This window comes from Enterobacter sp. LM3, assembly GCF_046622475.1.
Taxonomy (GTDB): Bacteria; Pseudomonadota; Gammaproteobacteria; order Enterobacterales; family Enterobacteriaceae; genus Enterobacter; species Enterobacter cloacae_P.
On the sequence record NZ_JBJURN010000001.1, the window covers coordinates 405580 to 451388 of the forward strand.

A 45809-nucleotide genomic window follows, 5' to 3' on the forward strand; every position below is an offset into this window, starting at 1 on the left:
GTTAGCCGCCAGATACGCTTTTGCGTGGCAAGCGTGACCGGTGGCTCCAGTTCCAGAACCACTGCCGTTTCACCCAGAAGATAACAACGCGCTCGCTGCACTCAGGTACCTCTCATCAGGCCGGGTTCGGGATATCAATAAAGGTAACATCCAGATCGGTATTTTCTGTCAGCCATTCACTGAGAGCACGAATGCCACCGCGCTCTGTGGCATGGTGGCCTGCGGCGTAAAAATGCAGACCCTGTTCACGGGCTGAATGGATAGTCTGCTCGGAAACCTCTCCGGTGATGAAGGCATCAACGCCAAACCGCGCGGCGCTATCAATAAAGCCCTGTCCACCACCGGTACACCATGCGACACGTTTCACCGTATCCGGGCCGGTATCCCCGCTCCACAGCGGGCGGCGTCCCAGGCGAGCTTCAATCCAGGAGGCCAGTTCAAGCCCGGAAACCGGCATCGCCAGCTCGCCCCACGGCACCAGCGGTTCAATTTCACCCATTACGGTGATCCCCAACAGTTGCGCAAGCTGTACGTTATTGCCCAGTTCCGGGTGTGCATCCAGCGGCAGGTGGTAACCGTACAGGTTGATGTCATTTGCCAGCAGCGTTTTCAGACGGTTGCGCTTCATACCGCGAACGATCGGCGATTCGTTTTTCCAGAAATAACCGTGATGGACAATGACGGCATCAGCTTCCTGACGCACGGCTTCATCCAGTAGCGCCTGGCTTGCCGTCACGCCGGTGATGATTTTCTGCACCGTTTCGCGCCCTTCAACCTGCAGACCATTTGGCCCGTAGTCACTGAAGGAGGCCGTGTTGAGTTTTTCGTTAATCAGGCTTTCCAGTTCGCTGTTTTTCATCATCTCTCTCTTAAGCGTTGCGGGCGGCTTCGTACGCCGCCAGCGTGGCGACACGCGCCTGTTTATGGTCGACAATCGGGCGGGGGTAATCGAGTGTTACGCCCTGTTTATCCGCCCATGTCCACGGATCGTGGATCGCTTTTGTCGGTACATCCATTAACTCAGGCAACCAACGGCGGATAAACACGCCATCGGCATCAAATTTTTCCCCCTGAGTTGTCGGGTTAAAAATACGAAACCAGGGAGCCGCATCGTTGCCAGTAGAGGCCACCCACTGCCAGCCCCCGTTATTCGCTGCAAGATCGCCATCGATCAGTTGAGAAATAAAATACCGCTCTCCGGCACGCCAGTCGATAAGCAGATCTTTCACCAGGAAACTGGCGGTAATCATCCGCAGGCGGTTGTGCATCCAGCCCGTGTCATTGAGCTGGCGCATAGCGGCATCAACAACAGGGAACCCTGTCTGTCCGGTCTGCCAGGCCTCCAGATGCACATCATTCGATTGCCATTTGACGTTATCCGTCCAGCGAATGAAGGGACGATGCTTACATAAATCAGGATGATACGTTATCAGGTGGCGATAGAACTCACGCCAGATAAGTTCGTTAAGCCAGACTGCGCCTGCCCCACCGTCCAGCGCCCGGGGTTGTTCTGCCAGCAAACGATGTAAGCATTGACGCGGGGAAAGAACCCCCAGGGTTAAACACGCGGACAGGCGGCTTGTACCGTCAATGGCGGGAAAATCCCGGAGGCTTTCATAATCAGCCGCAGCCTGTTTACAAAACTGGCGCAAGTGGGCAATAGCCGCTTTCTCATTTGCGGGGAACAGGGTTTCATCAAACGCCTGTTGCGGATAGTGAAAAGTCAGTTCAGGTAAATCCGTTAATACCTCTCCCCTGACGGCTGGCGCAGCGACACATTCCGGCAGTACCTCTTTCAGGCGCTTGATAACGGCATTTTTGAACGGCGTAAAGACTTTATACATCTCGTGGTTACCCGTCATCACAGTGCCTGGCGCAAGCATGACGCTGTCATCGAACCCCTGGCACACCACGGGCTCCAGAGCCTGTTCAAGCTGACGATCCCGCTGCCGCTCGTTAAATTCATACTGATAGTTGTAAAAAAGGTGTGAGACGCCATGCTGCTCACAGATTTGCCTGACCTTGTTGACCTGCGAGGTAAAATCGCTGACTTCGTCGTAAATCAGTGGAATACCTTTTTCCGCAAGCGAGCGCTGCAGGTCATTCAGATGCGAACGTAAAAAAGCGGCTTGTCGTGGTGCCATATCATGCTGTTGCCACTGTTCAGGCGTGGCGATAAACAGCGCCAGCACTCTGGCATCTTGAGAGCGACAGGCCGCAGCAAGGGCAGTGTTGTCGTGAACGCGCAGGTCGGCGCGAAACCAAACCAGATGGGTGGGCATAAAACTCCAGGCAATTGTCTGTTATGTCCGTAAGGCCATGCCGCCAAAGATAAAATGGGGCACGCATTGAACTACTTTGCCATGAAGTGTAGCCGTGATGAAATAAAAAAGGCCGCCCGGGGCGGCCTTAACGCTACTTGTCCTGCGTTATCGGGTTGAAAGCAACAAACCTGGTGGGTTCATCACTCTTTACCACGAGTACGCTGGCGACAATGAACGCAATGCATAAATAGCGTTTCATCATGCGGTCCCTGCAGCAAACCGCTCCACCGTTCACCACCGGTGATAAGTCGGTGGACACAAGCCCGGGTAGATGGGCTGCTTTACGGCTGTAAATACACCTTTCCCTGAACCGATGCCCATGTGCGAGATGGCGGAAAGGGACGCCGCATCATAATTAACATCAACAGCGAAGGTAAGATATTCGAATAGAATTAGGATTTTATAAAGGCTTTGAGGGATTGCCAGCTGTTTACAGGAGGGTATGATGAGAATCCCGGGTAGGGGCTGCAAAATCACCCAACGGACCGCGAATCCTGAGGGACAAAAAAACCGCCACATGACTGTTTGGCGGTTTTTTTATTGCTGCGTATCTACTGAGTATTAGTAAAAATCGCAGGTCGCTTTTTCAGCCTGATCCATCCACACCGGCTTCTCGCTGGTTTTCGCCCAGATGCGGTGCAGGTAGCTGTAAAAACGTGCGCGATCTTTCCAGAAAATCATCACCGGCAGAGCCAGCACCCCCGCCACTACAGCGAAAGCGCGACGCATGTAAACGATATGAGCCGGATACTCTTTATAAAGATCCATAGTTTCTCCCCTATAGTTGGCCGGAAATCTGCTCCGGAAAATTCAAAAATCTGTGACCTGGCTAAAATAATATCGCTTTGTTCGTAATTTTACTACTCATCCGACCACTTATTTTCGTCTATTTAGCGAATATTTACACTTCACGCGTAATTAAGTTACAAAAAAGTTAACGATTTACTTACCAATGGTTAATTTGTGGGTAAAGCATTTTTATACTTTTTTTACACCCCTCTTCCTGATTTTTGCGAAATCTTTGCGCCGTAAATCCTACCTTTAATACAAATACAAATGTCACCCGGAGGTGAATTGTGAGTGCAGGTCTGATTTCCGGCATCGTGCTGGTTTTCCTGTTATTGGGTTATCTGGTCTACGCCCTGATTAATGCGGAGGCATTCTGATGGCTGCTCAGGCATTTTTGCTTCTTGCCAGCTTTTTAGTCGTGCTGTTCCTTTTGGCAAGACCGATGGGAACATTGCTGGCACGGATGATCAACAACGTCGCGTTACCGGTTGCTGGTAGTGTTGAAAAAGGGATCTGGCGCGCGCTGGGTATACGCGATCAGGAGATGGGCTGGTGTCAGTATCTGATGGCCATTCTGCTGCTGAACATTGTTGGTCTTATCGCCCTCTTTATCATGCTGATGCTGCAGGGCATCCTGCCGCTGAACCCGCAGCACTTCCCTGGATTGTCCTGGCATCTGGCGTTGAACACGGCGGTCAGCTTCGTGACCAACACCAACTGGCAATCCTATGCCGGGGAAACCACCGTCAGCTACTTTAGCCAGATGGTCGGGTTAACCGTGCAGAACTTCCTCTCTGCGGCAAGCGGCATTGCGGTGATCTTTGCGCTGACACGTGCGTTTGCCCGTCAGAATGTCCGTACCCTCGGCAACGCCTGGGTCGATCTGACTCGCATCACGCTGTGGATACTGCTTCCGGTTGCACTGCTTATTGCCCTGTTCTTTATCCAGCAGGGGTCGTTACAAAACCTGCTGCCGTACACACCTTACACCTCACTGGAAGGGGCAAAACAGCTTCTGCCTATGGGGCCAGTGGCCTCGCAGGAAGCCATTAAAATGCTCGGCACAAATGGCGGTGGCTTCTTCAACGCTAACTCGTCACACCCGTTTGAAAACCCAACGGCACTGACCAATTTTGTACAAATGCTGGCGATCTTCCTGATCCCTGCAGCGCTGTGCTTTGCCTTTGGTGATGTTGTAAACGATCGCCGTCAGGGTCGCACCCTGCTCTGGGCTATGTCGATTATCTTTGTCGTCTGCGTCGCGCTGGTGATGTGGGCAGAATGGCATGGTAATAGTCACTTCATGCAGTTGGGTGCCAACAGCAATATCAACATGGAAGGCAAAGAGAGCCGTTTCGGCATTCTTGCGAGTAGCCTTTATGCCGTGGTGACGACGGCGGCCTCATGTGGGGCAGTTAACGCGATGCACGACTCCTTTACCGCACTGGGCGGCATGATCCCGATGTGGCTCATGCAGATTGGCGAAGTGGTATTTGGTGGCGTAGGTTCAGGGCTTTACGGCATGCTGCTGTTCGTTCTGCTGGCGGTGTTCATCGCCGGTCTGATGATTGGCCGCACCCCGGAATATCTGGGTAAAAAAATCGACGTTCGCGAGATGAAATTAACCGCACTGGCCATTCTGGTTACCCCTACCCTCGTACTGCTCGGCACGGCGCTGGCACTGATGACCGAGGCCGGTCGCAGCGGCATCTTCAACCCAGGCATCCACGGCTTCAGCGAAGTGCTTTACGCGGTTTCGTCAGCCGCCAACAACAACGGTAGCGCCTTTGCTGGTTTAAGCGCCAACTCTCCATTCTGGAACTGCCTGCTGGCGTTTTGCATGTTCGTCGGTCGTTTTGGCGTCATTGTGCCGGTTATGGCTATCGCAGGATCGCTGGTGAGTAAAAAAATTCAGCCTGCCACCACCGGTACGCTACCCACCCACGGCGCGCTGTTTATTGGCCTGCTGATTGGTACCGTATTGCTGGTGGGTGCCCTGACCTTTATCCCCGCCCTCGCGTTAGGCCCGGTCGCGGAATATCTCTCTTTACGCTGATTTTGCGGAGAATTTGTCATGAGTCGTAAACAAATGGCCCTGTTCGAACCGTCTTTAGTTCGCCAGGCCCTCATGGATGCGGTGAAAAAGCTGAGTCCGCGCGTACAGTGGCACAACCCGGTGATGTTCATCGTCTGGATAGGGAGCGTACTCACTACCGCGCTGGCGATTGCTATGGGAACGGGTCATCTGCCGGGAGACGCGCTGTTTACCGGTGCAATCAGCCTGTGGTTGTGGTTTACCGTACTGTTTGCCAACTTCGCTGAAGCACTGGCAGAAGGCCGTAGTAAAGCGCAGGCCAACAGCCTGAAAGGGGTGAAAAAGACAGCGTTCGCCCGCAAATTGCGTGAGCCGAAATACGGTGCGCAGATGGATCACGTTCCGGCGGATGAGCTGCGTAAAGGCGATGTGGTGCTGGTCGAAGCCGGTGACATTATTCCCTGCGACGGTGAAGTCATTGAAGGGGGCGCATCGGTCGATGAAAGCGCCATCACCGGGGAATCCGCACCCGTTATTCGTGAATCCGGCGGCGATTTTGCTTCCGTCACGGGCGGGACGCGTATTCTCTCCGACTGGCTGGTGATCCAGTGCAGCGTTAACCCGGGTGAAACCTTCCTCGACCGGATGATCGCGATGGTGGAAGGCGCACAGCGTCGTAAAACGCCAAACGAAATCGCCCTGACCATTCTGCTGGTCGCGTTGACCATCGTCTTTTTACTGGCAACGGCAACCCTGTGGCCATTCTCCTCTTACGGTGGCGCAGCGGTCAGCGTTACCGTACTGGTCGCTCTGCTGGTCTGCTTGATCCCAACCACCATCGGTGGCCTGCTGTCAGCCATCGGTGTGGCCGGTATGAGTCGTATGCTCGGCGCTAACGTCATCGCCACCAGCGGACGTGCCGTTGAAGCCGCAGGTGACGTTGATGTCCTGCTGCTGGATAAAACCGGGACGATTACGCTCGGCAACCGCCAGGCATCAGAGTTCTTACCCGCTCCCGGCGTGGATGAAAAAACACTGGCCGATGCGGCGCAGCTCTCTTCACTTGCTGATGAAACCCCGGAAGGCCGCAGCATCGTCATTCTGGCGAAACAGCGCTTTAACCTGCGTCAGCGCGACGTGCAGAGCCTGCATGCCACCTTTGTTCCTTTCACGGCACAAACCCGCATGAGCGGCATCAACATTCAGGATCGGATGATCCGTAAAGGCTCCGTTGACGCGATCCGTCGCCACATTGAAGCCAACAACGGTCATTTCCCGGCAGAAGTGGATGAAATGGTGGACAACGTGGCCCGCCAGGGGGCCACACCGCTGGTCGTTGCCGAAGGTGCGCATGTGCTGGGCGTGATCGCCCTGAAGGATATCGTCAAAGGCGGCATTAAAGAGCGTTTTGCCCAGTTACGTAAGATGGGGATCAAGACGGTAATGATCACCGGGGATAACCGTCTGACCGCTGCCGCCATTGCCGCTGAAGCGGGGGTGGATGATTTTCTCTCCGAAGCAACACCGGAAGCCAAACTGGCGTTGATCCGCCAGTATCAGGCGGAAGGTCGTCTGGTGGCGATGACGGGGGATGGTACCAACGACGCCCCTGCCCTGGCACAGGCTGACGTCGCGGTAGCGATGAACTCCGGTACGCAGGCAGCTAAAGAGGCGGGGAACATGGTCGATCTCGACTCCAACCCGACCAAGCTGATTGAAGTGGTACACATCGGGAAACAGATGCTGATGACGCGTGGCTCGCTCACCACCTTCAGTATTGCCAACGATGTGGCGAAGTATTTCGCCATCATTCCGGCCGCCTTTGCTGCCACGTACCCGCAGCTGAATGCGCTGAACGTCATGCATCTGCACTCCCCGGCATCGGCCATTCTCAGTGCGGTCATTTTTAACGCCCTGATCATTGTGTTTTTGATCCCGCTGGCGCTGAAAGGGGTGAGCTATAAACCGCTGACCGCCGCCGCCATGCTGCGCCGGAACCTGTGGATCTACGGTCTGGGTGGGCTGCTCGTCCCCTTCATCGGTATCAAGGTGATCGACGTGCTGTTAACGCTGTTCGGGCTGGTTTAAAAGGTGAATCAAATGACAATGTTACGCCCCGCTATACTTCTGTTTATTTTTCTGGCTCTTATTACCGGCGGGCTTTACCCGCTGGTAACCACCGCGCTGGGCCAGTGGTGGTTTAACGATCAGGCCAACGGTTCGATGATTATTCAGAACGGCGAGAACCGTGGTTCACGCCTGATTGGTCAAAACTTTACGGATGCCCGCTACTTCCAGGGACGCCCTTCCGTCACTGCCGAAAGCCCGTATAATCCGATGGCATCCGGTGGCAGTAACCTGGCAGGCAGCAACCCGGAGCTGGACAAAGCCATCGCTGAGCGCGTCGCGACTCTGCGCGCGGCAAACCCACAGGCCAGCCGTGAGGTACCTGTCGAGCTGGTGACAGCATCTGCCAGTGGGCTGGATTACAGCCTGACGCCGAAAGCGGTGGCATGGCAAATTCCACGCGTCGCCGCAGCCCGCCAGCTGACTGTCGAACAGGTGAGCCTGCTGGTTGCAGAGCACACACAAAAGCCGCTGGCGAGTTTCATTGGCATGCCGGTAGTGAACATTGTTGAGCTGAATCTGGCGCTGGACGCGCTAAGGAAAAACTAAATGACCGAAGAGCCCATGCGCCCGGATCCGGACAGGTTGCTCGAACAGACGGCTGAAGCCCATCGTGGCAAACTGAAAGTCTTCTTCGGTGCCTGTGCAGGCGTCGGGAAAACGTTCGCTATGCTGACCGAAGCCCAGCGGCTCCGGGCGCAGGGGCTCGATATTCTTATCGGCGTGGTGGAAACCCACGGCCGTAAAGAGACAGCGGCGCTGCTGAAGGGGCTGGCCACACAGCCCCCTCACCGCATCAGCCATCGTGGCCGCCTGGTCACAGAGTTCGATCTCGACGCGGCCCTCGCCCGTCGCCCCGCCCTGATCCTGATGGACGAACTGGCGCACAGCAATGCGCCAGGCTCACGTCACCCTAAACGCTGGCAGGATGTTGAAGAGCTACTTGAAGCCGGCATTGACGTGTTCACTACGGTTAACGTTCAGCATCTCGAAAGCCTGAACGACGTGGTCAGCGGTGTGACCGGCATCCAGGTGCGGGAAACAGTGCCCGATCCCTTTTTTGACTCCGCAGACGAAGTGGTACTGGTCGACCTGCCTCCGGACGACCTGCGCCAGCGCCTGCATGAAGGGAAGGTTTACATTGCAGGCCAGGCCGAGCGCGCCATTGAACATTTCTTCCGTAAAGGTAACCTGATTGCCCTGCGCGAGCTGGCCCTGCGTCGCACCGCCGATCGCGTTGATGACCAGATGCGAGCCTGGCGCGATCTGCAAGGCCAGGAACGTGTCTGGCATACGCGGGATGCCATACTGCTGTGTATTGGCCACGGCAGCGGCAATGAAAAGCTCGTCCGCACCGCCGCCCGGCTTGCGGCTAAATTTGGCAGCGTCTGGCATGCGGTGTATGTCGAAACCCCGCAGCTTCACGCTCTGCCCGAAAACCAGCGCCGCGCGATCCTGAGTTCGCTACGCCTGGCACAGGAACTCGGTGCAGAAACCGCCACTCTTTCCGATCCGCAAGAAGATAAAGCCATTCTGCGCTATGCACGCGAGCACAACCTGGGCAAGATTGTTATTGGTCGCCGCCAGCATCGCCGCTGGTTTAGCCGCGAATCCTTTGCCGACAAGCTGGCCCGACGCGCCCCCGATCTGGATCTGGTGGTCGTGGCACTTGATGACAAACCCACCCCCCTGCCCAACCGTACGCCAGACGCCCGGGCCTTTGGTGATAAATGGCGTATTCAGATCCGGGGTTGCCTTATCGCCGTCCTCCTCTGTGCGCTGATTACCATTATTGCCAGCCAGTGGCTGATTGCCTTCGATGCCGCCAACCTGGTGATGATCTACCTGCTCGGCGTGGTCGTGATTGCGCTCTTCTTCGGACGCTGGCCTTCGGTACTGGCGACGGTTATCAACGTCATCAGCTTCGATCTGTTCTTTATTGCCCCGCGCGGGACGCTTGCCGTTTCTGACGTGCAGTACATTCTTACTTTTGGCGTGATGCTTACCGTTGGGCTGGTGATCGGGAATCTGACGGCGGGCGTTCGCTACCAGGCACGTATTGCCCGCTATCGTGAGCAGCGCACGCGCCACTTATATGAGATGTCCAAATCGCTGGCGGTGGGTCGTACGCCGCTGGATATTGTGCAAACCAGTGAGCAGTTTATCCGTTCGACGTTTCACGCCAACAATCTGATTTTGCTCCCTGACGAACACGGAAAACTGCGCCCGCTCACCTCTGCCTCGGGTATGACGCCCTGGGATGAAGCCATCGCACGGTGGAGCTTTGACAAGGGATTACCTGCAGGAGCTGGGACAGATACCCTGCCCGGAGTGCCATATCAGATCCTGCCGCTGCGCAGTGCCGAAAAAAACCAGGGACTGGTCATCGTTGAACCGAGCAATCTGCGTCAACTGATGATACCCGAGCAGCAACGCCTGCTGGAAACCTTCACCCTGCTGGTTGCCAGCGCGCTGGAGCGCCTGGCGCTCACTGCCAGTGAAGAGCAGGCACGGCTGGCAAGCGAGCGCGAAAGTATTCGTAACTCCTTGCTGTCGGCCCTGTCGCACGACCTGCGAACCCCTCTTACCGTGCTGTTCGGGCAGTCAGAGATCCTGACGCTGGATCTCGCCGCAGAAGGTTCCCCCCATGCGCTGCAGGCCAGTGAAATACGCCAGCATGTGCTAAATACCACGCGTCTGGTGAATAATTTACTCGATATGGCACGCATTCAGTCAGGCGGATTTAACCTCAAAAAAGAGTGGTTAACGCTTGAGGAAGTGGTCGGTAGTGCGCTGAAAATGCTGGAGCCGGGGCTCGGTGGTCGCCATATTGCGCTAAACATGCCCGAACCATTGACCTTAATCCACGTCGATGGCCCGCTGTTTGAACGCGTGCTGATCAACCTGCTGGAAAATGCCGGTAAATATGCGGGGGCAAAGGCACAGATTGGGGTCAATGCAACCGTTGAAGATCAGGCGTTACGGCTTGAAGTCTGGGATACCGGGCCGGGGATCCCTGCCGGGAAAGAGCACGCAATTTTTGAAAAATTTGCGCGCGGCAATAAAGAATCAGCCATCCCGGGCGTCGGGCTAGGTCTGGCAATTTGCCAGGCCATTATCGACGTACACGGCGGAACCATCTCGGCAGAGAACCGCCCGGAAGGAGGCGCTCGTTTTTGTGTTACACTTCCTCTGGATACCCCACCAGAACTTGATGAATTACCAGAGGATTTGTGATTAGCGTTCTGATTGTTGAAGATGAACTCGCTATTAACCGGTTTCTGCGTGCGGCGCTGGAAGGCGATGGCCTGCGCGTTCATGATGCCGGTACACTGCAACGGGGGCTCATTGAAGCTGCCACGCGCAAGCCGGATCTGGTGATCCTCGATCTCGGGTTACCGGATGGCGACGGTATCGATTTTATACGTGAGGTTCGCCAGTGGAGCCAGATGCCCATTCTGGTGCTCTCTGCCCGTACCGAAGAGACCGATAAAATTGCAGCGCTGGATGCCGGGGCGGATGACTATCTCAGTAAGCCCTTTGGCATTGGCGAGTTACAGGCACGGATCCGCGTCGCGTTACGTCGCCACAGCGCCCCTCTCTCCTCTGACCCGGCGTATACGTTTGGTGATACCCGGGTTGATCTTGCCGCACGACGCATTGTGCGCGGTGAAGAAGAGATCCATCTCACCCCTATCGAGTTTCGTCTGCTCGCCGTTCTGCTCAACAACCACGGCAAGGTACTGACCCAACGCCAACTGTTAAGTCAGGTATGGGGGCCGAACGCTGTTGAACATAGTCACTATTTACGCATTTATATGGGCCACCTTCGTCAGAAACTCGAAGTCGACCCCGCGCGCCCCCGCCATTTATTAACTGAAACCGGTATCGGTTATCGGTTCATGCTTTGAATAACTATTCATTTAATTTCAAATAAAGAACAAATCGCCAGAGAAATATTCACAAAATAAGCCATTGGTTATTTTCATGGCTTATTTTTGTTCATTTAAAACATTACAAAAACAGACTTTTAACACATACCCAACAAATCAGCATTTTGATCTGTGATATTCATAAAAAACGAATATTTATTTCTGATTTGATCTGTTAGCGGTGATCTGAATCACAGTTAATCGCTTTCTTCTGGATAAAATGACCATGCTTTCAATTGCTGAAAGGAAAATAAACATGGAAAACAATAATCGTTTGATGCCCCATATAAGGCGGACAACTCATATCATGATGTTTGCCCACCGTAACTGCTTTGACTTTCACATCTTTAACGCCCGGTAGTCCTTCGACTTCTGGCGCATCTGCTTACAGGTCATCCTGAAACGCTTTATTTTACAGGCTATTGCCTGTGAACACGTGCGCTCATTTCTCTTGATTCAGGCTCATCCGCAACCGGGCGGACTGAATCTCATTCATCAAAAAGCAATTTACTGATTTCGTATCAGCGGCCACACCTTGCTTTTTTTCCGGGAAATTATCGGTTTCTTTATTGCAAGAAATCGAGGGACTTCTATTACCTAAAATAAAGAGTGAAAGATGAAAAGTTTAAAAATCGCAGCCAGCCGTGCATGTCCTGATTGTTTTACTACTCACCGCGATCTGGTGGATGTCAGCACCTCTGATTATATTGATGTTGCTGCCATTGTTCTGGCAATCAGCGATATTTCCAGTGGAAAAATAGAAGAAATAGAAGCAACCGGGTTTGGTATCCCCATTTTTATCGCTACACATAAAGAAGAGTTCATTCCGGCTGAATATTTATCGCGGATCCACGGCGTTTTCGAGTGTTCAGACACCAGTAACGACTTCTACGGACGTCAACTGGAAGCAGCAGCGCTGAAGTACGAGACGCAACTGCGCCCACCGTTCTTCCGTGCCCTGGTCGACTATGTCAAACAAGGGAACAGTGCGTTTGACTGCCCAGGCCATCAGGGAGGTCAGTTCTTCCGCCGCCACCCTGCCGGTAACCAGTTTGTCGATTTCTTTGGCGAAACACTTTTCCGCTCAGACCTGTGTAACGCCGACGTGGCAATGGGCGATCTGTTGATTCACGAAGGTGCCCCATGCATTGCACAACAGCATGCGGCGAAAGTCTTTAATGCCGATAAGACCTATTTCGTGCTGAACGGAACATCATCATCAAACAAAGTGGTGCTTAATGCCCTGCTGACGCCGGGCGATCTGGTGCTGTTCGATCGCAACAACCACAAATCCAACCACCACGGCGCACTGCTGCAGGCTGGCGCAACGCCGGTTTATCTGGAAACCGCACGTAACCCGTACGGCTTTATCGGCGGTATTGACGCTCACTGTTTTGAAGAGAACTACCTGCGCGAGCTGGTGGCAGAAGTGGCTCCAGGCCGCGCACGCGATGAGCGTCCGTTCCGTCTGGCGGTGATCCAGCTCGGTACCTACGATGGCACCATTTATAACGCCCGTCAGGTAGTGGATAACATTGGCCACCTGTGTGATTACATCCTGTTTGACTCTGCCTGGGTAGGGTACGAGCAGTTTATTCCGATGATGGCTGACTGTTCGCCGCTGCTGCTGGAGCTGAACGAGAACGATCCGGGGATCCTCGTTACCCAGTCAGTACATAAACAGCAGGCTGGCTTCTCCCAGACCTCACAAATCCACAAGAAAGACAGCCACATCAAAGGCCAGCAGCGCTATGTACCGCATAAGCGCCTTAACAACGCCTTTATGATGCACGCCTCCACCAGCCCGTTCTATCCACTGTTTGCTGCCCTGGATATCAACGCCCGCATGCATGAGGGCCAGAGTGGCCGCAATATGTGGATGGACTGTGTGGTAACCGGTATTGAAGCGCGCAAGCTGATCCTGCAGAACTGCCAGTTTATTCGCCCGTTCGTGCCAGAACTGGTTGATGGTCGTCCGTGGGAAAGCTGGGAAACATCGGATATTGCCACCGACCTGCGCTTCTTCCATTTCGTACCAGGTGAAAACTGGCATGCTTTCGAAGGCTATGCCGAGCATCAATATTTTATCGACCCATGCAAACTGCTGCTGACCACACCCGGCATCAACGCCCGTACCGGTGAGTATGAAGATTTCGGCGTGCCTGCCACCATTCTCGCCAACTTCCTGCGTGAAAACGGCATCGTTCCGGAAAAATGCGATCTCAACTCCATCCTGTTCCTGCTCACGCCTGCGGAAGATATGGGCAAATTGCAGCAACTGGTCGCGCAACTGGTGCGCTTCGAAAAACTGCTCCAGACGGATGCACCGTTAAAAGAAGTGCTGCCATCCATCTGTAAACAGTATCCGGAACGCTACGCGGATTACTCCCTGCGCCAGATTTGCCAGGAAATGCACGCGCTATACGCCCGCAACAACGTGAAACAGCTGCAGAAAGAGATGTTCCGCAAGTCTCACTTCCCACGCGTGGTGATGTCACCACAAGACGCCAACTATGCCTACCTGCGTGGTGAAGTCGAGCTGGTTTCCCTGCGTGATGCAGAAGGCCGAATTGCCGCTGAAGGTGCTCTCCCTTACCCACCAGGCGTGTTGTGTGTTGTTCCGGGTGAAGTCTGGGGTGGTTCCGTGCTGCGCTACTTTGCTGCCCTGGAAGAAGGGATCAACCTTTTACCGGGCTTCGCACCAGAGCTGCAGGGCGTGTACGTCGAAGAGTGTGATGGTCGCAAGCAGGTTCGCTGTAACGTCATCAAACAATCTGCCGCTCAGCCATCGCTGCTGAAAGGAGAAAAATTATGAGTAAATCTAACAAGATGGGCGTGGTGCAGCTAACCATCCTCACGATGGTGAACATGATGGGTTCTGGGATCATCATGCTGCCCACTAAGCTTGCCGAAGTGGGGACCATTTCGATTATTTCCTGGCTGGTCACCGCCGTAGGCTCAATGGCGCTGGCATGGGCATTTGCCAAGTGCGGGATGTTCAGCCGCAAGTCAGGCGGGATGGGCGGTTATGCCGAATACGCGTTTGGCAAGTCCGGCAACTTTATGGCGAACTACACCTACGGTGTGTCGCTACTGATCGCTAACGTGGCGATTGCCATCTCTGCGGTGGGTTATGGTACGGAGTTGTTGGGTGCCACACTCAGCCCGGTGCAAATTGGGCTGGCAACCATCGGCGTACTGTGGATCTGCACCGTGGCCAACTTTGGTGGTGCCCGCATTACCGGACAAATCAGTAGTATCACCGTCTGGGGTGTGATTATCCCGGTTGTCGGGCTGTGCATCATCGGCTGGTTCTGGTTTAGCCCAACGCTGTATGCAAATTCCTGGAACCCACACCATGTACCGTTCTTCACCGCAGTAGGTTCATCCATCGCCATGACGCTGTGGGCTTTCCTCGGTCTGGAATCGGCCTGCGCAAACGCCGAAGTGGTGGAGAACCCGGAGAAAAACGTACCGATTGCAGTACTCGGCGGCACGCTGGGTGCAGCGGTTATCTATATCGTTTCAACAAACGTGATTGCAGGGATTGTGCCAAACATGGATCTGGCCAACTCCACAGCCCCCTTCGGGCTGGCCTTCGCGCAGATGTTTACCCCGAGCGTCGGGAAGGTGATCATGGGATTAATGGTCATGTCCTGCTGTGGCTCACTCCTCGGCTGGCAGTTCACCATTGCCCAGGTGTTCAAATCCTCCGCTGACGAAGGTTATTTCCCAAAAATCTTCTCCCGTGTCTCCAAAGCGGATGCGCCAGTACAGGGCATGCTGGCGATTGTTATCTTCCAGAGCGGCCTGTCACTGATGACGATTAGCCCGTCGCTGAACAGTCAGTTCAACGTGCTGGTTAACCTGGCGGTGGTGACGAATATCATTCCGTATATTCTGTCGATGGCGGCACTGGTGATCATTCAGAAGGTGGCGAAGGTCGATCCACGCAAAGCGCGGGCGGCAAATATCGTGGCGCTGATCGGGGCAATTTACAGCTTCTATGCGCTCTACTCTTCCGGTCAGGAGGCAATGCTCTACGGTGCGATGGTGACCTTTATGGGCTGGACGTTGTACGGTCTGGTGTCGCCACGGTTTGAGTTGAAGAATAAGCACAGTTGAAGTAAACGCAAAACGGCAACCCAAAGGTTGCCGTTTTTAGTCTTTTCTCCCTCTCCCTGTGGAAAGGAAAAGGACTGGGGTGGGGTATCAGCCCACACCAGTACAACATTTACGCGTTTTTCAGCACTTCGCTGACAATCTCTACCGCTTCTTTCTCAATCTGCTGACGGTGCTCAGCGCCGAGGAAGCTTTCGCAGTAAATTTTATATGCATCTTCCGTACCGGATGGACGCGCAGCGAACCAGCCGTTTTCAGTCATCACTTTCAGACCGCCGATAGACGCACCGTTACCAGGTGCCGCCGTCAGACGCGCGGTGATTGGGTCACCAGCCAGGGTGCTTGCACTGACCATCTCCGGAGAGAGTTTGGACAGCGCCGCTTTCTGGGCAGACGTTGCCGCCGCCTGAATACGGTTGTAGCTTGGCGCGCCAAAGCGGGCAGCCAGCTCATTGTAGTGTTCCTGCGGGTTTTTACCGGTGACAGCGGTGATTTCCGCTGCCAGCAGACACATGATGATACCGTCTTTATCGGTTGACCACGGTGTACCGTCGAAACGCAGGAAGGAAGCTCCCGCGCTCTCTTCACCGCCAAAGCCGAAGCTGCCGTCGTGCAGACCGTCAACAAACCATTTAAAGCCGACCGGGACTTCCACCAGCTTACGACCCAGCGCATCAACCACGCGGTCAATCATGGCCGAAGAAACCAGCGTTTTACCAACAGCAACCTCTTTGCCCCACTGTGGGCGATGCTGGAACAGGTAGTTGATCGCCACGGCCAGGTAGTGGTTCGGGTTCATCAGGCCCGCAGGCGTGACAATACCGTGACGGTCATAATCCGGGTCGTTGGCAAATGCCAGATCAAACTTGTCGCGCAGCGCCAGCAGACCCGCCATCGCGCACTCGGAGGAGCAGTCCATACGGATCGCGCCGTCTTTATCCAGATGCATAAAGCGGAAAGTCTGATCGACGTGATCGTTCACGATGGTCAGATCCAGCTTGTAATACTCAGCAATGCGTTTCCAGTATTCGATACCAGAGCCGCCCAGCGGATCAACACCCAGTTTCAGGCCCGCTTTCTGGATGGCGGCCATATCGACGATATCTGCCAGCCCTTCCACGAACGGCTGCACCAGATCCTGCTCTTTCACGTGGCCGGACGCCATTGCCGCATCCAGAGAAATGCGTTTTACGCCTTTCAGATCGTCTGCAAGCAGCGCGTTTGCGCGGTCTTCCACCACTTTGGTGACGTTAGTATCTGCCGGGCCACCGTTAGGTGGGTTGTATTTAATACCACCGTCATCCGGCGGGTTATGGGATGGCGTAATGACGATGCCATCAGCCAGCGCACCACCTTTTTTGTTGTGCACAAGGATAGCGTGAGAGACCGCAGGCGTAGGCGTAAAGCCGTTGTTCTCCTGCACGATCACGTCTACCCCGTTCGCGGCCAGCACTTCCAGCACGGAAATAAATGCAGGCTCAGACAGGGCGTGAGTATCTTTCCCCACATAGCACGGACCCGTGACGCCATTTTTAGCGCGCTCTTCCGCGATGGCCTGGGCAATGGCCAGAATGTGCGGTTCGTTAAAGCTGTGGCGTGCCGCGCTGCCGCGGTGGCCTGATGTACCAAACTTCACTGCGTGTTCTGCGTTGCCCACGACCGGCTTCAGCACGTAATACTGCGCGGTCAGTTGAGCGACATTAATCAAATCGCTTTGTTGTGCAGGTTGGCCTGCACGGCTGTGATTTGCCATGGCCTGGTCCTTTTAATGCAGGGGTTAAATTGTACCGCAAACCTTTTCAATCAATTCTGTCGGGAACTGCATGGACTGCATGATGTGTTCGACCATGCTGCACTTGCGGCCCGTGTTGGTATTCGTGATGACCCAATATGGTGTGCCAGAGACATGTTTGGGTTTGGTTTGATTACCATTTTGCAGAAGCGTCTGCTCGTCACCTGCGAAATAGACGCGCGTACGCCCGTGCAGCGACTCGGTCGCTTCGGCAAACGCTTTATTATCCAGTGAATAGAGTGTAGACAGCACCAGCATAAAGCGGTTAACCGCTTTTTTCTGTTCCGCATATTCATCAGAAAGCAGCAGCTCGCGCATCGCACGCACTTTATCTTTTGCCGGTGTCACGGCAGGTTTTGCTTGTGCAACAACGCTCGGCTGAGACACGACATCTTTAGTGACTGGGGTAGCAGGCTGTGAGGCGGCGGAAATTTTAAGCATGCGCCGTAAAATGTCGGACGCGCTCTCCCCAATATGCCGCGTCTGGCTGGCAATATACTGATAGAGTTCGTCATCAACTTCGATTGTTTTCATCTTAATCCAGTGCGATATCTTATCTGAATACAAGTCGTTGGGATTATAAGGTCAAATCCCAACAGCGGATAGCGTCAAACCAGGTTGGCGGCAAAAGTCAGATTAAACTGGAACCTTGCAGCCGGGCGGCAGAATGTTCAACATGATACCCTAACCTGACATACGTAAAAAAAGAACTTTGCCATGAAATTGAATACCCGAGCGCAATCTGCACAATCGCCGAACAATAATTCTCCCATCGTACTGGTTCACGGGCTTTTTGGCAGCCTGGATAACCTGGGCGTGCTGGCGCGCGAGCTGGTTACCGACCACGATATTTTGCAGGTCGATATGCGCAATCACGGCCTGTCCGGGCGTTCAGCGGAAATGACCTACGCGGCAATGGCGCAGGATCTGCGGGATACGCTTGATGCGAATAATCTCCAGAATGCGACGTTTATCGGGCATTCAATGGGTGGCAAAGCGGTGATGGCCCTGACGGCGCTTGCACCGGAACGAATTAACGGTCTGATCGCCATTGATATCGCGCCCGTGGATTACGACGTGCGTCGTCATGATGAGATATTTGCCGCCATCAATGCGGTGACAGAAGCGGGGGTCTCTACGCGTCAGCAGGCGGCGACCGTGATGCGTGAACATCTTGATGAAGAAGGCGTTGTGCAGTTCCTGTTGAAGTCGTTTGTTGACGGCCAGTGGCGTTTTAACGTGCCAGCGCTCTGGGACCAGTATGACAATATCGTTGGCTGGGAAACCGTTCCGGCCTGGCAACGCCCTACTCTCTTTATTCGTGGTGGTAACTCACCTTACGTGACCGATGCATACCGCGACACTTTGCTGGCACAATTCCCGCAGGCACGCGCCCATGTGATTGCCGGAGCCGGACACTGGGTTCATGCGGAAAAACCGGACGCCGTATTACGCGCAATCCGCCGCTATCTCTCTGATACGGCAAATTGATTAAAAAGACAGCGACTGGAAGGCTGCAGGCTTCCAGTCGTTGGCGTGCCGTTTTCGGTGATGTATGATGGCGCGCTTATCGCCCGGGCATTAGCAGGGCGGCTTGTTTCCCCCGAAGTCTCAGAATCATGGCCAAAGAACAAACGGACCGTACGACACTAGATCTGTTCGCGAATGAGCGTCGACCGGGACGACCGAAAACGAATCCGCTTTCGCGCGATGAACAGCTGCGTATTAATAAACGCAACCAGCTAAAACGCGATAAAAATCGTGGGCTTAAGCGTGTCGAACTGAAGCTCAACGCCGATGCTGTCGATGCGCTGAATGAACTGGCTGACGCGCGTAACATCAGCCGCAGTGAGTTGATTGAAGAGATGTTAATCACACAGCTTGAGACGTTGCGCGGCAAGGTATAAGTCTGAAAATCTCCTTTCTCACCGTTTTCATGTAGCACAGAGTGCAGTCCTGCGCGATAGCAGTTTCCGCAGGGTTGCCTGTTCTGCTATTATTGCCCTTATCCGTGGACAAATTGCGCCACCATACCATTAAGTTTCAAGAGGTTATTTTACTCATGGCAATCATCGGCATTTTCTTCGGCAGTGATACCGGCAATACCGAAAATATCGCAAAAAACATTCAAAAACAGCTCGGTAAAGACGTTGCCGATGTGCATGACATCGCCAAGAGCAGCAAAGAAGATCTCGAAGGTTATGACATTCTGCTGCTGGGTATCCCGACCTGGTACTATGGTGAAGCGCAGTGTGACTGGGATGATTTCTTCCCGACACTGGAAGAAGTCGACTTCAACGGCAAGCTGGTTGCACTGTTCGGCTGCGGCGATCAGGAAGATTACGCAGAATATTTCTGCGACGCGCTGGGCACCATCCGCGACATCATCGAGCCGCACGGCGCGGTAATCGTGGGTCACTGGCCAACAGCGGGCTACCACTTCGAAGCCTCTAAAGGTCTGGCGGACGACGATCACTTCGTCGGCCTGGCTATCGACGAAGATCGTCAGCCGGAACTGACTGCTGAGCGTGTTGATAAATGGGTTAAGCAGATCCGCGAAGAACTGAACCTGGACGACATTCTTAACGCCTGAGTTCTGACGTGGCGCAACTCCGGTTGCGCCCGCCAATCGGGTAAAACCGATTAAATTAATTGCTACAAACTTTTAACTTTTTCGTTCAAATCTGTACAATATTCCCCTGACAAAAAGTGGAAGCCATCGAACAAGTTTGTTGGTGATACCACGTTTTTATAAGCATACTTTGCTTGAGACTTGCAGTTTTCATTTAGGCATGGCAGTTCTATAATGAGACGCATTATCCCAAGTGCATTTTCTGTCACTTCCTTTATAGAAGTGAATCGTTTAGCAACAGGACAGATTCCGCATGACTGACAACAATACCGCATTAAAGAAGGCTGGCCTGAAAGTAACGCTTCCTCGATTAAAAATCCTTGAAGTGCTTCAGGGGCCAGACAACCACCATGTCAGCGCGGAAGACCTTTACAAGCGTCTTATCGACATGGGCGAAGAGATTGGGCTGGCCACTGTTTATCGTGTACTGAACCAGTTTGATGACGCGGGTATTGTGACCCGTCATAATTTCGAAGGCGGTAAATCTGTTTTCGAACTGACCCAACAGCAGCACCACGATCACCTGATCTGCCTTGATTGCGGTAAGGTCATTGAATTTAGCGATGATTCCATCGAAGCGCGCCAGCGTGAAATTGCCGCCCGTCATGGCATCCGCCTGACCAACCACAGCCTGTACCTGTACGGCCACTGTGCGGAAGGTGATTGCCGCGAAGACGAGCACGCGCACGACGCAAAATAAGTCTGCTTTCATACTCTGAGCCAGCCGAAAGGTTGGCTTTTTTTTGCCTGTAATCTGGCATAAAAAAAGCCCGGTAAGCGCAGTGCTACCGGGCGTCAAGACAGCTGATTATTTACTGTTATTACTGCGAATTTCTTTCCAGATCTGATCGCAACGCTTCGCCACTTCCTGATCGTTACCGGTCTTACGCGCCTGAATACAGGCCTGGTAATCCATCACGCGGACATTCTCCTGCGTCGCGAATTGCTCATGTGCTTTCTCTTTCTTCAGTACATTCAGCACGCTCTGACAGGCTTCAATTTTCTCCGGCGAACCTTCCGCCGTATTAATACAGGCGCTGTATGCCTCTTTCAGACGCGAGTCCTCTTTCGGTGCCTGAGGCTGTGCACAAGCCACCAACCCCGATGCCAGCAACGCGACGATTACGATTTTTTTCATCATGTGCAGTCTCCATCCCGGCGGGCTTAGCCCACCGGGGTGTTCATCAGAAGATTGTGAATGGGGCAATAACCATGAACTTCACGTCACGCTCATCCTGGAAGATGTTGCCGTAACCGCCCGCGTAGCTTGGGATATCAGAGTGGTTGTCATACTGGGTGAAGTGCAGCTTGAACATTGTTCCTTTTGCACGGCCATCCTGCAGGGTGTACATGGCATCCAGGCTGTAAGAGGACTCTTTCAGACGGTAGTTTGGATCGTAGTATGCGTCAGGTGTTGCCATATCGGCAGGTTTCGCATCCCAGGCGTAAGCGTAAGATGCCCCCACAGCCCAACCCGGCAGGTTCCAGTTTTTCAGATCATACATCGCGCCGAAGAACACCGCTTTTTCACCGTCGGCGTTGAAGTCTGAACGGTTATCCCACCAGATATCCAGACGACCGTTGGAGGAGGCGTAGGTTGGGGTCATACGCTGCAGGAAGTAGCCCTGCTGCCCTTCCGCCTTCACCCATGTCCCTTCCAGACGCAAATCAACCTGACCCACTTTGTAGCCGAAGGTCAGCGCCTGCAGCCACGCGGTGCCATCATAAATGTCATTGACGCCACCATTACTGACTTTATCGCGCGTACCGTAGAACTGGTAGCTGGTACTCAGCGGGCTACCCGCGATATCAAACTTATAGCTGGCTTTGGCAAAGTATTGATCGACATAACCTTGCGCCTGGCCAAAGGCCGCTTCAAGAACCAGATCGTTTTTGAAGTCGTATTTCGCACCCAGCGAGTGGAGGTAATCCACTTTGGTCTTTTTATCGTTCTGGTAGAACTTGTCCATTTCGATATGCCACGGTGCTTTATATTCGTTGGTCCACATATAGGAGAAACTCAACGCACCTGCATCACCGTAGTCAAAGTTGGCACCGGCTTCCGCCCCCTGATAAGTACCTGGCATAAAGCTCCAGTGTGGGGCTAACAGTGTTTGACCGGTTGGCTGAATATAACCACCACGCGCCCATACCGGGCCGTATTTGAATTTCGCGGCTGCTTTATACAGGCTAATACCGCTTTTATCCCCGGACCAGTCTTCATCGTACGCTTTATTGCTGGAGGAGAATGCGATTTCGTTCGGGTGGCCACTGTCACCGTTTTCCGCCATTTCAATGGCAGTGAATGCGGCAATATCCAGGCCGAACATATCGGCAGCATAACCGGACTGGAAGTCCAGGTTGGCGTTCCAGGTGGAATGAGCAAGGTTGGTTTTGTATTTGTCTTCAGTGACGTCTTTACGGTCACGTTCACGCTGCCAGTAATAAATACCGCCCGTGAGGGTAGAATCATCAACGAAACCTGCTGCCTTAGCCTCTGGTGCGACAACCAGGCCCGACATTGCTGTTACACCGGCAATAGCCAGCGCCAGCGCACTACGTTTGCCACTAAACGTACGCATAGATTATTCCTCTTTGACGAATTAAAACGCCTAAAACGGCGAAAAATAAAAATGACCTGTCGGTCAGGGGTAGTTAGAAATACCCTCGAATTAACTACCGCCTTTAGGTTATTTTTCGCGACGCGAATTATCAATGCTTTTCAGCGGGCAAAAGTCAGGATTATGACGAAGTGCACATAATTGGTAGTGATTTGTAACATTTCCATCAATGCGTGGATTTACAGGGAGAAAGAGATATTTTCAGGGGGAAAAGCCCATTATTTGCGCTTATTTTTTAGCCTTCAGATATTCCGTAAATATTCAAACTTTTTTTGAGTAAAATAAGTAGCACCTCATTGACCTCAATTTTCAGAAGGCAATATTTTAGCAACGCCTTAATGGCATGATCGTTAAATAAAAAAAACGCCGCAATTAGCGGCGTTTGTCTCTCATTGACCAGAGCAGCAATATTATTCGCCGATCTTAGCCCAGGTATCACGCAGACCCACGGTACGGTTAAATACCGGTTTTTCAGCCGTGCTGTAACGGCTGTCCAGGCAGAAATAACCTTCACGTTCGAACTGGAACGCTTTACCCGCTTCAGCCGCCTTCAGGGACGGTTCAGCATAGCCCTGCTTGATCAGCAGAGATTCCGGGTTGATGACCGCCAGGAAGTCATCTGCCGCACCAGGGTTAGGTACGCTGAACAGGCGGTCGTACAGGCGAATTTCGACCGGTAGCGCGTGTGCTGCGCTTACCCAGTGGATAACGCCTTTCACTTTACGGCCATCCGCCGGATCTTTACTCAGGGTGTCAGCATCATAAGAGCAGAAGATGGTGGTGATGTTACCTTCCGCATCTTTCTCCACGCGCTCAGCTTTAATAACGTAAGCATTACGCAGACGCACTTCTTTACCCAGCACCAGACGCTTGTACTGCTTGTTCGCTTCTTCGCGGAAGTCAGCACGATCTATCCAGATCTCACCGCTGAACGGCACGTCACGGCTTCCCATCTCCGGCTTACCCGGGTGGTTAGGCATAGAAACCAGCTCGCCCTCGCCCTGCGGGTAGTTTTCGATAACCAGTTTCACCGGGTCGATAACCGCCATTGCACGCGGAGCGTTTTCGTTCAGATCTTCACGAATGCAGGATTCCAGAGAAGCGATCTCAATGGTGTTGTCCTGTTTGGTCACGCCAATGCGTTTGCAGAACTCACGAATAGACGCAGAGGTGTAACCACGACGGCGCAGACCAGAGATGGTCGGCATACGTGGGTCATCCCAGCCTTCAACGTGTTTGTCAGTCACCAGCAGATTCAGCTTACGCTTGGACATCACGGTGTATTCCAGATTCAGACGAGAGAACTCGTACTGACGCGGATGCACAGGAATGGTGATGTTATCCAGCACCCAGTCGTACAGACGGCGGTTGTCCTGGAACTCCAGCGTACACAGTGAGTGAGTAATGCCTTCCAGCGCATCGCTGATGCAGTGGGTGAAATCGTACATCGGGTAGATGCACCATTTGTTACCGGTCTGGTGGTGTTCCGCGAACTTAATACGGTACAGCACCGGATCGCGCATCACGATGAACGGCGACGCCATATCGATTTTGGCGCGCAGACATGCTTTGCCTTCTTCGAAACCACCGGCACGCATTTTTTCAAACAGCGCCAGGTTTTCTTCAACACTGCGATCGCGGAACGGGCTATTTTTGCCCGGTGCGGTCAGCGAACCACGGTATTCACGGATTTCGTCAGCAGACAGTTCGTCAACGTACGCCAGACCTTTGTTAATCAGCTCAACCGCATAGGCAAACAGCTGATCAAAATAGTCAGAGGAGTAGCAAATGTCGCCCGACCAGTTGAAGCCCAGCCATTGCACATCGTTCTTGATGGACTCAACGTATTCGATGTCTTCTTTTACTGGGTTGGTGTCATCGAAACGCAGGTTGCACTGTCCCTGGTAGTCTTGCGCAATGCCAAAGTTCAGGCAGATAGATTTCGCATGACCAATATGCAGGTAGCCGTTCGGCTCCGGCGGGAAACGGGTATGAATTGTGGTGTGCTTACCACTGGCCAGATCTTCATCGATGATCTGACGAATAAAGTTACTCGGGCGGGCTTCAGCCTCACTCATCGTGGATTCCTCAAAGCGTAAACAACGTATAACGGCATATGATCTTATAAGCCGGACGTAGTGACAACCCTTAAAACGTCTCTGAAGAAAATAATGGGGGCATTTGCTGCAAAAAAAAGCGGCGAGGGATCCCCCCGCCGCTTAAGGCACAAACTCTACTCAGGAGCGATTACTTGCCTTTAATCTCATACAGTGGGGTTTGACCTGCAACCACCTGACCTTTCGCCTGAATCACCAGGCCGCTGAAGTCGTCGATGTTGCTGCAAACCACCGGGCTAATCATGGAGCGCGCATTGGCGTTCAGGAAGTCCAGATCCATTTCCAGAATCGGCTGACCTGCAACCACTTCAGCACCTTCTTCCACCAGGCGAGTAAAGCCCTGACCGTTCAGCGCAACAGTATCGATACCCATATGGACAACGATCTCCGCACCTTTTTCAGTCTCAAGACAGAACGCGTGGTTGGTGTTGAAGATTTTCACGATGGTTCCGGCAGCCGGAGACACCACGGTTTTTTCCGTTGGTTTCACTGCTACGCCATCACCGACCGCTTTGCTGGCAAACGCTTCATCAGGCACCTGCTCAATGGCAACCACTTCACCGGTTACTGGCGAAACCAGCGCCGCGATGGTTGTCGCGTTTGGCACAGCCTGTGGTTTTGCAGCAGCGGGGGCGGCGACTGGAGCAGCAGACGCTTCCGCTGCGGCTACCGGGCCGGTAGTTTTCATGGCATTAGCAATTTTTTCCGCCACGAAGCCAACGATAATCTGCACGCTGGTTTTGTTCAGGCGGATAACACCGGATGCACCCAGACGTTTTGCCAGCGCTTCATTAACCAGTGAAGAGTCTTTTACGTTCAGACGCAGACGGGTGATACAGGCATCGATACCGGTCAGGTTGTCAGAACCGCCAACTGCAGCAATATACTGACGCGCCAGACCAGAAACGTCCTGATCCTGAGCACCGCTAACATTCATATCCTGACCATCTGCTTCGCTACCGGCAACAGCCAGCTCGCGACCCGGAGTCATCAGGTTGAATTTGGTGATAGTGAAACGGAACACCACGTAGTAGATAGCGAAGAACACCAGACCTTGTGGGATCAGCATCCACCAGTGGGTCGCCAGCGGGTTACGCGAGGAGAGCACCATATCCACCAGACCGGCGCTGAAGCCGAAGCCCGCGATCCAGTGCATGCTTGCAGCAATGAACACAGAGATACCGGTCAGCACAGCGTGGATAACGTACAGTACTGGCGCAACGAACATGAAGGAGAATTCCAGCGGTTCGGTGATACCCGTGAAGAAGGCAGCAAACGCACCTGCCATCATGATACCCAGCACTTTCGCTTTGTTTTCTGGACGCGCGCAGTGGTAGATAGCCAGTGCTGCACCCGGCAGACCGAACATCATGATTGGGAAGAAGCCCGCCTGATAACGACCGGTGATACCAACAACCGCTTTACCTGATTCGATGGACTGTGCGCCACCCAGGAAGTTAGGGATATCGTTAATACCAGCAACGTCGAACCAGAACACGGAGTTCAGCGCGTGGTGCAGACCAACCGGGATCAACAGACGGTTGAAGAACGCATACACGCCCGCACCGGCAGAACCCAGTTTCTGGATGTGTTCACCGAAGTTCACCAGACCGTCGAAAATCAGCGGCCAGATGTACATCAGGATAAACGCAACGAAGATCATCACGAAGGAGGTCAGGATCGGCACCAGACGACGTCCGCTAAAGAAGGAGAGTGCTTTTGGCAGCTCCACACTACTGAAGCGGTTGTACAGTTCTGCGGAAATAATACCCACGAGAATACCGACAAACTGGTTGCTGATCTTACCGAATGCCGCCGGAACCTGGTCCGCCGGGATCTTTTGGATCATTGCCACCGCTGCTGGTGAGCAGAGAGTGGTTAATACGAGGAAACCGACAAAGCCGGTCAGTGCAGCGGCACCGTCTTTATCTTTGGACATACCATAAGCTACACCAATAGCAAACAACACGGACATGTTGTCGATAATGGCGGAACCTGACTTGATGAAGAACGCCGCCAGCGCGCTGGTATTACCCCAGCCGTTGGGGTCGATCCAGTAGCCGACACCCATCAGGATGGCTGCGGCAGGCAGCGTGGCGACCGGCACCATAAGTGCGCGACCAACCTTTTGTAAATAACCTAGAATACTCACTTTCTTCCCCCTATGAGACCCCGTTTAAGGCACATTCTCAGCTGTGTTTTTATTGTGTCACTAACCTATATATACGGTTGATGATTCACTGGCATTCTGAGTGTGTGAAAAATTAATTCGTATCGCAAATTAAACGCGTATTTTTTGTGATTTTTGTCACCAAATATCGTTAATTACCCTCCCTTACACTGGCTAACAGCGAAAACTTATTTTATCATTCAAAAAATCAAGACGGATTGATCTGGCCTGACAAGTTCCGGTTACGCTTAAGTATCAGGTTCCGATAGCTATCCGCCCACGCTTTTACTTTAACTCTTGAGGTGAACAATGAGACTGATTCCCCTGGCAACTGCTGAACAAGTCGGTAAATGGGCCGCTCGTCATATCGCTAACCGTATCAATGCGTTCAAACCAACAGCCGATCGTCCTTTCGTTCTGGGCCTGCCAACTGGCGGGACACCACTGACGGCGTATAAAGCTCTGGTAGAAATGCACAAAGCGGGCCAGGTTAGCTTTAAGCACGTTGTCACCTTCAACATGGACGAATATGTCGGCTTACCAAAGGAACATCCGGAGAGCTACCATAGCTTCATGCACCGTAATTTCTTTGATCACGTTGATATCCCAGCTGAAAATATTAACCTGTTGAATGGAAACGCGCCTGATATTGACGCAGAATGTCGTCAGTATGAAGAAAAAATCCGTTCTTACGGCAAGATCAACCTGTTCATGGGTGGCGTGGGCAACGATGGTCATATCGCCTTTAACGAACCAGCGTCATCGCTGGCTTCGCGTACGCGTATTAAAACGCTGACTCATGACACGCGCGTGGCAAACTCCCGCTTCTTTGACGGCGACGTTAGCCAGGTTCCAAAATACGCCCTGACCGTTGGCGTAGGCACCCTGCTGGATGCCGAAGAAGTGATGATTCTGGTACTGGGCGGCGTAAAAGCACAGGCGCTTCAGGCTGCCGTTGAAGGCAACGTTAACCACATGTGGACCATCAGCTGCCTGCAGCTGCATCCAAAATCAGTCATCGTCTGTGACGAGCCGTCTACGATGGAGCTGAAAGTGAAAACGTTGAAATACTTCAACGAGCTGGAAGCTGAGAACATCAAAGGTCTGTAATTGAATAACCGCCTCTTATCCAGAGGCGGTCGCTTTTTTTTAAACCGGGGGTCGTTATGTACGCTTTAACCCACGGTCGGATTTATACCGGCCACGAAATTCTGGATGACCATGCGATTGTTGTCGCCAATGGCCTGATTGAACGTGTTTGCCCGCTGGCTGAACTGCCACCGGAGATTGAACAGCGCTCACTCAATGGAGCTGTGATCTCCCCCGGTTTCATCGACGTACAGCTTAACGGCTGCGGCGGTGTGCAGTTTAATGACACCGCAGAAGCGGTGACGGTCGACACGCTGGAAATTATGCAGAAAGCCAACGAGAAATCGGGCTGCACCAGCTATCTGCCAACGCTCATCACCAGCAGTGATGATCTGATGAAACAGGGTATCCGCGTGATGCGCGAATACCTGGCAAAACACCCTAATCAGGCGCTGGGTCTGCACCTTGAAGGACCGTGGCTGAACATGGTCAAGAAAGGTACACATAACCCAGATTATGTACGTAAACCTGACGCCGAACTGGTTGATTACATGTGTGCAAACGCCGATGTGATCACCAAAGTGACGCTGGCACCCGAAATGGCGGGGACTGACGTCATCAGCAAACTGGCTGCCGCCGGGATTGTCGTTTCTGCAGGGCACTCAAATGCCACACAGAAAGAAGCCAAAGCAGGCTTCCGTGCCGGTATCACGTTTGCAACCCACCTTTATAACGCCATGCCATATATTACCGGCCGTGAGCCAGGGCTGGTCGGGGCGATTCTGGATGAACCTGACGTCTACTGCGGTATCATCGCCGACGGTTTACACGTCGACTACACCAACATTCGCAACGCCAAGCGCCTGAAAGGTGACAAGCTGTGCCTGGTGACTGACGCCACCGCACCGGCAGGGGCAAATATTGAGCAGTTCATTTTTGCTGGTAAAACAATATACTACCGTAATGGACTGTGTGTGGATGAAAATGGCACGCTGAGTGGTTCGGCCCTGACGATGATCGAAGGGGTGCGTAACCTGGTTGAACATTGCGGGATTGCCCTTGATGAAGTGCTGCGAATGGCAACGCTCTATCCGGCTCGCGCAATGGGCGTGGATAAAAAGCTGGGTGGGATCGCACCGGGTATGGTTGCAAACCTGACGGCATTCACACACGATTATAAAATTATTAAGACCATCGTTAATGGTAACGAGGTCGTCACTGAGTAAGTAAAAGTATGACACCAGGCGGACAAGCTCAAATCGGTAATGTCGATCTCGTTAAACAACTTAACAGCGCGGCAGTTTATCGCCTGATTGACCAACATGGGCCAATCTCACGTATTCAGATAGCCGAACAAAGCCAGCTTGCTCCCGCCAGCGTGACAAAAATTACACGTCAGCTTATTGAGCGCGGCCTGATCAAAGAAGTCGATCAGCAAGCCTCCACCGGGGGACGCCGCGCTATCTCCATTGTTACCGAAACCCGCAATTTTCAGGCTATTGGCGTCCGTCTCGGTCGTCATGACACCACGCTCACGCTCTACGATCTGAGCAGTAAAGCCATCGCCGAAGAGCACTACCCTCTTCCGGAGCGCACCCAGGAAACACTGGAGCACGCGCTGCTGAATACCATCGCGCACTTTATTGAGAACTGTCAGCGCAAGATCCGTGAACTCATTGCCATTTCGGTGATTTTACCCGGCCTTGTCGACCCGGAAACCGGTGTCATTCATTACATGCCGCATATTCAGGTTGAGAACTGGGGGCTGGTCGACGCGCTGGAAAAACGTTTTAAGGTGACCTGCTTTGTGGGTCATGACATTCGCTCTCTGGCGCTGGCAGAGCACTACTTTGGTGCGAGCCAGGACTGCGAAGACTCTATTCTGGTGCGCGTCCACCGTGGTACAGGTGCGGGCATCATCTCCAATGGACGTATTTTTATTGGCCGCAACGGTAACGTCGGAGAAATTGGTCACATCCAGGTGGAACCGCTCGGCGAGCGCTGCCACTGCGGAAACTTTGGCTGCCTCGAAACCATCGCCGCCAACGCAGCCATTGAACATCGCGTTCGCCACCTGCTGGAACAGGGGTATCAAAGTCGCGTCACGCTGGACGATTGCAAGATAGGCACCATTTGCAAAGCCGCCAATAAAGGTGATGCGCTGGCCTGTGAAGTGATCGAGCAAGTTGGACGCCATCTGGGCAAAACCATCGCCATTGCCATCAACCTGTTTAATCCACAAAAAGTGGTGATCGCCGGCGAGATTATCGAAGCAGAAAAAGTGTTACTGCCCGCCATTGAAGGCTGCATTAATACTCAGGCGCTGAAAGCATTTCGCCAGAACTTACCAGTGGTGCGCTCTACGCTCGATCACCGTTCAGCGATTGGTGCCTTTGCGCTGGTAAAACGCGCCATGCTTAACGGGATCCTACTCCAGCATTTGCTGGAATCCTGATCGGATCTTATAGTAACGCCTTCTTTTTTTGATGTCGGAATGTCCATGACCATTAAGAATGTAATTTGTGATATCGACGGCGTGCTGATGCACGACAACGTTGCCGTGCCAGGTGCTGCGGAGTTTCTTCACCGCATCATCGACAAAGGAATGCCACTGGTTCTTCTCACGAACTACCCTTCCCAGACAGGTCAGGATCTGGCGAACCGCTTTGCTACAGCAGGCGTCGACGTGCCGGACACCGTGTTTTACACCTCGGCAATGGCGACGGCGGATTTTCTGAAACGTCAGGAAGGAAAAAAGGCCTATGTGGTGGGCGAAGGCGCGCTGATCCACGAGCTGTATAAAGCAGGCTTTACCATCACTGATGTGAACCCGGATTTTGTGATTGTGGGCGAAACGCGCTCTTTTAACTGGGAGATGATGCATAAAGCAGCGTACTTTGTCGCCAACGGTGCGCGTTTCATCGCCACCAACCCGGACACCCACGGTCGTGGTTTTTATCCGGCCTGCGGGGCGCTGTGTGCCGGTATCGAAAAAATCTCCGGCCGTAAGCCGTTTGTTGTCGGTAAACCGAGCCCGTGGATCATCCGCGCCGCACTGAACAAAATGCAGGCGCATTCAGAGCAGACTGTCATTGTGGGTGACAATTTGCGTACCGACATTCTGGCCGGTTTCCAGGCGGGCCTTGAGACGATCCTCGTACTTTCCGGGGTATCCACACTCGATGATATCGACTCCATGCCGTTCCGGCCGAGCTGGATTTACCCCTCTGTCGATGAAATTGATGTCATCTGATTCAGAACCACGCCTCAGGGCGTGGTTTTTCATTTCCCCCCCTGATAAAGACAGTCACATCTAACAAAACCCACCATTCATTGCATAATCATCAATAAAAACGTTTAGGACATACTCTTTTTTCAACATTCCGCAATCACCATTGCACTATTTCCGTTTTACCCCGTAAAACCCTTGCGCGCCCTCTCCCTTTACGGCATTTTCATAAGCAAGCAACATCACAAAGCAACAGGGTTAACGGAGAAGGTTATGTGTTCAATTTTTGGCGTACTGGATATTAAAACTGACGCGGGCGAACTGCGTAAAAAAGCACTCGAACTGTCCCGCCTGATGCGCCATCGCGGCCCGGACTGGTCAGGTGTTTACGCCAGCGATAAAGCCATTCTGGCGCACGAGCGCCTGTCCATTGTTGACGTCAACGCCGGTGCACAACCGCTGTATAACGAGAAAAAAACGCACGCGCTGGCGGTCAACGGTGAAATCTACAACCATCAGGCATTGCGCGCAGAGTACGGCGATCGCTACGCCTTCCAGACCGGCTCTGACTGTGAAGTCATCCTGGCGCTGTACCAGGAAAAAGGGCCAGAGTTCCTGGACGAACTGCAGGGTATGTTTGCCTTCGCCCTGTACGACAGCGAAAAAGATGCTTACCTGATTGGTCGCGACCATATTGGGATCATCCCGTTGTATATGGGCCACGATGAACACGGCAACTTCTATGTCGCCTCTGAAATGAAAGCGCTGGTACCGGTTTGCCGTACCATCAAAGAGTTCCCGGCAGGCAGCTACCTGTGGAGCAAAGACGGCGAGATCCGCTCGTATTATCAGCGTGACTGGTTCGATTTTGACGCGGTAAAAGACAACGTCACTGATAAAGCCGAACTGCGTCAGGCGCTGGAAGATTCCGTAAAAAGCCATCTGATGTCAGACGTGCCGTACGGCGTATTGCTCTCCGGCGGCCTGGACTCCTCCGTGATCTCTGCGATCACCAAGAAATACGCTGCGCGTCGTGTTGAAGATCAGGAACGTTCAGAAGCCTGGTGGCCACAGCTGCACTCCTTTGCCGTTGGCCTGGAAGGGGCTCCTGACCTGAAAGCTGCACAGGAAGTGGCAAACCACCTGGGCACTGTACACCATGAAATTCACTTCACCGTGCAGGAAGGTCTGGATGCGATCCGCGATGTTATCTATCACATCGAAACTTATGATGTGACCACCATCCGCGCCTCCACGCCGATGTACCTGATGTCGCGTAAAATCAAAGCGATGGGCATTAAGATGGTGCTTTCCGGCGAAGGTTCTGACGAAGTGTTTGGCGGCTACCTGTACTTCCACAAAGCACCGAACGCCAAAGAGCTGCACGAAGAAACCGTGCGTAAACTGCAGGCGCTGCACATGTTTGACTGTGCTCGTGCCAACAAAGCGATGTCCGCCTGGGGTGTGGAAGCTCGTGTACCGTTCCTGGACAAGAAATTCCTCGACGTGGCAATGCGTATCAACCCGCAGGATAAAATGTGCGGCAACGGCAAAATGGAAAAACATATCCTGCGTGAATGTTTCGAATCCTATCTGCCGGCAAGCGTGGCATGGCGTCAGAAAGAGCAGTTCTCTGATGGTGTAGGTTACAGCTGGATCGACACCCTGAAAGAGGTGGCGGCTAAACAGGTTTCCGACCAGCAACTGGAAACCGCGAGCTTCCGCTTCCCGTACAACACGCCGGGCTCTAAAGAAGCATATTTGTACCGCGAGATCTTTGAAGAACTGTTCCCGGTACCGAGCGCTGCCGAGTGTGTTCCGGGTGGCCCATCCGTCGCGTGTTCTTCGGCGAAAGCCATTGAATGGGATGAATCTTTCAAAGCGATGAACGATCCATCAGGGCGTGCGGTAGGCGTTCACCAGTCTGCCTATAAATAAGCAATAAGATTGCAATCAGGCCCTCCGGGGCCTGATTTTTTTGTCTCACTTTTCACTTCCCAAAACCGATTAATAACCAATAATTGCCGAATATTCGGTCACGCTGTTCGCAACCTAACCAAACAGTCACATTCCAGCCATTTTCGTTGAAAAAGGTGTTGACGCTGCAAGGGTCTATACGCATAATGCGCCCCGCAACGCCGATAAGGTAACGCGAAAAAAAGATGGCTACGTAGCTCAGTTGGTTAGAGCACATCACTCATAATGATGGGGTCACAGGTTCGAATCCCGTCGTAGCCACCATCTTTTTTGCGGGAGTGGCGAAATTGGTAGACGCACCAGATTTAGGTTCTGGCGCCGCAAGGTGTGCGAGTTCAAGTCTCGCCTCCCGCACCATTCCCAGGTAAGCGTTGCACGGATGGGGTATCGCCAAGCGGTAAGGCACCGGTTTTTGATACCGGCATTCCCTGGTTCGAATCCAGGTACCCCAGCCATATTTCTTCGATTTTGCGGTTCTCCGCGGTATTGGGGTATCGCCAAGCGGTAAGGCACCGGTTTTTGATACCGGCATTCCCTGGTTCGAATCCAGGTACCCCAGCCATCGAAGAATGCAGTACTGGCTACGTAGCTCAGTTGGTTAGAGCACATCACTCATAATGATGGGGTCACAGGTTCGAATCCCGTCGTAGCCACCAAATTAGTAATCTATCGGGTAATTCGGTAGACTAGAAAAAATTGTTGGGGTATCGCCAAGCGGTAAGGCTCTGGTTTCTGATACCAGCATTCCGAGGTTCGAATCCTCGTACCCCAGCCAATTTAAAAAAGTCGTTAAGCAGTTTGTTTAACGCAATTGGGGTGTCGCCAAGCGGTAAGGCTCTGGTTTCTGATACCAGCATTCCGGGGTTCGAATCCCTGCACCCCAGCCACTTAGTAACAAAAAAGCCCGCTCTGCGGGCTTTTTTGTTTTTGTTGATCAGCATTGTGCGGCCTGATGCCCTCACCCTGCCCCTCTCCCACAGGGAGAGGGAATAAAGATTAAAGTCCTAATGCATATTTCAGCGCCTGGCGCTTCAGACCACCGGCGCGTTCCGCCGCCATCAAGCCAATATTGCGCAGAATACGTACCGGGCCTAAGTCATTACTGAATCCGGCATAGAACAGATCCATCCCTGACTGCATAATGAAGTTATCTGCCATACGCCGTGTCTGGTAGCGCTTCAGTACCTGATGGCTGGCCCAGGCTTCCGCATGATTGCGTGCATTACCCAGCACATCCAGCAAAGCATCGACGTCACGGTATCCCAAATTCACGCCCTGCCCTGCAAGCGGATGAATGGTGTGTGCCGCATCGCCCACCAGCGCCAGCCCTTCACGGGCATACTGCAACGCATGGCGTCGCGTGAGTGGGAATGCGCCGGCAGCAACCGGCGTCACATTGCCCAGACGATGCGGGAAGTGCTGCATAATTTCCTGCTGCAGTTGCGCCATTGAAAGCCCCTGCAACTGGCGAATGCGCGCCGGTTTGTCATACCACACCAGCGATGCCCAGTTATCGAACAACGGTAAAAAGGCGTGTGGCCCATTTGGCGTAAAGTGCTGCCAGGTACTTTCACCGGGAGCCTTCTCACACTGAACGGTGATCAGCATGCAGGATTGTTGATACTGCCAGGCATGCACACCAATGCCCGCCATCTGTCTGACCTGTGAGTTAGCGCCATCAGCCCCCACCACCAGCTTTACAGACAGCTCATCGTCATTATCCAGCGTCAGCACATACCCACTCTCGTGATGATGTAATGCCTTAAGTGATGCAGGAACCCGCAGCGTTACCTTCGGATGCGCCTCCAGCGCCTGCCAGAGCGAGAGCTGCAGAACGTTGTTTTCCACCATATAGCCCAGGCGCGGCAGCTTCAGTTCAGCAGCATCAAACGCGACGTGGGCATTTTCCCACTCCCACGTTTCGAGTCGGCTATAGGGATGGGCACGCATCGCCAGCACCGCATCCCAGACGCCCAGCCCCCGAAGCAAATCAACGGAAGCCGCACTAATGGCGGAAATCCGTACATCCGGTTTGGCCGTTGCATCAAATGCCGCAGGCACCGCCTGTTCAATTACCGTTACCTCAAATCCCTGCTGCGCCAGCCCCAGCGCCAGTGCGCCGCCGACCATACCGCCGCCGACAACGGCAACTTCGGTTTGTTGGAGAGTCATGGTCATTTATCCTTATTGGAGAATCCCTTAAGTTTACCGGATTTTTGTGGTCCTGAGGTTGACAACCTTCATACTGGTCACAACCCCACCAAAGCATTACAATACGCGGCTTGCAATCCTGAGCTGAGCAAGTCGATGACTAAAAAACTCCATATAAAAACCTGGGGCTGTCAGATGAACGAATACGATTCATCAAAGATGGCCGATCTGCTGGATACAACCCACGGATACCAGCTGACTGAAAATGCGAAAGAAGCCGATGTGCTGCTGTTAAACACCTGTTCAATTCGTGAAAAAGCGCAGGAAAAAGTCTTTCACGTGTTAGGTCGCTGGAAACTTCTCAAACGAAAAAATCCGGACCTGATCATCGGCGTGGGCGGCTGCGTCGCGTCGCAGGAAGGTAAGCTGATCCGCCAGAGAGCCCCCTACGTGGATATCGTCTTTGGCCCTCAAACCCTGCACCGCCTGCCTGAGATGATCAATCAGGTTCGCGGCAATCGTAGCCCGGTTGTAGACGTGAGCTTCCCGGAGATCGAAAAATTCGACCGTCTGCCTGAGCCGCGCGCGGACGGCCCGACCGCCTTCGTCTCCATCATGGAAGGCTGCAACAAATACTGTACTTACTGCGTGGTACCTTACACTCGCGGTGAGGAAGTCAGCCGCCCGGCCGATGACATTCTGTTTGAAATCGCACAGCTTGCTGCGCAAGGTGTACGCGAAGTGAACCTGTTGGGCCAGAACGTTAACGCCTGGCGCGGTGAAAACTATGACGGCACCACCGGCAGCTTCGCGGAATTGCTGCGCCTGGTCGCCGCGATTGACGGTATTGATCGTATTCGCTTTACCACCAGCCACCCGATGGAATTTACCGATGACATCATCGATGTCTATCGCGATACGCCGGAGCTGGTGAGCTTCCTGCACCTGCCGATTCAGTGTGGCTCTGACCGCGTACTGAACCTGATGGGGCGTCCGCATACGGTGCTGGAGTATAAATCCACCATCCGCAAGCTGCGTGAAGCTCGTCCGGATATCCAGATTAGCTCAGACTTCATCGTCGGCTTCCCTGGTGAAACCGATGATGACTTTGAACGCACCATGAAGCTCATCGGAGACGTGAATTTTGACGTGAGCTACAGCTTTGTCTTCTCTGCACGTCCTGGCACCCCGGCGGCCGATATGGTCGACGATGTGCCGGAAGAAGAGAAAAAACAGCGTCTGTACATTCTGCAGGAACGTATCAACCAGCAGGCAAACGCCTGGAGCCGTCGTATGCTCGGCACCACCCAGCGCATCCTGGTGGAAGGCACCTCCCGCAAAAGCATTATGGAGCTGTCCGGCCGTACCGAGAATAACCGCGTGGTGAACTTTGAAGGTACTCCGGATATGATCGGCAAATTCGTCGACGTCGAAATTGTCGAGGTGCTGACCAACTCTCTGCGTGCGAAGCGGGTACGTACCGAAGATGAAATGGGTCTGCGTATTGCTGAATCACCGGAATCCGTTATTTCTCGTACCCGCAAAGAAAACGATTCTGGCGTAGGTATTTACCAGCCTTAATGCCTCTGGCCTGCCTGTCCGGCAGGCCTTGTATTTCCTCTCAACGTCCCAATATCTTCCGCAATGCTTGCGCCTTTATTCTGTGGCGTGAATAATTTCGGTAATGACCGCTTTATTACGCCATATGGCACCAGGTCAGCTAACCAATCAAAGAGGAACGGTTTGAACATAGACACGCGTGAAATTAGCCTTGAGCCTGCAGACAACGCTCGCCTGCTGAGCCTGTGCGGGCCGTTTGATGACAACATCAAACAACTGGAGCGACGTCTGGGTATCGAAATCTATCGTCGCGATAACCATTTCAAACTTACCGGACGCCCAATTTGCGTCAACGCCGCTGCGGATATTCTGCGTAGCCTGTATGTCGATACCGCCCCGATGCGTGGCGAAACGCAGGATATCGAACCGGAGCAGATCCACCTCGCCATTAAAGAGGCGCGCGTGCTTGAGCAGAGCGCAGAAAGCGTGCCGGACTACGGCAAGGCGATCAACATCAAAACCAAGCGCGGCGTCATTAAACCGCGTACGCCGAACCAGGCGCAGTACATCGCCAACATCCTCGACCATGACATCACCTTCGGTGTAGGTCCGGCGGGTACAGGTAAAACCTATCTGGCGGTTGCCGCTGCCGTTGATGCACTGGAGCGTCAGGATATTCGCCGTATCCTGCTGACCCGCCCGGCGGTAGAGGCCGGTGAAAAACTGGGCTTCCTGCCAGGCGATCTCAGCCAGAAGGTCGACCCGTACCTGCGTCCGCTGTATGACGCGCTGTTCGAAATGCTGGGTTTTGAGAAAGTTGAGAAGCTCATTGAGCGCAACGTTATCGAAGTGGCTCCGCTTGCTTACATGCGTGGCCGTACGCTTAACGACGCCTTCATCATTCTCGATGAGAGCCAGAACACCACCATCGAACAGATGAAAATGTTCCTGACGCGTATCGGCTTTAACTCGAAAGCGGTCATCACCGGTGATGTCACCCAGATCGACCTGCCGCGCAGCACCAAATCGGGTCTGCGTCACGCCATTGAAGTGCTGGCCGAAGTCGACGAAATCAGCTTTAACTTCTTCCACAGCGAAGACGTGGTACGCCATCCGGTTGTCGCACGCATCGTTAACGCCTATGAAGCCTGGGAAGAAGCAGAACAAAAACGTAAGGCCGAACTGGCTGCAGAACGTAAGCGCGAAGCGCAGGAGCAAGAACAAAAATGAGTCAGGTGATCCTCGATTTACAACTGGCCTGTGAAGACAATTCCGGCATGCCAGAAGAGGCGCAGTTTCAGAAATGGCTGGATGCCGTAATCCCTCAGTTTCAGGAAGAATCAGAAGTCACGATTCGCCTGGTGGATGAAGCAGAAAGCCATGAGCTTAACCTGACCTACCGTGGGAAAGATAAGCCGACCAACGTGCTCTCTTTCCCTTTTGAAGCCCCACCAGGCATTGAAATGCCACTGCTGGGCGATCTGATCATCTGCCGTCAGGTAGTTGAACAGGAAGCCAAAGAGCAGCAAAAACCGCTTGAGGCCCACTGGGCACACATGGTGGTACATGGCAGCCTGCATCTGCTGGGCTACGATCATATTGAAGATGACGAAGCGGAAGAGATGGAGTCCCTCGAGACAGAGATAATGCTTGCTCTGGGCTATGAGGATCCGTACATTGCCGAGAAAGAATAGTCAGTCATCAGGCTGACTAACATGCCGCCGCGCAAGGAATTAACGCGGCGGTGAACTGAGAACTCACAAGAGAACCCTTAACAAACGCCATGAGCGACGACAATTCACACAGTAGCGACACGACAAACGGTAAAAAAGGATTTTTCTCCTTCATTCTGAACCAGCTTTTCCACGGCGAACCCAAAAACCGTGACGAACTGCTGGAGCTGATTCGTGATTCCGGGCAAAACGACCTTATCGACGAAGATACGCGCGAAATGCTCGAAGGGGTCATGGACATCGCCGACCAGCGTGTTCGCGATATCATGATCCCCCGCTCGCAGATGATCACCCTGAAACGTAACCAGACGCTGGACGAGTGCCTCGATGTCATCATCGAATCCGCCCACTCGCGTTTCCCGGTCATCAGCGAAGATAAAGATCACATTGAAGGGATCCTGATGGCGAAAGATCTGCTGCCGTTTATGCGCAGCGATGCCGAAGCCTTCAGCATGGAAAAAGTGTTACGCCAGGCCGTGGTCGTGCCGGAAAGTAAACGTGTGGATCGGATGCTGAAAGAGTTTCGCTCTCAGCGCTACCACATGGCGATTGTGATTGATGAATTTGGTGGCGTGTCCGGTCTGGTCACGATCGAAGATATTCTTGAGCTGATCGTGGGTGAAATCGAAGACGAGTATGACGAAGAAGAGGATATCGACTTCCGTCAGCTCAGCCGCCATACCTGGACCGTGCGCGCGCTAGCCTCGATTGAGGACTTCAACGACACCTTTGGCACCCATTTCAGTGACGAAGAGGTGGATACCATCGGCGGACTGGTGATGCAGGCCTTTGGTCATCTCCCGGCTCGCGGGGAAACCGTTGACATCGACGGTTACCAATTCAAGGTCGCGATGGCCGACAGCAGACGTATTATTCAGGTTCACGTCAGAATGCCGGACGACTCACCGGTGCCAAAACTGGAAGATTAATGTAAATGGCATTTGCCTCATTGCTTGAACGCCAGCGCGTCCGTTTGCTGCTGGCGCTGTTGCTCGGAGCCAGCGGTACGCTGGCTTTTTCTCCTTACGATATCTGGCCTGCCGCGCTCCTGTCTCTGATGGGGCTGCAGGGGTTAACCTTAAACCGCCGTCCGGTACAGGCCGCCGCTATTGGCTACGTCTGGGGGCTGGGGCTATTTGGCTCAGGCATCAACTGGGTTTATGTCAGCATCGCCCAGTTTGGCGGTATGCCGGGGCCAGTTAACGTCTTCCTGGTCGTGTTGCTCGCCGCGTATCTCTCGCTGTATACCGGTCTTTTCGCCGGCATCCTCTCTCGCTTGTGGCCAAAAACGACCTGGATCCGCGTCGCCATTGCGGCCCCGGTTGTCTGGCAAATTACCGAATTCCTGCGCGGCTGGGTGCTGACAGGCTTCCCGTGGCTACAGTTCGGCTACAGCCAGATCGACGGCCCGCTGAAAGGGCTGGCACCGGTAATGGGTATTGAGGCCATTAACTTCCTGCTGATGGTGGTAAGTGGCCTGCTGGTACTGGCGCTGGTTACCCGCAGCTGGCGACCGCTGGTCGCCGCTCTGGTGCTGTTTGCCCTTCCCTTCCCGCTGCGTTACATCCAGTGGTATACCCTGCAGCCAGAGCGCGCGACACAGGTGTCTATGGTGCAGGGCGATATTCCGCAGTCGATGAAGTGGGACGAGAAGCAGCTACTGAACACGCTGAAAATCTACGCCAACGCGACCGAAGAGGTGATGGGGAAATCGCAGCTGATTATCTGGCCGGAATCTGCCATTCCCGATCTGGAAATGAATCAGCAACCGTTCCTGAACATGATGAACGATCTGCTGCGCGCACGCGGCAGTACGCTGATTACCGGGATTGTCGATGCACGACTGAATCAGCAAAACCGTTATGACACCTACAACACCATCATTACGCTCGGCAAAGACAGCGAATACAGCTACAACTCCACCGACCGTTATAATAAGAACCACCTGGTGCCGTTTGGTGAGTTTGTACCGCTGGAGTCGATTTTGCGCCCGCTGGCTCCATTCTTTGACCTGCCGATGTCCTCCTTCAGCCGGGGCCCGTACGTTCAGCCACAGCTGCATGCGCACAATTTTGCCCTGACAGCGGCCATTTGCTACGAGATCATCCTCGGCGAGCAGGTACGCGATAACTTCCGCCCGGATACCGACTTCCTGCTGACCATCTCCAATGATGCCTGGTTTGGTAAGTCGATTGGCCCGTGGCAGCACTTCCAGATGGCGCGTATGCGCTCCCTGGAGCTGGCGCGTCCGCTGCTGCGTAGCACCAACAACGGCATCACCGCCGTGATTGGCCCGCAGGGCGAAATCCAGGCCATGATCCCGCAATTCACACGCGACGTGCTGACGACAAGGGTCACACCGACAACAGGTCTGACGCCATACGCCCGCACCGGCAACTGGCCGCTGTGGATCCTGACCGCTCTGTTTGGTTTTGGTGCAGTGCTGATGAGCCTTCGCCAGCGCCGTAGATAATCTCACCTTTTCCTGCCGGGTGGCGACTGCGCCTTACCCGGCCTACTTTCTCATGCTGTAGGTCGGGTAAGGCGTAGCCGTCACCCGACAATTTCCTCCAAACTCTCATTCTGGCACGCCTATTGCTTTGTTTATTCAGGCAAACGCAGTTTAGCTTAATGTGCAACCTTGTCGCACCAGAGTCGATCACCGGTAGCACCGAAACGGTGCAACGAGAGATTTTTGCCTCTGAATGGTGCGGCGCGCCTCGCAAAAATAAACAATAACGCAGCAAAATCTTTACATTAAGCCAGACTAAATGTTAACAAGCTTGCATAACACTGCACTCGCATAGCGCGAGATATAACAACATCACAATGGGTATCAATGCGTCGCTGGCGCTGATAAGAAAGGAGTTGGGTATGCAATTACGTAAACTGGCCACAGCAATGCTGGTTATGGGGATGTCCGCAGGCGTCGTTCACGCTGAAGACGCTCCGGCAGCAGGAAGCACTCTCGATAAGATTGCCAAAAACGGCGTGATCGTGGTCGGCCACCGTGAATCTTCTGTCCCGTTCTCTTACTACGACAACACGCAAAAAGTCGTGGGCTATTCACAGGATTACTCCAACGCTATCGTTGAAGCCGTGAAGAAAAAGCTGAACAAACCTGACCTGCAGGTAAAACTGATTCCAATCACCTCTCAGAACCGTATTCCACTGCTGCAAAACGGCACCTTCGATTTTGAATGTGGTTCCACCACTAACAACCTTGAACGTCAGAAGCAGGCTGCTTTCTCTGACACCATCTTCGTGGTTGGTACCCGCCTGCTGACCAAAAAAGGCGGCGAGATTAAAGATTTTGCTGACCTGAAAGGCAAAGCCGTCGTTGTGACCTCCGGTACCACCTCAGAAGTGCTGCTGCACAAGCTGAACGACGAGAAGAAAATGGATATGCGCATCATCAGCGCGAAAGACCACGGTGACTCCTTCCGTACTCTGGAAAGTGGTCGTGCCGTTGCGTTTATGATGGATGATGCCCTGCTGGCAGGTGAACGCGCGAAAGCGAAGAAACCAGACAACTGGGAAATCGTCGGCACCGCGCAATCAAAAGAAGCCTACGGTTGTATGCTGCGTAAAGACGACGCAGACTTCAAAAAGCTGATCGATGACACCATCGCGCAGGCACAAACTTCCGGTGAAGCGGAAAAATGGTTCGACAAGTGGTTCAAGAACCCAATCCCACCGAAGAACCTGAACATGAACTTCGAACTGTCTGACGACATGAAAGCACTGTTCAAATCACCAAACGACAAAGCTCTTAACTAATTAGAACAACAGGGGCGGGATCTCCTGCCCTCTCGATTGTCGGGAAGCATGGACAGACTATACGTTGAGTGGTCGTTCCCCACTCAGCGCGAAAAATGAGCTTCTCACCAATCTTCGAGGGTAGCGCTGCTACCCTTTTTTTTCTGGAGTTTATTATGTCAATAGACTGGAACTGGGGCATTTTTCTGCAACAAGCTCCGTTCGGCAACACCACCTATCTTGGCTGGCTATGGAGCGGCTTTCAGGTCACCGTTGCATTATCGATAACGGCGTGGATTATCGCGTTTCTTGTCGGTTCACTGTTCGGTATTCTGCGCACCGTCCCTAACCGCTTTCTTTCAACCCTCGGCACCCTGTATGTGGAACTGTTCCGTAACGTTCCGCTGATTGTGCAGTTCTTTACCTGGTATCTGGTTATCCCGGAACTGCTGCCGGAAAATATCGGTACGTGGTTCAAGTCAGAACTGGATCCGAACATTCAGTTCTTTGTCTCCTCAATGCTCTGTCTGGGGCTGTTTACCGCTGCCCGTGTGTGCGAGCAGGTACGTGCTGCCATTCAGTCCCTTCCGCGCGGACAAAAGAATGCCGGTCTGGCGATGGGTCTGACACTGCCACAAACCTACCGCTATGTGCTGCTGCCTAACGCCTACCGCGTTATCGTTCCGCCGATGACCTCAGAGATGATGAACCTGGTGAAAAACTCGGCCATCGCCTCCACTATCGGTCTGGTGGATATGGCCGCACAGGCTGGCAAGCTGCTGGATTATTCCGCTCATGCCTGGGAATCCTTCACGGCAATCACGCTCGCGTATGTTCTGATTAACGCATTCATCATGCTGGTGATGAACCTGGTTGAACGCAAAATTCGCCTGCCGGGCAATCTGGGGGGTAAATAATGTACGATTTTGACTGGAGTTCTATTGTTCCTTCTATGCCATACCTGCTGGATGGCCTGGTGATCACCTTAAAGATCACCGTGACGGCCATTATTATTGGTATCGTCTGGGGAACCCTGCTGGCGGTCATGCGTCTGTCGAGCTTTAAGCCGCTCGCCTGGTTTGCGACGGCCTACGTTAACGTTTTCCGTTCCATCCCGCTGGTGATGGTGCTGCTGTGGTTTTACCTGATCGTTCCCGGTTTCCTGCAAAACGTACTGGGGCTGTCACCCAAAACCGATATCCGCCTGATTTCAGCGATGGTGGCGTTCTCAATGTTTGAGGCCGCTTACTACTCAGAAATTATCCGTGCGGGTATTCAGAGCATCTCCCGTGGGCAGTCCAGCGCGGCTCTGGCGCTGGGGATGACGCACTGGCAGTCAATGCAGCTCATTATTCTGCCACAGGCGTTTCGCGCTATGGTTCCACTCCTGCTGACCCAGGGTATCGTGCTGTTCCAGGATACCTCGCTGGTCTACGTACTGAGCCTGGCAGACTTCTTCCGTACTGCGTCCACCATTGGTGAGCGTGATGGTACGCAGGTCGAGATGGTGCTCTTCGCAGGTAGTGTCTATTTTGTGATTAGTTTAAGCGCGTCGCTGTTGGTCAGTTGGCTGAAGAAAAGGACGGTATAATGATTTCCCTGAAAAATGTTTCTAAATGGTATGGGCACTTTCAGGTGCTGACCGACTGCTCCACCGAAGTGAAAAAAGGCGATGTAGTGGTGGTGTGTGGACCGTCCGGCTCTGGTAAATCCACGCTTATCAAAACGGTCAACGGTCTGGAACCGGTGCAGCAAGGTGAAATCCTCGTCAACGGCACCAAAGTCAATGACAAGAAAACCAACCTTGCCCAGTTGCGCTCTCACGTCGGGATGGTGTTCCAGCATTTTGAACTGTTCCCGCACCTCTCCATTATCGAGAACCTGACGCTGGCGCAGGTGAAAGTACTTAAGCGTGATAAAAAACTCGCGCGCGAGAAGGGGCTGAAGTTACTGGAACGTGTGGGGCTGTCCGCTCATGCCGATAAATTCCCGGCACAGCTTTCCGGCGGTCAGCAGCAGCGCGTGGCTATTGCACGTGCGCTGTGTATGGATCCTGTTGCCATGCTTTTCGATGAACCCACTTCCGCGCTTGATCCGGAAATGATCAACGAAGTGCTGGACGTCATGGTTGAGCTGGCGCATGAAGGAATGACCATGATGGTAGTGACGCACGAGATGGGCTTCGCGCGTAAAGTGGCCAACCGCGTGATCTTCATGGACGAAGGCAAAATTGTTGAGGACTCGCCAAAAGAAGAGTTCTTCGCCAACCCGAAATCCGAACGCGCGAAAGACTTCCTCGCCAAAATCCTGCATTAATCTTCTCAGTGCGCAGTCTACGGATTGCGCACTGCTTCACGCTTTCTGTCTCTTGTTCTCGTCGGTATCTCAATGCAGCGTTAACCTTGTCACAAAATAACGCCAGGAATGGAGAACCCTATGACACAGCCCATCATTCTTGATTGCGACCCGGGTCATGATGACGCGATCGCACTCGTCCTTGCACTTGCCTCCCCTGAACTGGAGGTCAAAGCCGTCACCTCCTCTGCCGGAAACCAGACGCCAGAAAAAACGCTGCGCAACGTCCTGCGTATGCTAACGCTGTTAAAACGCACCGATATCCCGGTCGCTGGCGGGGCCGCGAAACCGTTAATGCGTGAGCTGATCATTGCTGACAACGTTCACGGTGAAAGTGGGCTGGATGGCCCTGCCCTCCCTGAGCCGGGTTTTGCGCCGCAAAACTGCACCGCCGTTGAACTGATGGCAAAAGTGCTGCGCGAAAGCACTGAACCCGTCACACTGGTGTCCACCGGCCCGCAGACCAACGTCGCGCTGCTGCTCAACAGCCATCCGGAACTGCACGACAAAATCGCCCGAATTGTGATAATGGGCGGTGCGATGGGGCTAGGGAACTGGACGCCTGCGGCGGAATTCAACATTTTTGTCGACCCGGAAGCCGCAGAAATTGTCTTCCAGTCGGGTTTGCCGGTTGTGATGGCAGGGCTTGATGTGACCCACCGTGCGCAGATTATGGCCGACGACATTGAACGCTTTCGTACCATCGGTAACCCGGTTGCCACAACGGTTGCAGAGCTGCTCGACTTCTTTATGGAATACCATAAAGCGGAGAAATGGGGCTTCCACGGCGCACCGCTACATGACCCGTGTACTATTGCCTGGCTGCTGAAACCCGAAATGTTTACCACGGTAGACAGGTGGGTCGGCGTTGAAACGCAGGGGAAATATACCCAGGGGATGACGGTGGTGGATTACTACTCGCTGAGCGGGAACACCCCCAATACCACGGTAATGGTAGATATTGACCGGGAGGCGTTTGTGGATTTGCTGGCGGAGAGACTCGGTTTTTATAGTGCGGCCTGATGCCCTCACCCTGGCCCTCTCCCACAGGGAGAGGGAACAAACACTAAAAACGGCAACTGCGTTGCCGTTTTGCTTTTACCTCGTGCGGCCTGATGCCCTCACCCTGGCCCTCTCCCACGGGGAGAGGGAACAAACACTAAAAACGGCAACGCAGTTGCCGTTTTGCTTTTACCTCGTGCGGCCTGATGCCCTCACTGAAGTGGTCTACTTAATTTGGACACGACCTGAGGTTCTTTGTCTTTCCATCTCGGCAGGTGTTAACCCTCCGTTGT

General features: G+C 53.4%; 39 protein-coding genes and 7 tRNA genes (1 of these 46 running past the window's edge). 35 read left to right on the forward strand and 11 right to left on the reverse strand.

Going from position 1 to position 45809, the window contains the following annotated elements:
* The 4 genes from pxpB to ACJ9N4_RS01880 all read right to left on the reverse strand — a co-directional run.
* Positions 1-101, reverse strand: the beginning of a protein-coding gene (gene pxpB, locus ACJ9N4_RS01865) for a 5-oxoprolinase subunit PxpB (protein WP_196390994.1). 556 nt of this gene lie to the left of the window's left edge; only the first 101 of its 657 coding nucleotides appear in the window; the start codon lies at positions 99-101; its stop codon lies beyond the left edge, outside the window.
* Between the two features lie 14 nt (positions 102-115).
* Entirely contained in the window at positions 116-859 is a 744-nt protein-coding gene (locus ACJ9N4_RS01870) for a type 2 GTP cyclohydrolase I (RefSeq protein ID WP_182274642.1), read from the reverse strand.
* Between the two features lie 10 nt (positions 860-869).
* Entirely contained in the window at positions 870-2282 is a 1413-nt protein-coding gene (gene phrB / locus ACJ9N4_RS01875; protein ID WP_182919598.1) for a deoxyribodipyrimidine photo-lyase, read from the reverse strand.
* 603 nt (positions 2283-2885) lie between these two features.
* Positions 2886-3092 carry a YbfA family protein gene (locus ACJ9N4_RS01880; protein ID WP_182274141.1) on the reverse strand — a complete coding sequence of 69 codons (207 nt, stop codon included), beginning with the start codon at positions 3090-3092 and terminating at the stop codon, positions 2886-2888.
* Between the two features lie 308 nt (positions 3093-3400).
* Between ACJ9N4_RS01880 and kdpF the strand changes: the two genes are divergently transcribed.
* The 9 genes from kdpF to potE all read left to right on the forward strand — a co-directional run bounded on the left by kdpF (position 3401) and on the right by potE (position 15332).
* Positions 3401-3490, forward strand: a complete 90-nt coding sequence (gene kdpF / locus ACJ9N4_RS01885; protein ID WP_182274140.1) for a K(+)-transporting ATPase subunit F — start codon at positions 3401-3403, stop codon at positions 3488-3490.
* Positions 3490-5169, forward strand: a complete 1680-nt coding sequence (gene kdpA / locus ACJ9N4_RS01890) for a potassium-transporting ATPase subunit KdpA (protein WP_182274139.1) — start codon at positions 3490-3492, stop codon at positions 5167-5169. Before kdpF ends, kdpA begins: the two co-directional genes overlap by 1 nt.
* A gap of 18 nt (positions 5170-5187) precedes the next feature.
* Positions 5188-7236 (forward strand): potassium-transporting ATPase subunit KdpB, encoded by a 2049-nt coding sequence (gene kdpB / locus ACJ9N4_RS01895; RefSeq protein ID WP_182274138.1) that lies wholly within the window; start codon positions 5188-5190, stop codon positions 7234-7236.
* Between the two features lie 12 nt (positions 7237-7248).
* Positions 7249-7824 (forward strand): potassium-transporting ATPase subunit KdpC, encoded by a 576-nt coding sequence (gene kdpC / locus ACJ9N4_RS01900; RefSeq protein ID WP_182274137.1) that lies wholly within the window; start codon positions 7249-7251, stop codon positions 7822-7824.
* A complete protein-coding gene (gene kdpD, locus ACJ9N4_RS01905; protein WP_182274136.1) occupies positions 7825-10512 on the forward strand; it encodes a two-component system sensor histidine kinase KdpD in 2688 nt (895 codons plus the stop codon). It begins immediately after the preceding gene.
* Positions 10509-11186, forward strand: coding sequence for a two-component system response regulator KdpE (kdpE, locus tag ACJ9N4_RS01910; protein ID WP_182274135.1), 678 nt, complete (start codon positions 10509-10511; stop codon positions 11184-11186). The genes kdpD and kdpE overlap by 4 nt, the downstream gene beginning before the upstream one ends.
* A gap of 277 nt (positions 11187-11463) precedes the next feature.
* Entirely contained in the window at positions 11464-11568 is a 105-nt protein-coding gene (speFL, locus tag ACJ9N4_RS01915) for a leader peptide SpeFL (protein ID WP_106503839.1), read from the forward strand.
* A 255-nt stretch (positions 11569-11823) separates the two neighbouring features.
* Positions 11824-14022 (forward strand): ornithine decarboxylase SpeF, encoded by a 2199-nt coding sequence (speF, locus tag ACJ9N4_RS01920; protein ID WP_182274134.1) that lies wholly within the window; start codon positions 11824-11826, stop codon positions 14020-14022.
* The gene (gene potE, locus ACJ9N4_RS01925) at positions 14019-15332 is read left to right on the forward strand and encodes a putrescine-ornithine antiporter (RefSeq protein WP_182274133.1); all 1314 of its coding nucleotides are present in this window, start codon (positions 14019-14021) and stop codon (positions 15330-15332) included. The genes speF and potE overlap by 4 nt, the downstream gene beginning before the upstream one ends.
* A gap of 109 nt (positions 15333-15441) precedes the next feature.
* On the opposite strand, the gene pgm is transcribed toward potE, so the two are convergent.
* Both pgm and seqA read right to left on the reverse strand, forming a co-directional pair.
* The gene (pgm, locus tag ACJ9N4_RS01930) at positions 15442-17082 is read right to left on the reverse strand and encodes a phosphoglucomutase (alpha-D-glucose-1,6-bisphosphate-dependent) (RefSeq protein WP_182274132.1); all 1641 of its coding nucleotides are present in this window, start codon (positions 17080-17082) and stop codon (positions 15442-15444) included.
* Between the two features lie 24 nt (positions 17083-17106).
* Positions 17107-17655 (reverse strand): replication initiation negative regulator SeqA, encoded by a 549-nt coding sequence (gene seqA / locus ACJ9N4_RS01935; protein WP_182274131.1) that lies wholly within the window; start codon positions 17653-17655, stop codon positions 17107-17109.
* Positions 17656-17838: 183 nt separating this feature from the next.
* On the opposite strand from seqA, the gene ybfF reads away from it, so the two are divergent.
* From ybfF to fur, 4 genes are all read left to right on the forward strand, one after another.
* Positions 17839-18612 (forward strand): esterase, encoded by a 774-nt coding sequence (ybfF, locus tag ACJ9N4_RS01940; protein ID WP_182274130.1) that lies wholly within the window; start codon positions 17839-17841, stop codon positions 18610-18612.
* Positions 18613-18740: 128 nt separating this feature from the next.
* The gene (ybfE, locus tag ACJ9N4_RS01945; protein ID WP_182274129.1) at positions 18741-19028 is read left to right on the forward strand and encodes a LexA regulated protein; all 288 of its coding nucleotides are present in this window, start codon (positions 18741-18743) and stop codon (positions 19026-19028) included.
* Positions 19029-19183: 155 nt separating this feature from the next.
* Positions 19184-19714, forward strand: a complete 531-nt coding sequence (gene fldA, locus ACJ9N4_RS01950) for a flavodoxin FldA (protein ID WP_182274128.1) — start codon at positions 19184-19186, stop codon at positions 19712-19714.
* Positions 19715-20006: 292 nt separating this feature from the next.
* Positions 20007-20453, forward strand: a complete 447-nt coding sequence (fur, locus tag ACJ9N4_RS01955; protein WP_182274127.1) for a ferric iron uptake transcriptional regulator — start codon at positions 20007-20009, stop codon at positions 20451-20453.
* A gap of 108 nt (positions 20454-20561) precedes the next feature.
* On the opposite strand, the gene chiQ is transcribed toward fur, so the two are convergent.
* The 4 genes from chiQ to nagE form a co-directional block, all read right to left on the reverse strand.
* A complete protein-coding gene (chiQ, locus tag ACJ9N4_RS01960) occupies positions 20562-20891 on the reverse strand; it encodes a ChiQ/YbfN family lipoprotein (RefSeq protein ID WP_182274640.1) in 330 nt (109 codons plus the stop codon).
* 46 nt (positions 20892-20937) lie between these two features.
* On the reverse strand, positions 20938-22335 hold the full coding sequence (gene chiP / locus ACJ9N4_RS01965; RefSeq protein WP_182274126.1) for a chitoporin ChiP: 1398 nt from the start codon (positions 22333-22335) through the stop codon (positions 20938-20940).
* A 449-nt stretch (positions 22336-22784) separates the two neighbouring features.
* Positions 22785-24452 carry a glutamine--tRNA ligase gene (gene glnS, locus ACJ9N4_RS01970; protein ID WP_182274125.1) on the reverse strand — a complete coding sequence of 556 codons (1668 nt, stop codon included), beginning with the start codon at positions 24450-24452 and terminating at the stop codon, positions 22785-22787.
* A gap of 169 nt (positions 24453-24621) precedes the next feature.
* Positions 24622-26643 carry an N-acetylglucosamine-specific PTS transporter subunit IIBC gene (gene nagE / locus ACJ9N4_RS01975; protein WP_182274124.1) on the reverse strand — a complete coding sequence of 674 codons (2022 nt, stop codon included), beginning with the start codon at positions 26641-26643 and terminating at the stop codon, positions 24622-24624.
* 327 nt (positions 26644-26970) lie between these two features.
* Here nagE and nagB point away from each other — a divergent pair, with 327 nt between their 5' ends.
* From nagB to ACJ9N4_RS02035, 12 genes are all read left to right on the forward strand, one after another.
* Entirely contained in the window at positions 26971-27771 is an 801-nt protein-coding gene (nagB, locus tag ACJ9N4_RS01980) for a glucosamine-6-phosphate deaminase (protein WP_182274123.1), read from the forward strand.
* Positions 27772-27827: 56 nt separating this feature from the next.
* Positions 27828-28976, forward strand: a complete 1149-nt coding sequence (gene nagA / locus ACJ9N4_RS01985) for an N-acetylglucosamine-6-phosphate deacetylase (protein WP_182274122.1) — start codon at positions 27828-27830, stop codon at positions 28974-28976.
* 8 nt (positions 28977-28984) lie between these two features.
* Complete coding sequence (gene nagC / locus ACJ9N4_RS01990; protein WP_182919595.1) at positions 28985-30205, forward strand: DNA-binding transcriptional regulator NagC; 1221 nt, start codon at positions 28985-28987, stop codon at positions 30203-30205.
* A gap of 45 nt (positions 30206-30250) precedes the next feature.
* Complete coding sequence (gene nagD, locus ACJ9N4_RS01995) at positions 30251-31003, forward strand: ribonucleotide monophosphatase NagD (RefSeq protein ID WP_166717394.1); 753 nt, start codon at positions 30251-30253, stop codon at positions 31001-31003.
* 249 nt (positions 31004-31252) lie between these two features.
* Positions 31253-32917 (forward strand): asparagine synthase B, encoded by a 1665-nt coding sequence (gene asnB, locus ACJ9N4_RS02000; protein WP_182274120.1) that lies wholly within the window; start codon positions 31253-31255, stop codon positions 32915-32917.
* Between the two features lie 226 nt (positions 32918-33143).
* Positions 33144-33220 (forward strand) — tRNA-Met (locus ACJ9N4_RS02005).
* A gap of 8 nt (positions 33221-33228) precedes the next feature.
* Positions 33229-33313 (forward strand) — tRNA-Leu (locus tag ACJ9N4_RS02010).
* A gap of 23 nt (positions 33314-33336) precedes the next feature.
* Positions 33337-33411: transfer RNA gene (locus ACJ9N4_RS02015), tRNA-Gln, on the forward strand.
* Positions 33412-33443: 32 nt separating this feature from the next.
* Positions 33444-33518, forward strand: a tRNA-Gln gene (locus ACJ9N4_RS02020).
* Positions 33519-33535: 17 nt separating this feature from the next.
* Positions 33536-33612 (forward strand) — tRNA-Met (locus tag ACJ9N4_RS02025).
* Between the two features lie 44 nt (positions 33613-33656).
* A tRNA-Gln gene (locus ACJ9N4_RS02030) sits at positions 33657-33731 on the forward strand.
* A gap of 37 nt (positions 33732-33768) precedes the next feature.
* Positions 33769-33843: transfer RNA gene (locus tag ACJ9N4_RS02035), tRNA-Gln, on the forward strand.
* Positions 33844-33952: 109 nt separating this feature from the next.
* Here the strand turns inward: ACJ9N4_RS02035 and ubiF are convergent.
* Positions 33953-35128 (reverse strand): 3-demethoxyubiquinol 3-hydroxylase, encoded by a 1176-nt coding sequence (gene ubiF / locus ACJ9N4_RS02040; RefSeq protein WP_182919594.1) that lies wholly within the window; start codon positions 35126-35128, stop codon positions 33953-33955.
* A 135-nt stretch (positions 35129-35263) separates the two neighbouring features.
* On the opposite strand from ubiF, the gene miaB reads away from it, so the two are divergent.
* From miaB to rihA, 10 genes are all read left to right on the forward strand, one after another.
* The gene (gene miaB / locus ACJ9N4_RS02045; protein WP_182274118.1) at positions 35264-36688 is read left to right on the forward strand and encodes a tRNA (N6-isopentenyl adenosine(37)-C2)-methylthiotransferase MiaB; all 1425 of its coding nucleotides are present in this window, start codon (positions 35264-35266) and stop codon (positions 36686-36688) included.
* Between the two features lie 162 nt (positions 36689-36850).
* Positions 36851-37897, forward strand: coding sequence for a PhoH family protein (locus tag ACJ9N4_RS02050; protein WP_182274117.1), 1047 nt, complete (start codon positions 36851-36853; stop codon positions 37895-37897).
* The gene (ybeY, locus tag ACJ9N4_RS02055; protein ID WP_003858677.1) at positions 37894-38361 is read left to right on the forward strand and encodes an rRNA maturation RNase YbeY; all 468 of its coding nucleotides are present in this window, start codon (positions 37894-37896) and stop codon (positions 38359-38361) included. The genes ACJ9N4_RS02050 and ybeY overlap by 4 nt, the downstream gene beginning before the upstream one ends.
* An 89-nt stretch (positions 38362-38450) precedes the next feature.
* Positions 38451-39329 (forward strand): CNNM family magnesium/cobalt transport protein CorC, encoded by an 879-nt coding sequence (gene corC / locus ACJ9N4_RS02060; RefSeq protein WP_182274116.1) that lies wholly within the window; start codon positions 38451-38453, stop codon positions 39327-39329.
* 5 nt (positions 39330-39334) lie between these two features.
* Positions 39335-40873: an apolipoprotein N-acyltransferase gene (gene lnt, locus ACJ9N4_RS02065; RefSeq protein ID WP_182919593.1), complete on the forward strand. Its 1539-nt coding sequence runs from the start codon at positions 39335-39337 to the stop codon at positions 40871-40873.
* A gap of 401 nt (positions 40874-41274) precedes the next feature.
* Positions 41275-42180, forward strand: coding sequence for an amino acid ABC transporter substrate-binding protein (locus tag ACJ9N4_RS02070; protein WP_182274114.1), 906 nt, complete (start codon positions 41275-41277; stop codon positions 42178-42180).
* 155 nt (positions 42181-42335) lie between these two features.
* Positions 42336-43076: a glutamate/aspartate ABC transporter permease GltJ gene (gene gltJ / locus ACJ9N4_RS02075; protein WP_182274113.1), complete on the forward strand. Its 741-nt coding sequence runs from the start codon at positions 42336-42338 to the stop codon at positions 43074-43076.
* The gene (gltK, locus tag ACJ9N4_RS02080; protein WP_182274112.1) at positions 43076-43750 is read left to right on the forward strand and encodes a glutamate/aspartate ABC transporter permease GltK; all 675 of its coding nucleotides are present in this window, start codon (positions 43076-43078) and stop codon (positions 43748-43750) included. The genes gltJ and gltK overlap by 1 nt, the downstream gene beginning before the upstream one ends.
* Positions 43750-44475 carry an amino acid ABC transporter ATP-binding protein gene (locus ACJ9N4_RS02085; protein ID WP_014069335.1) on the forward strand — a complete coding sequence of 242 codons (726 nt, stop codon included), beginning with the start codon at positions 43750-43752 and terminating at the stop codon, positions 44473-44475. Before gltK ends, ACJ9N4_RS02085 begins: the two co-directional genes overlap by 1 nt.
* Before the next feature lie 120 nt (positions 44476-44595).
* The gene (rihA, locus tag ACJ9N4_RS02090) at positions 44596-45537 is read left to right on the forward strand and encodes a pyrimidine-specific ribonucleoside hydrolase RihA (RefSeq protein ID WP_196390987.1); all 942 of its coding nucleotides are present in this window, start codon (positions 44596-44598) and stop codon (positions 45535-45537) included.
* Positions 45538-45809 lie beyond the last annotated feature (272 nt).

Excerpts from the sequence above, each read along its gene's own strand:
- ACJ9N4_RS01880 (WP_182274141.1), bottom strand. The coding sequence starts at position 3,092 with ATGGATCTTTATAAAGAGTATCCGGCTCATATCGTTTACATGCGTCGC.
- potE (WP_182274133.1), top strand. The coding sequence starts at position 14,019 with ATGAGTAAATCTAACAAGATGGGCGTGGTGCAGCTAACCATCCTCACG.
- seqA (WP_182274131.1), bottom strand. The coding sequence starts at position 17,655 with ATGAAAACAATCGAAGTTGATGACGAACTCTATCAGTATATTGCCAGC.
- speF (WP_182274134.1), top strand. The coding sequence starts at position 11,824 with ATGAAAAGTTTAAAAATCGCAGCCAGCCGTGCATGTCCTGATTGTTTT.
- gltJ (WP_182274113.1), top strand. The coding sequence starts at position 42,336 with ATGTCAATAGACTGGAACTGGGGCATTTTTCTGCAACAAGCTCCGTTC.
- ACJ9N4_RS01870 (WP_182274642.1), bottom strand. The coding sequence starts at position 859 with ATGAAAAACAGCGAACTGGAAAGCCTGATTAACGAAAAACTCAACACG.
- rihA (WP_196390987.1), top strand. The coding sequence starts at position 44,596 with ATGACACAGCCCATCATTCTTGATTGCGACCCGGGTCATGATGACGCG.
- ybfF (WP_182274130.1), top strand. The coding sequence starts at position 17,839 with ATGAAATTGAATACCCGAGCGCAATCTGCACAATCGCCGAACAATAAT.
- kdpB (WP_182274138.1), top strand. The coding sequence starts at position 5,188 with ATGAGTCGTAAACAAATGGCCCTGTTCGAACCGTCTTTAGTTCGCCAG.
- ACJ9N4_RS02085 (WP_014069335.1), top strand. The coding sequence starts at position 43,750 with ATGATTTCCCTGAAAAATGTTTCTAAATGGTATGGGCACTTTCAGGTG.
- nagC (WP_182919595.1), top strand. The coding sequence starts at position 28,985 with ATGACACCAGGCGGACAAGCTCAAATCGGTAATGTCGATCTCGTTAAA.
- fur (WP_182274127.1), top strand. The coding sequence starts at position 20,007 with ATGACTGACAACAATACCGCATTAAAGAAGGCTGGCCTGAAAGTAACG.
- pgm (WP_182274132.1), bottom strand. The coding sequence starts at position 17,082 with ATGGCAAATCACAGCCGTGCAGGCCAACCTGCACAACAAAGCGATTTG.
- chiQ (WP_182274640.1), bottom strand. The coding sequence starts at position 20,891 with ATGAAAAAAATCGTAATCGTCGCGTTGCTGGCATCGGGGTTGGTGGCT.
- corC (WP_182274116.1), top strand. The coding sequence starts at position 38,451 with ATGAGCGACGACAATTCACACAGTAGCGACACGACAAACGGTAAAAAA.
- phrB (WP_182919598.1), bottom strand. The coding sequence starts at position 2,282 with ATGCCCACCCATCTGGTTTGGTTTCGCGCCGACCTGCGCGTTCACGAC.
- glnS (WP_182274125.1), bottom strand. The coding sequence starts at position 24,452 with ATGAGTGAGGCTGAAGCCCGCCCGAGTAACTTTATTCGTCAGATCATC.
- asnB (WP_182274120.1), top strand. The coding sequence starts at position 31,253 with ATGTGTTCAATTTTTGGCGTACTGGATATTAAAACTGACGCGGGCGAA.
- ybfE (WP_182274129.1), top strand. The coding sequence starts at position 18,741 with ATGGCCAAAGAACAAACGGACCGTACGACACTAGATCTGTTCGCGAAT.
- kdpC (WP_182274137.1), top strand. The coding sequence starts at position 7,249 with ATGACAATGTTACGCCCCGCTATACTTCTGTTTATTTTTCTGGCTCTT.
- chiP (WP_182274126.1), bottom strand. The coding sequence starts at position 22,335 with ATGCGTACGTTTAGTGGCAAACGTAGTGCGCTGGCGCTGGCTATTGCC.
- lnt (WP_182919593.1), top strand. The coding sequence starts at position 39,335 with ATGGCATTTGCCTCATTGCTTGAACGCCAGCGCGTCCGTTTGCTGCTG.
- gltK (WP_182274112.1), top strand. The coding sequence starts at position 43,076 with ATGTACGATTTTGACTGGAGTTCTATTGTTCCTTCTATGCCATACCTG.
- miaB (WP_182274118.1), top strand. The coding sequence starts at position 35,264 with ATGACTAAAAAACTCCATATAAAAACCTGGGGCTGTCAGATGAACGAA.
- nagD (WP_166717394.1), top strand. The coding sequence starts at position 30,251 with ATGACCATTAAGAATGTAATTTGTGATATCGACGGCGTGCTGATGCAC.
- fldA (WP_182274128.1), top strand. The coding sequence starts at position 19,184 with ATGGCAATCATCGGCATTTTCTTCGGCAGTGATACCGGCAATACCGAA.
- kdpA (WP_182274139.1), top strand. The coding sequence starts at position 3,490 with ATGGCTGCTCAGGCATTTTTGCTTCTTGCCAGCTTTTTAGTCGTGCTG.
- kdpD (WP_182274136.1), top strand. The coding sequence starts at position 7,825 with ATGACCGAAGAGCCCATGCGCCCGGATCCGGACAGGTTGCTCGAACAG.
- ubiF (WP_182919594.1), bottom strand. The coding sequence starts at position 35,128 with ATGACTCTCCAACAAACCGAAGTTGCCGTTGTCGGCGGCGGTATGGTC.
- speFL (WP_106503839.1), top strand. The coding sequence starts at position 11,464 with ATGGAAAACAATAATCGTTTGATGCCCCATATAAGGCGGACAACTCAT.
- nagB (WP_182274123.1), top strand. The coding sequence starts at position 26,971 with ATGAGACTGATTCCCCTGGCAACTGCTGAACAAGTCGGTAAATGGGCC.
- ybeY (WP_003858677.1), top strand. The coding sequence starts at position 37,894 with ATGAGTCAGGTGATCCTCGATTTACAACTGGCCTGTGAAGACAATTCC.
- nagA (WP_182274122.1), top strand. The coding sequence starts at position 27,828 with ATGTACGCTTTAACCCACGGTCGGATTTATACCGGCCACGAAATTCTG.
- ACJ9N4_RS02070 (WP_182274114.1), top strand. The coding sequence starts at position 41,275 with ATGCAATTACGTAAACTGGCCACAGCAATGCTGGTTATGGGGATGTCC.